The sequence below is a fragment of the Ruminococcus sp. AF17-22AC genome (assembly GCF_003460065.1).
Taxonomy (GTDB): domain Bacteria; phylum Bacillota; class Clostridia; order Lachnospirales; family Lachnospiraceae; genus Blautia_A.
This window is the reverse complement of the sequence record NZ_QRXT01000002.1, coordinates 2,902-60,572: the sequence shown is the minus strand read 5'-3', so window position 1 is coordinate 60,572 and position 57,671 is coordinate 2,902. Positions and strand designations below refer to the sequence as shown.

Here is a 57,671-nt window from a genome sequence, read left to right as displayed (position 1 = left end):
TGGCCGTTCTCGCTATGGACTTCAGGTGCTTATGGAATGGGACAGTTCTGAAAATGCAGACATCGCATATACAGATAATTATAGAATTCACTGTAACGCCGCAAACTCGATAACCCAAAGCTTTCCTTCCCGATTTCTGCGGTCACAAAGCCTGACTGGTCTAACTGGACATGAAATCGGACATCTGCGTTACTCTGATTTTGCATCACTACAGCTTTATCTGACCAATATGGAAAATGGTTCCTTCTATCCAGAAGCACCAGACAATCTGCCTTCTGGATACAAGGCAAATCTGCAGGACATCTTAGATGCCATGGAAGAAAAAGATAACGCAACGTGTCTGACGCTATCCCGCTGTGCTGCACAGTTTAATAATATACTGGAGGACATCTACATTGAAGCCCGGATGTGTGAAGAATATCCCGGAACTTTTAAGCAGGGAATACAGATCAATAATCTGCGGATGTCTGAATTGATTCCTTCTATACAGGAACAAATTGACTGTGGCTATCAGCCGTTTTCCATTATGAGCAATTTAATTTTGTCTTATTGCCGGACTGGTAATATAAATAACCGCACGAATTATTCTGGAGAATACACAGACACCCTTTCAGACTGCATGGATTATATTGACGATGCTTTAATTGCCACACAGGGGAAAGAACGCTTACGTGCTTCCAACTATCTTTTAGTACTTTGCTGGAACTATATTCAGCCTATGGTAGAGTTAACCAGAGAGTCTTTAAAAAAGCAGGATAGTACCCAAGTTGGCGATGCTCTGGAGGATCTGCTGCGGAAAGAATCAGGTAACGGATCTCCTCTTCCAACTGGTAAAAACGGAGGAATCCCTAAAAACATTCCAGGTCCTACAGTAAAATCAAAAACTCCTATAACCTGTGACTTATCTGGTCTTGATCCAAATTACAGACAAGATGCAATCAACCAGGCAGAAAAAGTACTGCAGGAAGAAGGAGGAAGAATTGAACTTGCTAAAACTACAGCAGTATTAGATGGAAATAATCCAGGAATCACATACGCATCACAGTATGCCGGTTCCGGTTATGAAAATGCAGCGAATGATCTTGCACGCATCCTAAATGATGTTGCTACGGAAAAAGCCCAAAATGATTATGAACAGGAATTAACAGAAGACTTGCAAAAATCGGCGGATGAAATACATTACGGAAATGCCCATGCAGGCATCCATGTAACAATCCACCGCATCAATCCCGTTTCCGACTTTTTTATCAAATCTTATCAAACAGTTGCTTCCCCTCTTTTGCGGACCTCCAAAAGGCTGCAAAGTTCCATTCTTCCTTTATTAAAAGAAGAGGCAGAAGGCGGGAAACAAAAAAACCTGTTATTTGGTAAAAGGCTGGATATGCGGGCTTTACACCGAAAGGACGGCGGTATCTTTACCAGAACCAGGCTTCCGGATGAAGAACAAAAACTTTCCGTGGGACTTTTGGTTGATGAAAGTGGTTCTATGGGCTGGGGAGATCGTATTACCCATGCCCGGAAAACTGCAATCGTGCTGTATGATTTCTGTATGAGCCTGGGAATTCCTATTACCATTTATGGGCATTCTACAGATTCTAAGGGTGTTGCTTTGTATTCCTATGCTGAATTTGATTCTCTGGATGCCTCTGACCGTTACCGGCTGATAGATATGTCTGCCCGTAATGGCAACCGGGATGGAGCTGCACTTCGTTATGTTGCGGAACACCTGGCAAAGCGTCCGGAATCACAAAAACTCCTCATCATAATCTCTGACGGACAGCCCGCAGATTGTGGGTACAGTGGTACGGAAGCAGAAGCAGATCTTCGTGGTATCAAGAATGAATATCGTAAACGTGGCATTGTGATCTTTGCTGCAGCAATTGGTGATGACAAAGAAAACATCCGCAGAATCTATCAGGATGGTTTTTTAGATATTACCAAATTAGAAGATTTGCCCAAAAATATGACACAGCTTGTAAAACAATATTTGAAATAGAAAGAAGGAAAACATACATGAGTGAAAATTATCAAAACTCAATTACAGATCAGATATGCAAAGTACAGACCAGTAAAAAATTAATTGCACTGTATGACCGCCTCCGCTACACAAGTTATAACAGCTATGCACAGCTTCATGCAAAAGGAGAATTTGAAGAAAATGGTCATAAAGTTCACTCCCTTATTGGAATCTCCATACAGGATTACTCTAGTGGTACCGGTGATAAAAATATTATCACCCGTTTTCATCTGGCACCCGAACAAATTCAATTTCTGCTGTCCAGAGTTGCCGCTGGCTTTCCTGAATTTGAATGGTCACAAAGTAAAATATTTGGTGTGCCGGATGGCAATGGCTATTCTACTGCACAACAGTTTTTTATTTCCCGCCACGTATATAACAACCAGCAGGAAATACTGACCAGCCCGTGGAGAATTCAAATTAATAACGGAAAAGGTATCAAGAAAAAGAATCATAACGGCGGCACTTATATGCAGGCTCAAAGTTTTATCTCTGAAAAAAGTGCTTTTATCCAATTGACAGATATGGATTTTTATATGCTGTTAAAACGTGCTGATTCTTATATCGTAAATTGGGAAAACTACGTTGCATCCTTCCTGATTCAAAACGGCAAACAACAATTTAAAAAGCAACAGGAAGCACGAATGGCACAAAACATACAGCCACATGAAATGTCTTCCTATATGCAGGAACAACCACAAGAGCAATATCTGAATGGTATGTATGTCGCTTAAAGAATTTCAACAAAGAAGCAGCCGAAAAGACTGCTTCTTTTTATAAAGGAAAGGAGATTTCTATGGATTATGCCACAACACTAAATATTGACCAACAAGGGCGGATCATTATTCCTGCCAAAGTAAGAAAAGCCCTACAACTTCATACAGGCGATGTATTGATGCTGGAAGCTGACACACGCAACATCTGTCTTCGTAAATGCGACTCCCATATCCCTATGGATATCCGGTTAGACAGTTTTCTGGATATTTTACATAGTAATGTCCCTTGCCGGATCCTGTTATGTAATCATTCCAAAATCATTGCTTCCAAGAATTATCATACAGCACTTAATATGCCTGTAACAGAAAGTATTCAAAGGCTTCTGCAACAGGGAAAGATGAAATTATTCTCTGAAAAGGAACGCATATACCCTACTATGACAGGAAAATATCCCATATCAGCCTTTTTCCCTATTTCTAAAAAAAACGAATTGGGTGAAACGTTGGGACTTTTACTGTGTACAAAAAATCAACAGCCTTTCAGCGAAATGGATTTAGGCTGTGCCAAAATGACTGCGGCGGCGATTTCCCGCTACATTCAACAAAATTATGAAAGGACGGTGATATAAAATGAATGACTTAATGCTGCATCGGGCAGCACAATTATTAGAAGCTGAATTTGGTCCCCAATGGCGTACTGTCGCTGACATGCTTGGAACGGAAGGATTGCGAAAACGTGTGGGAAAGGAACTGACTTCTTTCATGGCATACCCAGAACGGGGCGAAGGCGGTAACAGCCAGTGGCGTGGTAACTGCTCTCCCGAAGTGATTGCAGCACTTCTACGCTATTGCCTGGACGATAAGCGATATTACGGAAAAGATACCAGCACCTTTACCCTCTTAGATCCTATGAGTGGCTCTGGGACTTCAAAGGCGGCGGCTGACCGTTATCAGGTACGTTCCCTGCTCTATGATCTAAATCCGGCACCTGCTTATGGAAAAGGTAACTGGAATGCCCTAAAAGATGAAGTGGAGGATTCCGCTGATCTCATCTTTTTCCATCCACCTTACCATAATATGATCCAGTATTCCGGAAATATCTGGGGAAACCCTCACCCGGACGACCTATCCCGCTGTGAAAACTATTCGGATTTTTTAGAAAAACTAAATCACTGTATCCGGAAATTTTTCCTGGCACTTCGGAAAGGTGGCAGGCTTGCCATACTGGTAGGCGATATGCGGCTCCATGGTAAGTTCTATAGTATGCAGCATGATTTAATGCGGATGGGTGATTTTGAATCTTTTCTGGTAAAGGGCCAGTTTAATTGTGTTTCCGACAATCGGACGTACAAAAAGCCTTTCATTCCCATTGTGACAGAATATGCTCTGTTGCTGAAAAAAACGGATTCTTTCATTATCCCCTTCAGCATCCGGCAAGAAGGTGTGTTTTCTGTACAAAATACAGATATTCTTGCACTGACTTGGCATCATCTAATCCGGATGACAATGGAGAGTATTGGAGGAAGAGGGGCTTTAAAAGACCTGTACGCTTTATTAAAAGAACACCCAAAAGCGAAAAAGAATCCGCATTATCAGGAACGTATCCGTGCCACCTTATATGAACACCCAGACGAATATATACCTGTATCGAAAGGATATTTTCGTTTGAGTTACTCGGTTACATAAAAACGAGCCATGAAAAACAGATTTTCTATGACGCTACAAAAGGAGTGTGAACACTATGACAAATCGAAAGCACCATGTGAAAGATAAACAAATAACGACACTCTCAGGATGGTTTCATTCTCCGCTACGGGTTGGGGAACGTGCTATTATTTCTGGGGTCAATGGTTTCTCTATTCTGACATCTCCTATCCTAACGATTTTGGAAGTATCAAATGACAGTATCGTTTTCGAAACAGAAAATACCATTTACCATTTGGTTCATACACCAGAGACCGTATCGGAAGTGATGTGTGCTTGAATAACATATATGAATTGGGAAGCAAGCTTTGTGAATTGCTTTCAACTTTAAAGAAAAACCGGGAATACGTTCCACTTGAAATTTTACAGACACAGTATCGGGTTCCTTATGAAACCCTAAAAAAGCAAATTGGTGATACAGCGACAGCTTTTGTAAAAGAAATTACATTATCAAAGCTTATGATAAATCCAAATGTGTCTCTGGAAGAGCAGATTTCTGTTATCCAACAAACCATTACAACATCCGGGATACTCAAAGAAATGGGCTATACCTTATCAAAACTGTATGATGTGGAACTACTGCACAGGCAGGCATTAAAATTAAGGACATATATTGAGGATGCTCTATATCCATATATTGCCCTTCAGGATTGCCTTGTAGTTGATATGGAACGTATAGAGGATACGCCAATTATCTACAATACAATTACCCAAAAGGTTTATGAGAATGGGCAATGGAGTAAACAGGATTTGGATCTGCATGGGAAACTATTAATCTATGTAAAATCCAGTCCTCCTATGCCTGCAGCAACAGAACAAATAAACAATGGATTCTAAATTCAAGAATTTTTTATGTCAAGAAGGGAAACTTTTATGGGTTTCCCTTCTTATGAAAATAATTTCAGTTGTTCATATTCTGCTGTCCGATTCAACAGTATGGGCTTCTTAGCAAGAATAAATTCTACCGCTGCATCCTCCATAATCCAATCTTCCAGTTCTTGTCGTTCCAAAAGCAATGGCATCCGTTCATGCACCGGTGCTACAGAAGCATTTGCCTGCGTAGTCAGAATTACAAAACGATTTTGACCATTATAGATTTGATAACACCCTGCCATAAATAATGTGGCATCCTGCTTTGGACTTTGAAAAGTATATTTTTCTTTGTTTTTACACCATTCGTAAAAGTGATGGGCAGGAATCACACATCTTCGATGCAGCACACTGTCCCGAAAGGTCTTCTTGTCCAGTATAGCCTCTACCCTTGCATTGATAAGCAATCCCTTTCCCTGGAACCTCGGAAATCCCCACTGCATCTGCCTTGCAGCCACTTCCCTACACTCCTTTGTAAGTACAATTGCAGATTCAGACGGATGGATGTCCTGCCCATGCTCTATGATGCAGCCGATATACCGCTTCCCAGGACAAGAAGGCAGAATTTACATCTATATGAAAAATCACTTTTTCCAAACTCACGTTCTCCTCCTTTATATCCCATTATATAGAACATATGTTCTGAAATCAAGAGATAATATTTTCCATATCCATGCTTTCTCTATATATAGTAATTTTCTTCTCAGATTAAACAATATATAGTGCTTTTATATTGACACATACTATATACAGTGTTACACTTACTATGTAATTATTATTTGTGTCATCCGGAAAGGATATACGCACGCAGTTTAGGTTTGTAAAAGTGTCAGAAGTATACCACGCTACCAGCAGGGACTTCTGGCTTTTTTTATTTTGCAGGAAACTGCACGCATTAAAGAATGAACATCCATGTCATTCTCTTTTTTTATGCCTGAACGCAAAGAAAGGAGGAATGAAAGCCGGAACAAATAAGAATTACAACTATACCATAGAAAAGGAGACAAGAATAAAATGAACCACTCTAATGAATTATCAAACGTGGAAAAAATCAAACAACTGGTGGACCATCTGAATTTACAGCGTAACGCTTATTATAATGAGAACAGTCCGAATATCAGTGATGCGGAATATGACCGAATCTTCGATGAATTAGTGGAATTAGAAGAGCAGACAGGCTTTGTCTTATCCAATTCACCGACACAAACCGTAGGCTATACTCCCATCAGTGAACTTCCCAAAGTAAAGCATCCGGTCCCTTTGCTCTCTTTAGATAAGACAAAGCAGGTACAGGACTTGATAAGTTTTGCCGGTAAGCAGCCAGTTCTGTTTATGCTGAAGTTGGACGGATTAACGACTAAATTAGTCTACGAAAATGGAACACTTGTAGAGGCTTCCACGCGTGGCGACGGAGAAATTGGGGAACTTATCACCCATAACATCCCTGCATACGTTGATGTCCCTCTCTCAATTCCATATAAAGGCCGGCTGGTGATTGTTGGAGAATCCTTCATCCCAACCAATGACTTTGAGCGTTTAAAAGAAACCCTCCGAGATGGAAAAGGAGAACCTTACAAAAATGGGCGAAATCTGGCTTCTGGCTCTGTGCGAAGTCTTGATCCGGCAAATTGTGCAGGACGCTGTCTGCACTTTATGCCTTTTAATGTTCTGGAAGGTCTGGACTCTCCATTTCTCTTTCCAGACAGCAGATCTATAAAGGTTTCCAGCCTGTTTGACTATGGCTTCCAGCCTTGTCCTTATATTATTGCAACCCAGCCTTTAACCTTGGATCTTGTAAACCAGTATATTGAAAATCTGACTGTTCTGGCAGGCAAAAAACATCTGCCTATTGACGGAATTGTAATGATTTTCGACAGTCTGGACTATTCCAAAAGCTGTGGGCGTACCGGACATCATTATAAAGATGGACTGGCTTTTAAGTTTGAAGACGAAACTTACGAAACCACTCTTCGCAATATAGAATGGACACCCACCCGTTTCGGAGAAATTGCACCTGTGGGAGTTTTTGACTCTGTGGAAATTGACGGATGCTCTGTTTCCAGAGCAACCCTTCACAATCTGACCTTTATCAAAGAATTAGAATTGGTGCCAGGTTGTAGAATTTCTGTATCGAAACGTAATATGATCATTCCTCATATTGAAGAAAATCTGGAACGTGGTCATTACGTAGATGCAGTTCCCCCAGTATGTCCATGCTGTGGTTCTCAGACTCGTATCTATCAAAGAAAAGGAAATGATGGGCGTCTCATTGAAACAGTGCATTGTGACAATCCCAACTGTGATAGCCAGATCCGAAAACGCTTTACACATTTCGTTGGAAAAAAAGCAATGAACATCGAGGGACTCTCCGAAACTACCTTGGAAAAATTCCTGACTTTGGGTTATCTCCAGACATTTCCGGATATTTACCATCTAAATGAACATCAGGAAGAAATCTTACAGTTGGAAGGTTTCGGTAAAAAATCCTTTGAAAGATTATGGAATTCCATTACTTCCAGCCGTAATACTACCTTTGTCCGATTCCTGGTTTCCATGGATATTCCTATGGTCGGACGAACCAAAAGCAGGATTTTGGATACAGTATTCCACGGCAGTCTGCAGGAATTTTTTGACGCTGCCTCTGGTGACTATGATTTCACCCAGTTAGATGACTTTGGTGATACTCTGAATCAGAATATCCATGACTGGTTCTCTGATGAAAACAATCTAATTCTCTGGCACGAACTCCAAAAAGAACTTATATTTGAAGAAAGAAAGGAAATGAACACTATGATGAAAGAAAATGTATTTACAGGATGTACTATCGTTGCAACAGGAAAACTTGCTCATTTTACAAGGGATGAAATCAACTCCAAGATCATTGAGCTTGGAGCAAAAGCCGGCAGTTCTGTCACAAAAAAGACAGATTATCTGATTTGTGGGGAAAAAGCCGGAAGTAAATTAACAAAAGCTCAGGCTCTCGGTATTAAAATATTGTCTGAAGATGAGTTTCTTGAGATGATTGCATAAAGGAGAACTCCGATGAAAGATAAAATATATCTAAAATATAAAGGTCGGGATAGCTGGGACAGACCCGTATATCAGGATGAATCTGGAAAACTATGGAAGGATGTAGAACCCTACTCAGACCGCCCTGCACATTTATGCAGTGCCTGCGATAATGCCTTTGATGGGGAACCAGATATTCCAATGAATGCGATGGCACGCTATCAGAATATTACTGTCATCTATTACCCTACCAGAGATGTTTGGAGATAATACTTTAATCAATCAAAGATTCACAAAATGGGAAGGCCGAAAATGCTTTCCCATTTTCTTTTGTTGATAAGTGGATTTAGAAAGGAGCTGCTATTATGTATTTGCTTACATATTATGATGACCTTAAAACTCTTATTACCCCCATAGGACCTCCCTATTTGCAAGCAGACATGGCAAAAGATGCCATGAAGCGGGCTATCTTAGAATATTTAAAAGAACACGGGTGTGCTGAACCAGACGATTTTTATGCAAGTGCAAAAGAACAAGAGAAGTTTTATTTTGATGTGGAAAGTGAAATCGAACTATCCCTTTCTTCTTTTTACGCCTATCTGCGTACTCAAAATCAAGAACCTTTTTTGCGACTTTTCAGATTCTTAATTTGAATGAAGTAACCCCATATTTTCATACACCATCGGGTATAGAAAAAAGAAATATGCAAATGGAAGCTCTTCTTGAAGTTTTAGAACCATTGTTATCAATTTTTGCTTCTACAGACGTTGTGTTTTCACCTAAAGCCGGATACACCGTTCTTTGTGTAACTCCCTACACCTCAGAAGTATTAGAATCTAAAAGCATCAATGAACCTAAAGAAATGGCTGCATATTTACTAGATTCAATTAAATATGATTACTGCTTTTCACTTGGTGTAAATACCCTTTTATCTACGGATTCATTCTGCAGTTTAGAAGAACTTGAATATGCTATGCCGCATTATCAAAAAGCTGTTTATTCTGCAGTATTTAAAGAAGTACAGGATAAAATATCTTCTATTCTAGCACAACCACCACTGCGAACTCCACGTTTTTCGCTGCAGGAAGATCCTTTGCTTACAGTTTTATATAACTTCCAGCGAAGCCTTTCCCTTCAGCAAAGACTTTTTTCTGTTCCTGATAAAAAAATTTATCAAAATTACAGAAAAGCATTGCTCGAAGCATATTGCCAAAAGTATGGTGCTGTGTATCTTGGAAAATTTCCTGCCGATGGCATAGGGAAAATGACTTACACAAAGTATAAAAAAACCGATGAATACGATGAATATGACTTTTGTATTCCTTACCCAGATACAGATTTATTAAATCTTGTAAATCAATGGGATACAACAAATTCAGCTAAAAAGATACCTTTGTATTATAAAATACAAGAACGTGTTTTGTCACAAAAAGGTCTATGGATAAACTGGGAAAAGCAAAGCCTCAGAATATTAAAAAAATAACTTACATCAAACAGGAGGACTCTATGAGCATAATTACTTCTATACTTCACTGCTATGGACTTCTTATATCCGAAGAATCCGTTACATTGATGCAACAGTATATACTCCCCTTATGGGAAAAGACAAAACCCGAATTATATGAAATGTTTTCTACGAAATCTGATAATGACGAATTTTTTGACTATCTTCTTGACCGTTATGCTATATGCTACAACGGCACTGCCGATTATTTGCGTTGTTGGCGCATCTGTAATGGAGAAGAAATCGAACCACAAATTGATGACCATTTTTATTTTATGGATTTATTAGAAAAACCTTCTCTTTTTAAAAAGCCTATGAGTCTTTCGAAGATGTCATAAAAGAATGTCAACAACGGTTAGAGGGATTGCTCCCACCGGATTTTCCTTATGAAGATTATCTTTTAGAAATTACTGGAGAACTCTGGGGATAAAATTCCAAATGAAACATGATAAATACTATGAACACACTGTTAGAAAGGACATTCTGTTATGCAAAGAAATATTTCAATAAAAGCTCCCGCTATTTTAGGTTTTCGTGGACGCTATGCGTTTCTCAGTAATTTTTATCCGGCATCTATTTCATACATGGGGCAACTCTATGCCAACAGCGAAGCTGCTTTTCAGGCACAAAAGACATACTCTGTAAAAGAACAGCAACGTTTTTGTAAATTCTGTATGCATAATCCCGCTGATGCAAAGAGGCTTGGACGCAACCTGATGCTACGACCAGATTGGGATAAAATCAAAATACGCTGTATGTATGAAATTTGTATGTGTAAATTCATGCAAAACCCTGAACTTTGTCGCCTCCTTCTTTCTACTGGAAACCGTAGGTTAGTAGAGGAAAATACATGGGGTGACACCTTTTGGGGAACTGTAAATGGATATGGTGAAAATCATTTAGGCAGAATTCTTATGGACATACGTGCGAAGCTTCAATTTGAATGTTAAAACAATAATTTATCCAATTTTGCACTGTATGAACTGCAAATATTTTGCTATAATGGAAGATAGATTTTAAAGAAAGGATTTGTGCTTATGTATCTGATGCGTTTTGTCTATGACCGTCTTCTGGATTGGAAAAATGAAGGAGGTCATAGTACCCTGGAAGTCGGTGGAGCCCGTCAGGTTGGAAAAACCTACCTGATACAGAAATTTGCTGACGAAAACTACAAACACAAAATTTATATTAACCTGTTTGAATTAAGTGGTAAACAGTTTATGGAATGTTATAAACAGGCAACCAATTGGACACCTGGAACAAAACGGCGGGAGCATCCTCTCCATGATGCCTTCCAGTTATATGAGCCGGACTTTATTGATTCCGATGATACCGTCATCATTATTGATGAAATTCAGGAATCATCGGAAATTTATAACCGCATCCGGGAGTTCACCCGACAGTTTAAAGCCCATTTTATCGTTACAGGTAGTTATCTTGGAAGAATTTATGATCCGGAGTTTCGCTATTCCAGCGGTGATGTCACCAAACTCACCATCTATACGCTTTCTTTTGAAGAGTTTTTGATGGCCTATGATCAGAATCTGTATGACGATTACAAAAAAATATCTCTTGTTTCCTCTGAAGCAGAAGTCTATAATCGCTTAAAGGAAACCTATGATCTGTACTGTCAAATTGGTGGCTATCCCAAAGTGGTAGAAAACTATCTGGAGAACCGGAATATCGTAAAGGCACAGGGCGAACTCGTAAAAATCATTGATACCTTTACCAATGAGTCCATTCGCTATTTTACAGATATTTTGGATACCAAAGTGTTTACTCATATTTTCTTTTCCATCTGCCGTATTTTAAACCGTGAAAAGAAAGGATTTTCAGAAGACAGTATCAGCGAAGAATTGCAAAAGCTGGTAACCAAAGACTACTCCAGTAATATTTCAAAGGCTACCTGCAACCGTGCCATTAGCTGGTTATACTTTTCTGGAATCATTGGATTCTGTGCAAAAATAACAGAAATGGACATTCTGGATTTTAAGTCTGCAAGCCGCTGCTACTTCATGGATATGGGGCTGGCAAATTATTATCTGACACGTACCGGTACCGATTCCCGTGTACTTGCAGGCACATTAAATGAAAATTATGTCTATATCAACCTGAAGAAACGCCAGGATTTTCCACCGGAAATTTCCTTTGAAACCCCAGCTTTTGCTACTTACCGAGGCGGAGAAATTGATTTTGTGGCACAAAGCCTATCTTCTTCCACCCGATATTTAATAGAAGTAAAAGCCGGAAAAGGGACTGCTTCCACTGCCCAGAAAGCTCTGGCTCAGGGAAAAGCAGATAAGCTTCTTTATTTAAAAGGGGCAACCAAAGGAGGGATAGACGGAAAAACAGAAACACTGCCTATTTATTTATTGGAACAATACAAGTTTAATTAAATTTATGTTTACGAAGAGACTACTTGCGAGTGGTCTCTTTTTATTTAGAAGGATCACGAAAAACACAGCACTGAATTAGTGAAAATTTATGAATTTATGAGAATTGGCATAGATGTGATGTTACGGACAAGGGGTATGGATTTATTCTATTCCCTCTTTTGTCAATGCCAATTCCCATCAAGAAAGGAAGAATTACATGAACAATACAACAACTGAATTACAATGGGGAGATGTCATCTTCAAACCCGGACAACGTGTGCGGACAACCGATGCCAGCGATTATGCAGGATTGGAAGGTGTTATTTTGGAAATTCATACCGGCGAAGATAAAGAAACCGACAATCTGACTCCTGATATTCACTGTTGCTTTGATTTTCCTGAGTCTGAAGCAGACATTCGGAAACTAGAGGAACGCTTTTCTTCTCTTTACAATATGCCAAAAAAACTGGATGAGCTTGCTTTGGATGAAGTGATTATGTCCCCGGATGAACTGATTTCTATTCCAGAAGAACCCTCTCGTCTTCTTCATTATATTGGTACAGACGAATGGGCTCGCCCGGTATACCAGGATCAATATGGGAAGTTGTGGAAAGATGTAGAACTTGGTGACTTTGAAATTCCTCATCTGCACTCTGCAGTCGGAAATGAATTTGATGGAGAACCGGATATGCCTATCCGGAAACCATTTAGAATTTTAACAGATAAACCGAAAAATCCTTATGAATTTCAGTACATGATGCTTAGTCGTTTACAAAGCGACTGTGAGTATTACTTGAATTACGGAAACCGTTGTACTGGACATCTGTACTATCACAATGAAAGCAAACAAATTGCCGCCATGAAAAAACTCTGGAATGAATTTCCGGATGATGGGAAACCAGAATGGTTGACATGGAAACAAATCCTAGAATACGAAAAAGCAATGTGTTCAGACACAAAATAATAGAACCGCCATAAAAATATTTTTTTTAAGGAGAATGATTATGAATTTAATAAAAGAACTAAAAGAACAATTAGGATATGAAGAAATCGGTCTCGATGATACATTTACATTTCACTGTACCCAATGCGGAAAGTGCTGCATCCACCGGGAGGATATTCTCTTATCCCCGAAAGATCTGTTTAACATAGCAAAAAAATTTCAAATTACACCAGCGGAAGCCTTGGAACAATATTGTGAAACTTATATTGGATGTAACTCCCGTTTCCCGATAGTCCGCCTGAGACCACAAGGAAGTGTCAAACGCTGCCCTTTATTAAAGGATCAGAAATGTTTGGTTCATGATGTAAAACCGACTGTCTGTGCCATGTTTCCGATTGGTCGGTATCTTACCCTTTCTGCGGATGATAGTTTTCCGAAAAATCCAGAAGAACTGTCTGTTGGATATATCTTTAATAATCCTGAGTGCGGAGACGGAATCGAAACACATACCGTCCGAGAATGGTTTCGTAGTTTTAACATTCCACTAAAAGATGACTATTTCTTTACATGGACAAGAACACAGGCAACACTCTGCAAACATCTACAATTTCTGGAAGAACACATATCAGAAAAGACCATGATTTCAATATGGAATGCTACTTTGATAACTCTGTATCTGAACTATGATATTACAGAAGATTTTCAAACGCAATTTCAGCAAAATTCAGATGCAATCCTATCCTTAATTGAAACACTAGGAACTGTTGACATTCCTAAGAAATCATAAACAACTATAAATACTTTGAGCCGACCAGTTTTGGACGGCTCTTTTTCATATCGCTTTACATTCTGGCAGCTCTTTTGTTTCCTGTTCTTATCACACGCAATCCATTCATCCAAAGTAAGCGGCTGATAATTTGAATACATACAAAAACAGTTAATCATATTACATGGAATATGCTGTGTTTCCCCCTGTGTATTCAGAAATGTTGTTTCAGATGTGATTCCTTGAAATCTTTCCAGCAATCTCTGATCCTGCGTATCGTGTACATGTCCATACAACATATAGGTTTTTGGGTTTCCTTCTGCATTCAATTTATACTGTCCGTTATAACACATAATAGGATAATGACAAAGTATCACTTTTCTCTTATTATCGCTAAGTTCCTCATACATTTTAATCCACTCAAAGCGTGAACTGTCGAAGTTTGGATCCTTGACATAGTGGTCATGGTTTCCCTGTATCAGATATAGACGTCCGTTCAATTTCTGAAGCAACTGGTTTGTTTCTTCAGATTTCCCCCATGATAAATCCCCTAAGATAACAACTTCATCCCTATTACGCACTTTACTATTCCACTGTTTCAGCATATAATCATTCATTGCATTTACATTTGCAAATCCACGTTTATCCATTTTTGTATTCAAATTTTCATGAAAGAAATGTAAATCTGCAATATAATATCTCATTTTATATCATTCCCTCAATCTTGTTTAAATTATCAATATTTACAATTGCCCAGAACACTCTTTTTAAATCTTTCCCTTTCAAAGTTGATGCCGGGATTACCGAATCTTTACCAAATTCCTGAATAAACTGATTTCTGAGTTCACGAATTTTTTGTCCTTTTTCTGGTCCCGATAAATGCTCCATACCTAATTTTTTTTCAATCTCTAATGCCTGTTTTACTTTATCCCAACCCATGCCTGAAATCATCAGTTCATACATCAAGCGAACCAGTGATGCTCCGCAGGCAACCGTTTTGGGATCATACTGCACTTTCCTGTTTAAATATAACGAATGAAAATCATTAATAAACTTTTTCAATTCTGCATCTTCACCGCTATCGGCTTGTTGATAACGCAAAAGCTGTTTCTCAACATCTTCTACGATATATTTAGGTTCATAATCTCTTCTCTCCAGCGTGCTCCCCAGTGTAATCTTCCTTGTATTCCATTCTTGTTCTGCCCGTTTTAAATACTTTTCTTTCACAACAGAGCATTGCATCTCGGATATACAGTTTCTGGACAACATCATAATATCATAGAACTGCTTCACCTGTTCATCCAGCCTTTCATTTTGTACGCCAATCGTATTACAACCTAATGTGGTGAGCTTATCCGCAAATAAATAATTCAATGGAAGGATCTGATAGTTCCATGAACTGTTTACTGCAAATATGTTTTCTCCCGTTCTTCTTTCATATTCCCATTTTTCTGGCTGGAGAATAAATTCTATTTTTAATTCCTGATAGGGAATACTCTCTCTATCCATATTACGTTCTGCATTGGATAGTACAGAAGGAACTTTCATGTAATATGTATGTAATGGAAGATTTGTTTTCGGATTCTTAGGGCTATGTTTATGAAAGTAAAACAATTCGTCTTCTGTCCCCAAATATTCTTCGATTTTCCTCAATGTTTCCTTTATTTCCTCTTCTGTTCCAAAAAATAACATATCAATGTCTACACTTGTTCTTTGAGCATCCCTTGGCAGATAAAACTGCGTGGCTGCACCACCTTTCAATATTATTTTATCTCCTAGTATTTTCTGAATATGCAAGAATAATTCAAGATCCCATAAAAACAGTTCCATTCTCGCCATATTTTTAAACCCAAATTCTTCCATTCTCTTCTGAAAGGTTTCTCTCTGAAATGCTTCCTCTTTATGAAATAACTTTTTGTAATCCAAATTTTATTCTTCCCTTCTAAGTATTTTTCCAAACTCTATTGCCGAATCTGTAATAAACCGATTTTCAACGATAAAGCGAATATCATATTGTATATTCCTTCTTGATGCTACTGTTATCAGCTTCTTTTTATCTATATTTCCCAATCTGCTGAGATTCTGATAAATTCTTACCAATTCTTGCAATGATAGTGGATATCCATTTCTCGTTATTGCAAAATAAAGATCTACAAAAGCCTTCTCTATACTTGCCAGACCTTCACTACTGTACTGAAAATCCTCCGTTGTGTATAAAATCACCTGCATATTATGGCTACCTGAAAGCATAGCATCTTCATACATTTTTTTCGTGTATTGTGGTTCTATCACCTCAAATCCTTCTGCTAATAAATTGTTATATATTTCCTCTTTTGCTGCTTTTTCAATAAATGCAATGACAGGATATTGTTCTGGTATGTGTAACATATATTTTGCCAAAATATCCAAACCGGATATATAATAATAAAATCCCAGCTCATCCATGTAATTTTTCAATTTTTGGGCTGTTTCACATAAAATAATTCCCTGTCTGCCTTTCAAATCATTGAAGGAAAATACACCGTTTCGCACTCTCTTAATGTAACCCGCCTCTACTAATTTAGAAAGATTCCAATATAAAGTAGACTTTTTTAACTCCGGGAAAAGGGGAATTACTTCATCTGTATAAAAGGTAGTTTGATTCCCAAGATTTTGTTTGATTATCTCGTATTTTTTTTCTAATGCTGTTTTGCTATTCATACTACACCTACTTTCTTTTCGTAGTATATCACATAGCACCTATAAATTCAATAAAACAAACGCAAAGTTTATATTTGCGTTTGTTTTATTGTTTTTATTCATAATTCAATCTATTTGCAAATATATCTGTAATTTCAATAAAAAATACGCAAATACTATATTTGCGTATTTTTATTGAAACTCACTAGAACTGCAACAGCAGCTCATATAGCATCCTATAACGTTTTCCAATCTATCCTATTCTTTATAATGGAATGATCCTTGGAACTTGTACACCTACTGTAATTCCCATTTCTATCTTTCTCCTATAATCCTGAAAACTATGGATACGAAACCCAGGCATTCCCCAAGCACAAGAAATTTTGCGAACATAGTACTCGTTTGATTTTGTAAATATTTTCCCTTGCTTCCTGTGCAATAACTTTATAATCCGTAACGACTGAGTTGAAATCTTAGGAAACGTTCCATTAACTCTTTTATACAAATCTCCGCCTTTACTTTCTTCTAAATAAATAGCCTTTCCATATATGCAGGACCATTCTATATACGGAATGTCTATACTTCTTATCCCTGTTTCCATTGCAATTCGCAAAAATAAGGCAGTTTCAAAATCCTTTTTATATAGAAATTCGTCTGCTATCATTTTATAATGATCAACAAAATAAATTGCTCCTATCTTTCTTTCCAGTTCCAACAGCGAAACATCATCCAACCATTCCAATTTTTCTCTGTATTTTTCAATAAATATCATTCCATGTTCAGTTTCTAAAGATTGCCTCAAATCACGGATAGCCTCTGTCCAATATTTTCTTTGTTCAGGTAACAAGAAGCATACCATTTTCTGTAAAAACTTTCCTTCGCTATCTGGATGCCACTGTATTAAACGCTTTAGTTCTTCATAGGCTTGATTTACTTTATATTCCATTGTACTATTTCTCATCTTCAGATTCTCCTTCGTATTGCTCTAAAATCTTTGAAGCCCTCTCCACAAACATCCTGTCTGCCCCTGAAATCTCATATTCTTTCCAAAGTGTCTTATGTATCTGTTCCTCTGTTAAATCCCTACACTTTTCCTGCAGCATACGGACAAATGGATATATCATAGTCGCATGAATATTTTTCCCGGACCGTACCATATCTCCTTCCATTTGATATGCTTCCTGTAAGCATTCCAGTATAATGCGAACATCCGTAACACTTTCTCTCATTGTGCTTCCCCTCATCAGGCTTATCCTCCTATTTACATACGTACTCTCAGTCCATCTAATCTCGACACGTTCAGTCCAACCAGATACCAGTCATCTCCCATTTCAATTCGGACCGGAATCCAAATATCTTTCACCTTTACATCGAAACATTCCCCGCAATGTAGTCCTCCATAAAAAGATTCCAAATCAAAACGTATATCATACCTCCCTGTTTCAGTATCATAAAACAATGTTCCTTCTCTGTGTTCACTCATAACATCTGCCTCCTTAAATTTTTCTTTTACTTAGTAATTACCTCATCTCTATACAGATTGAAGAAATTCCGGAAAAATTTCATAAAAGTTTTTCCGATACCGATAATAGGTAGAAGAAGTTAACCCCAACTCCCGCTGCAGTTGTGTCGGTGTTACCTTCTTTTGTACCACCCTCATAAATTCCTGGTTAAACTTTTCCTGTTCTATAGCCCGTGGTCTTCCTACTTCATCCCATTCACCCCGAAGCCTTTTTGCCTCCATACCTTCCTTTTGTCGCTTCTCCTTTTTCTCCATCTCTGCCTGTGCCATGGATGCATAGAGTTCAATCATCATATTATTGATTGTTTCTATCATCATCTTTGCCAGATTATTTTCCATCTGAGACAGGTCAAACAACGTGGTAGGAAGTTCCAATACCATTACCCGAACCCCTTTTTCTTCTAAAAAACGTAGCTGCTTTAAAATCTCCTGCTTGTTCCTGCCAAGTCTGTCCAGCTCTGTAATAATCAGGGTATCCCCTACCCGTAAAACATCTTCCACAAGAACGGTATAACGTGGTCTGTCAAAATTTTTACCGGTTATCTTATCTGTAAAAATACTTTCCAGTTTAATTTTCTGATTTTCACAGAACCTCTTTATTTCTATAATACCTCGGTCCAAGTGTTGTTCCTTAGTACTGATTCTGTGATACCCATAATATGCCATACGTATCCCCCTTTATACATTCCCAAAAAGTCTTAAAATATTTTGGCATATCTCAAAACTTTCTTATATACTTTTTGGAAATAAAAAAATAGCCTATTACATCTCCCATCAAAAAGCATACTTTTTGGTAGGTGACTTTCACTACTTCTGTACGCAAGATGGCATAAAAAAGCAACAAAAAAAGACAGAGGTTTTAAAAAATTTCCTCTGTCTTCAGATCAACTATTCTGGAAAGATGTCCATCTTTTTTCCTTCAAACTTATATCCTACACCTCTCACTGTTTTAATATAGCGGCACTGCTTTAGCTCCGGTTCAATTTTCTTTCTCATACTGGATACCAGACAGTACACAATATTATCAATGCTTTCCGGCAATTCCTCGTTATAAAGAATCTCAAAAATTTTTTCTTTGGTAAATATCACACCTGGTCTCCCTGACAAAAGCATAAACAATTCATACTCTGCTTTCGTTAAGACGATCTCCGTCTGTCCTCTATAAATCTTATGATAATCCGGATAAATCCTAAAATCGGAATTTTCTTCATCCTCTCCCCGGATGTTTTTTATATTTTCCACTACATATTCTTTGTATCCCAATACAGTTGAAATAGTTACTTTCCCCAAGCTACACTTCCCTTCTGTTTTCTCTTATTTAGAAATCTCATCACACAGATTCCTTTTAAAAATGATTCTCTATTCTCCATTCATCGATAAGCTGTACAACCTGCGTTAAATTGGTATACCAGATATAATGTCCTCCATTTACAATATATAACTGGTGATTACCAGATTCTAAATCCAATTGATTTCTATGAGCAGTCTCCCATGCCGGAACATTTTGTACATTCTCTGAAGAAATCATGGTTAATACAGGAAGTGCCGATGGGAATTTTTTATTCTTTATAGAGAGTAATGATTGATCCATCCCGTTCACTTCATTTCTAATCGTATCGTTGCTGCTTAAAGAATATGCCTGAATGTATTCCTCCCTATCACTCTCCGTATAAGTGTACCCGGAAACCTGTGGTAATGCTGCCCCATATTTATCTGGATCTGTTTTCAGTGCCATCTGGAATTCTTCCAAAGAAGAAAAAGAATTCTTGATTTTCTGAAATTCATCAATTCCCTGCAGCATATATTTCTTTTCCATTTCCATAGCCTCTGCCAGTTCTTCATCATATACCGTATTATCAACAGCAATGAAACCTTTTACTTTTTCGGGATAATTCTGTACAAAGTTGAGTCCATATACTCCAGAAATCGAATGTACCAGCAATACACACTGCTTAATTCCCATGGTGTCCAGTGCAGCATTCAATTCACTATTGATATTATCTACAGTTCGATCCATTGCTGCAACATCACTAAGCCCATATCCAAACGGCTCTACAATCACTATGTTAAAACTCTCATCTAAAGATTGTGCCAGAGGTTTGAAGTAGATATGCGGTGATGGAACTCCCAGAGCCGGCATCATCACCAATGTGGTTTTTCCTTCATCTGCAAATGTTTCTCCACTTGCATCCAATTTTCCATACAAAGCAAGATGCATATTATTCCCTTTCACTGTGATATATTTACTCGCATATCCAACTTGTGTTGCTCCCATAGCATATACCATATTAGAATTTCCTACCAGAAATGTAAACAGCATCGCAATCGTCACAATTCTTGAGATTCGCTTTTTGTATCTTCCCATACGTTTCCTCCTAATAAATTATTTCAAATATTTTTTCAGTTCTTCTACCTTATCTAATCTTTCCCATGGAAGGTTGAGATCGTTTCTTCCAAAATGTCCATAGGCTGCCGTCTGTTTATAGATCGGACGGCGGAGATCCAACATCTGAATGATTCCTGCTGGTCGCAGATCGAATTCTCTTCTTATCATCTCTACCAGACTCTCATCTGAAATTTTCCCACTTCCAAAGGTGTCTACCATAATAGAGGTCGGATGAGCCACCCCAATTGCGTAAGACAACTGAATTTCACATTTATTTGCCAGACCTGCAGCCACAATATTCTTCGCAACATAACGAGCAGCATAAGATGCAGAACGATCTACTTTCGTACAGTCTTTTCCAGAAAAAGCTCCGCCGCCATGCCGTGCCATACCACCATAGGTATCTACAATAATCTTGCGTCCTGTTACACCACTATCGCCGTGAGGACCGCCTATGACAAAACGCCCTGTTGGATTGATGAAAAATTTTGTATTCTCATCTACCAGTTCTGTTGGAATAATCGGTTCCAATACATATTTTTTTATATCAGCGTGGATCTGCTCCTGTGTCACATCTGGATCATGCTGTGTTGACAGAACCACTGCATCCAGCCGGTGCGGAATACCTGCTTCATCATATTCTACAGTAACCTGACTCTTACCGTCCGGTCTTAAATAATTCAACAAACCATCTTTACGGACCTGAGTAAGCTGCCGAGTCAATTTGTGTGCCAGTGAAATTGGATATGGCATAAATTCATTCGTTTCGTCACATGCGTAACCAAACATCATACCCTGATCCCCAGCACCAATTGCATCAAGCTCTTCTTCTGACATTTTGTGTTCTTTTGCTTCCAATGCCTTATTCACGCCCAAAGCAATATCTGCTGACTGCTCATCAATTGCCGTTAAAACAGCACAGGTATGTGCATCAAATCCATAATCTCCATTGTCATAACCAATTTCTTTGATTGTTTCTCTTACCACCTGCTGCATATCTATATACGCATTGGTCGTGATTTCTCCCATCACTAATACCATACCCGTTGTAATTGCAGTCTCACAGGCCACTCTGCTCATCGGATCCTTCTCCATAAGAGCATCCAATATGGCGTCTGATATGGCATCACACATTTTGTCCGGATGCCCTTCTGTTACTGATTCTGAGGTAAATAATCTTTTCTCCATAGTAAATTCTCCTTTGTATCAATATTTCATATTTGTCAATAACATAAAATATCTTTACTATGATTACTATATTTTTTGTCTACATTGTACTTTTTTCTGTCCGGTTGGTTTTGCCTTCAAATCAAATAACTTTTCTATTCTTCTACGAAATAACATATCCGTCTGATTAATTCTGGAATATTAACAGGACTGGTTATATAATCGCTTACACCTTCATGGCGATATTGATATTCTAAAGATAAATCTTTATTATCAGTGAATATAAAAAACGGCAACTCTCTGAATATTGGCTCCTTCGTGTTTTGATATATTCCAGCAAGCTTTTTCATAGAATGAAAAAAATCCATAGCAATTCCATCTTGTAAAAACAAATCACACAGAATCAATTCAATATCTTGACATTCTAATAGTTTATCCTCTGCTTCCCATATAGTTTCTACCATAATCATATATATCCCTTTTTTAAGAAGCTCTGTTTGTATAATAGACGTGATTTCCGAATTCTTTTTTACAAGAAGTATCTTATGAAAAGTAGCTCCCTCTCCATTGGATTCTTTATAAGCATATTCCAATAATGTTTCCTTCACTAAATCGAATTGTAATTTATTCATACATATCTTAGCTCCCTTTTCCAATGCTTCTTTCTCATAATATTTTTTGTCATAGCATGTAAAGAAAAGGAATGGAATTTTGTATGTTTTCTCCCTCAAGTATTCTAGCAGCTCCATTCCACTCCCATCTGACAATTTCAAATCCGAGCCTATAATGAGTATTTGTTCCTTTTCTATAAGCTCTTTTCCTTGTGATACTGTAAATGCAACTAATACATGATATCCTTTTCGCTGTAGAAAGTTTTTTATATGCCAAATGTAATTACTATCGTCCTCTATTAACAATATCTTTTTCATTTCTTATCTCCATTAAAAAATAATAGCAATGAGAAGTTACCTCTATTTTATTTGTATCTAAGGCACCATACCAATTTCATCATAAACCACTTTAAGCAAGTACGGTATATCTAATGTATATTTTGATTTTTTCTTTGCCTATTTTAATCTTATATATTTTTAGCATACATCATTCTCCCCATAAAAAAAGCAGTGTCATCCACTGCCTTTTCTCCATCACTTAATCTGTTATTTCCACAAATGAGTATCTTTCTTCTTTCTTTTGCACAATTGCAGAACCCGTTTGTTCTTGTATCGTTTTTAACAATTCTTCTACATATTTTTGAGCTTCATGCACTTCAATATTCATGGCGTATGCAATTTCTCTAATTGAAAAACTCAACTCTGAATCGCTCATCAACAGTTGTAAAATCTCCCATTGCATATCAGTAATTACAATTTCTGCACCATCATAAATCATCCTTTTCTTGTCAAATTCAATATCCCATTTTCCGAAATGAATTCTTTCTTCTTCTAATATATTTTGCATATCTAATCGCATAACTACAAAAGACACTTCCGGCCAACATTTCTTTAATAATTCCTCTGCTTTTTTTCTTTCCTCACAATTCTTAAAGTATAATAATTCTCCCATCCTCTATCTCCTCATATCATTTATCATTATACTTTAAGTTTACATCCGAATTATTGCAGAAATCTTATTAAATTATTCCTTTAGCCTTTTTTCTACGATACTATCTTCATTGTATTTGTGTAACTGACCGCCCAATAAACGCTTTCCTATAATAATCCAAGTATCTCTATTGTACTGATCCATATCCCTATACAATTCCATAATTTCTCTTTTATTATCCTGCTCTCTCTGCTGTTCCTCTTCATCTTTTCTCAATATATAATCAACTGGGACCTTAAAGAATTTGGATAATGCAAGCAACATATCACCAGAAATATTCTCGTCTACATTTTCATACTTACTAATTGTCTGCTGACTGACTCCTATTTCTTCCCCTAATCTCGTCTGAGTCAGGCCTAATTTTTTTCTTAATTCAGATATTCGATTCACAAGCGTACACCTCCCGATACACTCATTTTACACTTAAATACACCTGTGTTTTACTTCTTTTAAGAGTATTACTACTATGTATCGCGGTATATCGTAGTATTACTATCATCATTTCCTTACATCTATACCGAAAAAAAGTCAATCTATACAAACAATATTACAATTTCTTTTCTTTTAAATATACTAGTGCTTATAGGGGAGGAGAAATGCTTATGAAAAAACTATTATTGATTGGCAACCCGTCCGTCTTGGGGAAAAATCTGGAGAATATCTTAAAGCAAAATTATGATACCGATTTTATTTCCACCGTACCAAAACAAATCGGCAGCATACCATTTAACTCTTATAATGCTTTGCTCTTGGATTTCACACTTTTACATAACTACAGTCTTACCATAAGTAAAACTGCAAAACAATGCTATCCAAACATCATTGTTCTGTTTTTATGCCCTACCAATATTCCAGAACAAATTATTTTGGATTTGTATGAATCCGGTGCTGATGACCATTTATATATTTCTCTTTCATCACCAACACTTTTGCTGAAAAAATTGGATATCTTATTTACCAACTATCATCTAGCCACAAAGTATGAAGACAGCCACATAACTTTAAATTTTGACTCCTTGACCGCAGTGATTGAAGGTACTGCTACTTCTTTTACTCCATTGGAATTTAAACTACTCAAACTGCTTTCTTTAAATCCAAACACCGTTTTAACCAGACAATATCTTTTATATTCTCTATGGGATCGAAATGGAAATTACGTAGAAGAAACTTCTCTGAATAGTATGATCTGCCGTATACGGCATAGAATTGATACCGAAAATCATCATTATATTAAGACAATATATGGAATTGGATATATGTGGACTTTTCCATCTTAAAATAAATTGGGGATGTGAAAAAACTCGATTGAGTTTTTTCGCATCCCTCTTTTTGCTTTTGTTGTGTATAAATTGCTAGAATCCTACGCTGAAAAGGCACACTCCCCCTACCCCATAGAGATTCTCTTTTTGAATCTATGCGGCAGTTCTATTTCTCATCTTTTTGTTCTGATATTTGTATAGATTATGTCCTATTGCCACAAGTAAAACTTCTAGTTTAACCGAATTAATACCTCTTCGGACAATTCTCTTGTACCAACGGTCATTTTTCATGATTCCGAAAGTGCCTTCTGCTTGTATCGAACGGTTCATTCGTAACAGCGCACCATGAATACTTTCTAAGTTTTCGATTACTTCCTGATGCATTGCAGTGAGTTCCTGATTGATCCGAACAGTTCGATTTTTAGCTGTTTTCTTACATTTCTCTGCATATGGACATCCACTGCAATCTTCACATTCATACAGTTCTTCCTTGCGTCCGTATTGATTTCCCCTCACACTTCTTCTGTATAAAAGATGAAATGCTTTATCGTTAGGACATCTCATGACACCTTGTTCATCAATTCTAAAATTAACTGCACGAAAGGGATCTTCATGATACTTTCGTTCCTTGGTTTCCTTTTTAAACATTGGAAACTTCATATACTTTTCCATTCCGTTCTGTTCGCAAAAAATATAGTTGTTATATGATCCGTAGCCAGCATCTGCCACAGGATACTTGGGATAGAAGCCATACGTTTGTTTGAAGTGCTTCATCAAAGGAATGAAACAGTCCATATCGGAACGATAATGGTTCACGTCAACAACTGCGATATATTCATCTGCTACACCAATCTGTACATTGTATGCCGGCAGAAGCTGATCATTGCCCATGTAATCCGTTTTGATGCGCATAAAGGTAGCTGATTTATCTGTTTTAGAATAGCTGTTACGATCAGGACCGCAAATGTCAATTCTTTCTATATATTCCTGAAGTTTCTGACAGAAACCAGTCAAATGTTCATAATGACGCTGCTCTTTGGATTTTCTCTTTCCGCTTCCGTAAACAAAGGTACTGATATCTAGATCCCATAAAAGCTTTAGCTGATCAATGATTTCATTCAGATAATCTGGTACATACTCAGAATTCGTTGAAATCTGTACTCCACTCCATGCGATTTCTTTGTTGATTTCCTCAATCTCCCCAGTGATTTTTTCATAAAGCTTGTAACGGAACTTTTCGGTAGCCTTCTTCCAAACCCAGGTATATTTGTTGGCGTTTGCTTCAAACTTGGAACCATCGATGTAGATATGTTGCAAATCCACATGCTCCTCGTTGAAGATCGCTTGATTGATATCGTTAAAAATGTTTTCAATCTTATCCTGAAGGACTTCGTTGATGAAATATCCAAAGGTTCGGTATGATGGAGTCTGGTGATCCATGAGATACATGAATCTGATATTGACTTTGCAGTTATCTTCCAGTTCTCTCAGGGAGCAGTAGCTGCTGATCATAAATCCGAAAAGTACTGTTTTTAACATGTTGACCGGATTATATCTGAGCCGTCCAGTTGTGTACTCCGGAATATCTGTCAGATACTTATTTAAATCGATTCCTCCCATCAATCTGTCAAATGTTAAAACAGGATCCAGCATATCCAAACAATCTGAAAGAAACAGTGGTAAATATCCTTGTTTTGGATTATTATAATTTATAGTTGAAATTTTCATCGCAAGTTAATTTTAACATAAAAGAGGACCTTTCGTTCATTTTGAACGAAAGGTCCTCTTTTTCCGTAGAGACTGTTATTTCACAGCCCCTGTTAACATTTCGACATTACTGTACACAAGTAAGCAAACAATCCATTGTCATAATGCAGTCATGCATGCATCTATATCTCGTATTTCCACAGTCTACAGTATACACATTAATTTCCTCCACAGTCAGTTCTGCTGGATTCGTTCTTTTTTCTTCCATTCATAACACCTCTCGTACTTTTATACATATAATACTTGTTCCTAATCATTTTCGTCACATATCTTGCTTATTTTATTATTTTTCCTAGTTGGATACCACTTTCTTATTTTTCATCTTTTCTTCTAAAATTAAGGAGACTATTGACTATGCACGGAATAGTCTCCTTATCTTCACTATTAACTATGTTATGCCATATTTTATCTTGCCGTAGTATTTAAGGTGATTTCTATTCTCACCTACAACATTAATACTCTTCTGAAATCCATGGTGAATTAATTGGACAATCATTCATACAATGAACCTTAATATCACCACAATCCTTGATATATACATTTACTTCTTCAGTTATAAGTTCTTTTGTTTTACGTTCTTCCATGGTTATACCTCCCTAACAAATTTAATTTTACTCCAAACTCTGCGACTGTAAAAATTTTTAATGATCTTCAGTCATCCACGGCGTTGAAAACGGACAATCAGTAACACATTTTAACTGTACTTTTCCGCATCCATAGTCTATGTCACCGTAAACATTAACTTCTTCTTCAGACAAGTTATTTACATTGTTTTCTGTCATAAATAAGCCTCCTCTCTAGGCAAAACATAATTAATAACTACATTGAACGCAAATTTCTTTGCTATCCTTTGTTTGTCTATCGTATCGCACTTATATATTTATTTCCATATTTCTTGTATAAATCGCACTTTTTATTTACTAATTGGACATTGCCTTTCAATATCCCTTATTCTTCTACTACCACCTGTTCAATTAATGTTTTTTAGATTATGTATCCTGAATATTAAAATTCCAATAAATATCCGAGGTGGCTTTAATTTCAACAGAAAAACAGACTGAATTATCACAACGCTCAGACATTTCAAAAATTTCTTTGAGAAATGGCGAAAAAAAGCGGGGTAGCACACGCCGCCCCGCCGATCCTATCTCATTCCATCGTCCTGATTTGCTCAACAAGAGATTGCTTTTTCAAATTTCCAATTGTGTAAGAAATCAAGATAAACTGCACCACCAATAGAATAGCCAAATATATCAATACGATTAGCCACGGAAATGAATAATAAAAGTATGGATTCATCGTTTTCACAACTACCTGTACGGACAGAAAACCCAGTCCAATTCCCAAAACCAATGTTACAAGCGTAGCAAAAACTGAATAAATCACCCCCTCATAACACAGCATTTTGATAAGTTGCTTTTTACTCAAACCAATCGCTTGTAACATTCCAATTTCCTGTCTCCGGGACAGGAAATTGGTGATTGTCGTATTGACAAGGTTGATTAAAGAAAAGCACACAACAATAACAGCCACTATCAACAACACCCCAAAAGAAAGTTGTTGAAGTCCACTATAATAAGTGATACTTTCTTTTATGGTTTCCATAACCAAATCGCTATTTCTGTCTATCAGTTGATTTAATGCAGCTTCAACCATATCGAATTTTTCCGTGTCCGTAATTACGGAAATAGTACCTGTACAATCTATCCCGGTCGCTTCATTCATAAGCTGCTCTGGAAGCGTAAAGCATTTTGAAAAGCCGGAATACGAATATTCTTTCACAATGCCCATGACTGTATAGGTTTTTGTACGAATTTGGCCAGATTCGGTTTTATAGTTCACTTCGACGGTATCACCCAATGCAGCCTCAATATCATAGAGATCGGCACGCTCTTGAAGCAAGACAATTCCATTGCCTGCCACCAGTTCATCATAATCAATCGTGCCTGCAATTCGTTCTTTCTCCAAATTCTGCTGCTCATCCCGACAAAAGCCCTGAATCCAATTTCCAGAATTACCATTTACACGATATTCTGCGTCCGTGTAATACCAGCGTTTGATTCCCGTAACGCCGTCAATAGATTCTACTGCATTTACAAAATCGGCATTTAGAAAATTCTTTTGCTGTAATCCAGACAAAGAAATATCGGCGGTGTCCCACGATTGATTTGCGTTGAGCTGGATGTTAAATTCACCGACAGGGAAAGCCCTGCCTCGTGCTTCTGCAACGCCATCATAGGAAGCTAACATTGTCGAAATCAATACAACCAATACTCCGCCGAGTGAGAGAGAAAATATTGTTAAAGTAGACTTTGCCTTTTGTCTGGACAGATTCATTTTAGCAAGTGAAGCAGGCGTTATTTTACGGTGCAGCACGGAACTTTCTTTCATTTTCCCCTGATAATTGGAATATCGCAATGCTTCCAGCGGAGATACTGCCGCAGCTTTTTTTACAGGAGTATGAATAGCAATCATCACAATAATAAATGCAAAAAGACCAACCCCCACCGTCACACATAAAGTAGTCAGCCAGTACCAACCGGCAGGAACCAGAAAGTACCCAATCACATTTCCAATAACCAGACCAATCGGGATAGCAATGGCAGCAAGTAATTTTCCCTCGCGGTAAACCATCTTTTTAATCTGTCGTTTTGTTGTTCCGATTGTGCGAAGCTGTCCATAGTTACGGATACTGCTTGCTACTGAAATATAAAAAATCGAATAGATCACAATGCCGGAACCAATGAAAGTTATAAAACCAATCAAGAAATAGAACAGCATATCACTTCCACTATTTTCGTCCTTTAAGTTGAAATAAGTAGAACGGACAATCACATTATCATCGGAAATTTTTAATTGCTGTGCCAGAGTGTTTGCATAGTTGGCGGCTTCTTCCTCGCTCATATTTTGAGCACCATTCAGCCCAATGTAATAATCAATCATGCCCTCGTCGCCATACTGTTGTCTTATTAATTCTTTCGATATAATAGCTGTATAGCGCCCAATATCGCCAGTTTTCACATCTAAGATTCCCGTCAATTTGAAATCATGGGTAGTGCCGTCAGAAAAGGGGATTTGAATTGTCTGTCCCAATTCATTTGAATAGCCCAAACTATCCAAAAAGGATTCCTGTACTACAATTTCATCCTCCGAAGCTGGTAAATCTCCCGAATAGGGCATACTTTGGGATGTTAGCATATCCGCATTTGCATAAGTAAAATTCACGGTTGAATGGTTTACCTGTTCAGAAAATGCGTTAAAAAATTCCCCAACCCACGCAATTTCTTCTTGCTTGTATAGTTCCTGTCCCTGTTGTTCAGAAATCGCATGATACATAATCTGTGCTGTTTTTTGGTTGCGGTTCTGCGTTTCCTGCATAACCCCAAAACCATAGAGAACAATAGCAGATAGCAATGCGCTTGCAAGTGCAATCGTCAAAACAATAAAGATATTTCTTTTTCGATTCGCCGATATACTTCGATTTGATATGCGCTTTACTATGGTGCTGCTATCATTCTTAAAAGGCCCTGTCATAACCTGTCACCTCCTTATTGCACAATCCTGCCGTCCTCAATGTGGATAATCCGATCTGCAAGGCGGGCAATGTCGTTGTTGTGGGTAATCATGACTACGGTCTGGTGGAACTCCGAACTTGTACGCTTGATTAACTCTAGCACCTCAGCACTGGTCTTGCTGTCAAGGTTGCCAGTCGGCTCATCGGCCAGCACAATAGCCGGTTTGCTAATCAGAGCACGTGCAATCGCCACACGCTGTTGCTGTCCGCCGGAAAGATTGTTCGGCATATTTTTCAGTTTATCTTCCAGCCCCAGCAGATGAACGATTTCGTCCAAAAACTTCTGATCCACCGTGTCCCCGTCCAGTTCCACTGGCAGGACAATATTCTCATACACATTCAGGATGGGAACGAGGTTATAGTTCTGGAAGATAAAGCCGATATTGCGGCGGCGGAAGATGGTAAGCTGTTCATCGTTCATTTTCGACAGCTCTTTGTCCCGAACAATCACGGTTCCGCTGGTTGGAGTGTCCAGCCCCCCCATCATGTGAAGCAGGGTGGACTTACCAGATCCAGAAGTTCCTACCACCGCTACAAACTCTCCCTCTTCTACTGAAAAATCGACCCCATCCAATGCACGGGTAACATTTGGTTCTTGACCGTAATATTTTTTTAATTTAATTGTCTCTAAAATCTTCATTCCATTTATATCCTTTCCTTCAAATAATATGTATTTTCATAATTTGTCTTTTAATTAAAGCCTTCTAATTTTTCAATCAGAAGGCTTTAGTTTCACTAATTTCCCATATAATAATCAAGATTCAATACTTAACCAAGCACTTCCGTCTATACAATCCTGTAGGCAAAATTCTTGTATCTTACCACATTCAGCAGTGTAAACATTAACTTCCTCTTCCTTTAGTTCATATCTTTCTTCCATAATGTTCACCTCCCACACATTGTTATATTTTCTTTCAGAATATTATTTTTAATAATTGTTTTCCATATTTTATGTTTATTTTGCACTTTTTTTACCTATGTGGATTTTACTCTTTTTTTTCTTGATTTATAATCTCTTTTACTTGTTCTAAATATTGTTTATAATGTTCCAATTGTTTTCTTTTATCTTCTTTGGCGTTGTAATAGAATAATACATATTTCAACATTGATTTTATAAAAATACAACGATAATCATATGGTTCATCAGAAGCTAAACACCTACCACCACATATATATCTATAGTCGCATTCTCTACAGATTTCCTTATAAGTTACACAAAATGTCTTCTTTATCTCTTCTGTATTCATCATTTCTTCCAACCTGACCAAAATCTTCTGAGGAGTATCTTTGATAATATTTCCCATTTTGAATTGGCATTTTTCCATACACTGGCACATATAAATATCCCCTTCAGGGTAAATTGCCATAACTTTTCCATATCCTCCACAAGAATCTCTTACCTGAATTCTCTGGTGGAAACCTCTAGCAATCTTTTTGTTCTCATACCCCTTCCCAAGCATATAATTTAATATTTTCAGATTCATATCGATACGTTCCGTATCTGTCAGTATTTCAGAATTATCCTTTGCCCGTCCTACCGGGGAAACAATATTGAAAAGAACATCTGTATCATATTTCGCAGCAATGTCAATCAATTTATACATATCAGCTTCATTCGTTTTTTCGTAAATGAAACTAAGCACTACCTTAATCCCTGCCTGCTGGCACATCTCTATGTGTTCAACTAACTGTTTCTCCTTTTCAGGTGTTCCGAACATGTGCATTGTACTAAAATCTATTTCATCTATATACCCTTTCAACTGTTCTGTTAATTCCAGAGTAAGGGCAAGACCATTACTCTGCAACGTGATTGGACAAGACAATCCATTTCTTAATGCTTTTGCAATTTCCACAATCTGAACTTTAATCAATGGTTCTCCACCTGTAATAATCATTTTATGTGGTTTGTTTTCCTGAAAGAATGGAATCACCTTATTCTGTATATCCTCCAGCTTAAATTCATTTTCTGGATGCAATTTGTCGTTTGCACTGATTGCACAAAATTCACAATTCATATTACATTTTCTAGTTACCATCAAATATACAGTATTGATTTTCTCATGATTATTTTCTATTTTTTTTATAAATTCAGTTTGCTGCTTCCATACAGGATATAGCTTTTCCTGGAACTCTGGTTTATCCAAATTATCTGCAAATCTTTTACTTACCCCCAGGCAGACTTTTCCTATCGGATCAATTAAAGCCACTTTTTCTCCTTCTGTAATCTTAATAAAATCATTCATTTTATTTTCCATGGCGAATATATCTCCTTTCATATTCTTCTTTCATATTATTTAGTTGCTTTTCGGATAAGTTTTCTTTTATCAAATTATACATCCATTTTGTCACTTTGCAGTTGACCTCTATTGGTCTATATACATCCTTATTAACTTCATAATTAGAAGTCTGGCATCCTCTTGTTTTACAATGATTTATGTATTCACATCCTTCACACATCGAATCGACCTTATCATTCAAATAAACAATTTCTCTAATTCTTGGTACATCTAATCCTGCCTTTACTGTACCAATTTTAAATTCTGGTAACTCGCTACAAGTATAAATCCCCCCATCGGTCGTTACATAACAAGTTGCCAACCCTGCTTTACAAGCATAAAACATACACGGAAATAAGTACGATTTTACATGCTGTTCCCATAAATTCCAAAAAAGCATTTGTCTAGTTTGAATAATATAATTCTTATATAAATAAAATACCTGTTCCAATTGTTCTTTCAAACCATGCAAGTCATTTTCATTCCACATGCAATAATGGTCAATTCCTGATTCTAGTTTTCTTATACCTAAGTCAAGCAAGAATTGGAAACTCTCTGCATAATATTGATAGTTATTACTTGTTACGACACTGGCTATAGAAATCTGATTTCCTGTAGCCTGTTCATATTTTCTCAATAATGGAAGGTTCTTCATAATTTTTTCAAAACTTCCATTTCCTGCATAATCTCTCCTATTCAAATTCTGGACATACTCAGGACCATCTAAACTCACTTTCACCTCAAATGTATTTTCCACAAAAAAGTCAATTATCTCATCTGTAACCAACGTTCCATTTATCGTAGTACTGAACTTGCATATTAAGTTTGTTTCCTGGCATTTTTTCTTCGTATAACCTACCGCATCTTTCATCAGATTAAATGCCATAAGAGGTTCCCCTCCAATAAAATAAACCATAAGGGTCCGATCATACTGCTTATTTGCTTCATGGACCGCAATATCGATTGCCTTTTGAGCCGTTTCTAAACTCATGTATGTATTTTTCTTTTCGCCCAGATAGCAGTAAGTACAATTCAAATTGCACTTATTTATTATCTCTAATGACAGTGTATACATTTTCTCGCCTCCTAAACTGTAAATTGGTCCAGATTTCTATTTGTTTTCTTCTGGAAATCCAATCTTTCCACCATATTAAATAAGGGATATCGCAAAACAATTTCTGTCTTCGGATGTTCCATGGCATATATCCTGATTCTATCTTTATACTCACATATTTCCTGATAATTGTTGTGATCAATAAATAGCACCGGATACTGCTCTGCTGTTTTTATATTTCTCAATTTTTCCATTCCACTTTCAAAAGTATCGCATCTCTCTGTTCTCGTAACTTCCCGTATGAAACGCTGCTCTAAAGGTTCTTCTATACGGTTCGTTAGAAAATAGCACTGTTTTTGCTTCAATGTATGATATGGATAATATCCATTTAAAGTGCTATGAACAAACTGTAAAATTGCCTGTTCATATTCATCCTCATAATTGCTTAGATACCCTGTTATTACAGCACACCCAAAGCTATTGCCCTGATAAAATTTAGGGATGCCCACATGATAAAGAGAAAAAAATTTAGAGGAAAAAATCACATCCGTTCCTGTACCATCATATTGGAGAACCTGTAAAGGATTCTCTATATCCAGGCATCTTACTCCCATTACAAAAGGGAAGGAAGCCGGATAGGTTGCTTCTACTTGCTGATTAGAGTATGCTGCCACAATCAAAATCCCCTTTTCTGTAGCTGCTCTACATACTTCCTCTATTTCTTTGTGATATTTGTACTCATCTCCTATACTCATATTAATTATGTCTACCTGTTCCTCTATCAGTAATTCAATACCTTCTATCATATCCAGAACCGTACTCTTTTTGTTCTTCCTTACAATAGGTACCAAAATAATTTCAGCTTCTGGGTTTTCCTTTAAAATAAAAGAACAGACATATTCCGCATGGGTAAATCCAAAGGCATCTTTAGTGTATTCCTGGTCTTTCCATTTGCAGTCTATTTTTACAATTTTCTTATCCTGAAAAAAAGGATTATCAAAGGATCCATTGGAATCCAACACACCTATCCTCACTTTTTACTCACCTACCTTATATGTAACTTCTCCAAATCCACAATAATATCTGCTTCTCGCAATTCTTCCAGATTGTGCGTAGAAAAAATAATAATTTTATCCCCTGATAGCTCATGTAATAATTGATAAAAACGTCCTCTTCGTTTTTCATCGATATTTGCAGTGGCTTCATCAAAAATCAGAATTTGTGAATTTTTCAAAATATTCCTCATAATATCCAAACGTCGCATTTGTCCCTCTGAGAAATTGCATGGTTCTAACTTTATCTCGGTATCCCATACCATTTCTAAAGTATGGATTTCATCATACAAATCCAAGCACTTTGCCACTGTATCCATTTCTTCCTCCGAAACAATATGTAGTAATCCCATATTCCGTCTTACCGTATCATTGAAGAACTGTGTACGCTGCATAACATATCCTGTATTTTTCCAATAGCTGTTAATATCTAATTCCTGCAAATCTGTGTTATTCACAACTACTTTTCCTTCTGTCGGTTGATACACACCTGTTATAATTTTGAACAGAGTGCTTTTGCCTTGTCCACTTTTTCCATGAACTCCGTAAAGAGTGCCTTTTTCGAACTTCAAATTGAGCCGGTCAAATACCTTCTTATTCGACTCTGTATAAGAAAAGCTCATCTCTTCTAAGGAAATGTTGTTAACTGTTGTTACTTTCTCTCCATCTCCTTGTTTCTGATCCGGATACTGAAGCAAACCATTGATATCCTTTAAGGAAACTACGGCTGTATGATACTCGTTAGCAAACTGTGCGATTCCAATAATAGGATTCATAATAATTGTCTGGTAATTCATCAAGGCCATAATGGTACCTATGGTCATATTTCCTTTAAATACTTCTTGTGCACCGACTACCCAAATTATGACTGTTCCCATAAACTGAATTACAAGTATCGTAGATGTATTCAATATGTACAACAAATTCTGACTGTTCGTCTCTTTTTTATATTTCTGATTTTTCTCAAAATACAGATCATGTACATATTGCCCACATTGAAAGAGTCTTGTAATAAACCAATTATCATAGGTGTTTGTCAGAACACTGGTAATACTGTTATATCCTTCCAGAACTTGACCACTGGTTTCCTGTATCAATTTCCCCAGGATTCTACTAATAAAAGGAACGCTGACAAGTAAGATAATATTGGATACGGCAATTCCCTTATGGATAGAAAACATATATGGAGGAACAACCACCAGGATAACCATATTGGAAACCAATGTGATAATACTTGTAATTCCACATTGTTTCACTGCTGAAACATCTTTATCTACTTTCAGCAAAATGTCACTTAGCTTTATCTTCTCAAAAAAATTCACGCTTACTGTTGATAATTTATCTTCTACCTTTTGTCGCATATCTGCAGCTATCTCTTCCGATATGACAGCCACAACATAACGCTGTACATAATTCATAAGGTAGTTCAGTAGCAACATTCCCAAGAACACAGCTAGAAGGAACATAAACGCAGATAAACTGGTACTATGCGGATTCCCCAAATCATCTATCACTTTTCCCTGCAGCTCCGGACGCACCAAAGAAACCCCCGCTGTTAACACAATTATCGCTATCGTTAAAATATAGGAAGGTAGTAGCTTTTTCCTAAAAGCATACTCTTTTAAAAATCCAAGGTATGGGCGACTTTGTTTACCTTTCATCACCTAACCTCTTGGCAATCTTCTCTCCGAACTCACTGAATTTTAAATCTTCCTCCTGGATATAGTCTATATACACTCCTAATTTTTCTCTAACTATTTCAATCGGCTGCTGTAAATAATATTCAAGAATCTGCACCATTGCCTTATAAAAGATATGTTCAAAAATACACTCTGCATCCGATGGTACATTAATCTTCCCTGTATTGATAAAATTCATATATCCGCATTTCATACCATGACAAAAATCTCGGATTGTGCATCCCTTGCACTTCGGATCGGTTTTATCAAAGTTCGACATTGCTATTAATTTTGCCTTTCTTATATCAACACCTTCCTTGATATTGCCTATACAATATTTTTCATTACTTGTAAGAAATCCGCATGGGTATATCTGACCGTTCGGAAAGATCTTGAAATTTCCAATTCCAGCATCGCACATGCCAAAGCAGTTTCCAAAGTTACACAACATATTAAACATTTTTCCATCAAATTGATCTATAGTAAAAACTCTGCCCGCTGCTGCCTCAGCCAAATAGTATTGCAAAATTTGTCCCACCTGTTTTTCAAATTCTGCCTTCAGTTCATCAGATATTTTTAAATATACATCCATAATCATACAGATGTTATCCAAGCCATGCTCATGCAGGTAACAGATGTTTTCGAACATATACGGAATGGTATTTTCTGTGACCGTCATTCTTACAGAAAAATTCAATCCACTATCCTTTACCTTCATGATATTCTCAAAAATTTTGTCATAGCAAGAAACTTCATCTTTCGCAACTCTGTTCAAATCATGGGTTTCCTTATTCCCATCAAAACTAAGGCGTACTGTAAAACGATTTTCTTTCATAAATGCAATGAACCGATCATCCATCAGGGAACAATTGGTAGTAATATAATACTTTACTTCCCTTTCCGGATAATTATCTTTGATATAGGCTACTGCCTGGTAAATTAACTCTTTCTTCAGCAAAGGCTCACCGCCCAAAAAATCAATCAAGACTTTCCCTCTATCCCCATAATTCATCATAAACTCCAAAGAGTCCACAAGTGTTTTTTCATTCAACTGATAATGGTTATGGTAGTCTTCATAACAATACTGGCATTTAAAATTACAATCTGTTGTCATATATAATGTGAAATTATACATATCTGTCTACTCCTTTCTTAAATATACTAAAAACAATTTTAATCAAATTCTCCTATTTCGCCATATATTTTGATTATTTTGCGTATTTTAGTGTCTAAATGGCATAAAAACAGGTCTTGATATTCTTAATACCAAGACCTGAAAAATCTTATTAATAGATTCCTACCTCTTTACCAAATTTATACATATATTGGGTTACCGTCTGTATGGCATGCTGAACAGATCGCCTGCCTGCACTATCATAGGTACTTTCATTTTGAGCATTCGCCGCAAGCCCTTTCGCATGCTTTGCTGCTGAATACATCAAGTCTCCCGTTGATGTATTTAATGCAGTTGTATATACGGAAGAATTAAACGAATTCCCTGCTATTGTGTAAGATTTACGGTTTTTATCTACATATTTTTCAAAAGCAGAATGATTGCTGTTTACTGCTGTTAGGTTCGATGCATGGTGTGGTTCATTTAAGTCTGACACATAATGTGTGCCTTTTCCTAAATTTGACATAGCCAATTGTACGTCCCCTGCACGATACGCATTTACTGCTTCCTGAAAATATGACTCTGCTCTTGTCCTAGCTGTCGGGGATGTTTGCCCCAACCAGTTTTTTCCAGAATCAGGATCATAAAAGTGTCCGGCAAAAGTTCCTGCATCCGTTTCATTTCCGAGTTTATCCGGCCAGTCAGTTGCTTCCATAAGAATAGATGAATTCAATTCGCCATTAAATGCACTATTGCCCTGATCATTACTCAGAATTTTAAGTGCATTTGCGACTATATACTGATGTGTGTGATCTACTCCACCGGACGAAAATCTTTCATCTGGATTTGCGCCATGCTCAATCGGAACCCCTTCTCCATAGAGGTCATCAGAACCATTTGCAATATCCTGCACTTTCGTTGGAAGTTCCGGCTGTTCCGCTGCCATAACTGGTATAGTTCCCAATAAGACCCCCACTGATACCATGGCAATAAATAGTTTCATTTTTTTTCGCATACTCATGCCTCCTCTTCTTTTTTTCTTTATTTTATATCCTACTTCAAGAAAAAACATAAAATTTGTTTAGTTTGTATTTTTTATGCCTTATCTGGACTAAAAAAATGGCACTTATTTTCCATAAGCACCATCTTTTCCACTATATTTCTATCGGAATAATCACAGAAACAGAAAACATATCATCTAAAACATTAAATGATACTTCTCCCCCATAATCCTTCACGACACTTTTAATATTTTTAACACCAAAACCGTGATTTTTCTTATCTTCTTTTGATGTTTCCATTGTTGTATTGTATCGCAAATAACATACTTGTGATTCTCTTAGGCTATTTTCGCATAAAATTGACAAGAAACCTTTTACTTTTTTAGCCTTTAGTTGTACCAAACACTCTACCGTAGGATTTTCTTCTTTCATTAACCGGCATTCTCTTAATGCATTATCTATTGTATTAGAAATTATGACGCATAAATCCTCGTTCCTTACCTGCTTAAACTCTGTAAAATCGACAAACGCCTTAAATTCAATTCCCTTTTCGATGGCCTCTAATCGTTTCGTATGAAGTAGATTATCAATAAATGTATTCCCTGATTTATAGTAGCTTTGATACTTATTTAGCTTACGCTCAATACCATTAATGTACTCTATTTTTTGATCTGGCTCTACATTTTCTTTCAAGCCTTCCAAATGGTTTTTTATATCATGAGAAAGTCTACGGATATTTTCCATATCTTTCGATTGCCTCATATAATAATCATACTGTAGACTCATCTCGCTTATTTGAAGTTTCTTTTCATTCTCGATTTTTTTTACATTTAAGTAGTTCTCCAAAATTACTATATTACAGACAGTTCCTAAAAGCATAACGATAGGTAATATTAATATCGTAATAACCGACCATACATTACCGATAATTACCTCTTTATCGTTATATAGGTTATCGGTACATACCGCCATAACTATAATGTTAAGAAATAGCGGGATAAGAATTGTAATCACATTAATGCTTGATAGGAACGGTGGAATTCTTTCTATAATTCTTTTTAATGCCAAACTTCCGGCAATAATAACACCTTCCGCAATTACCATCATACCCACTTGGTAGATTCCTGGCAATTCAGCTAATATCCTATCTCCACTATATGGATACAGAAAAATGCAGCTTAATAATTGCCCTAATAACGAAATGGATAAGTAAATGCAACCTATCAAAATACAATACTTCATATTACGCTGAAATAAAAAATGTCCTATAAACATAGCAATTATCACTATGGTAATATAATTATAAGCAATATGTATGGATACTCCATTTTCCATTACTCGCACCAAAAATATACTTCCAATACACAAAACATAGGAATACCAATTTTTCTTTCTGTAACTTTGACTGTTTTTTCTATCAATTAACAAATATGTAATCAACAAAATATTAATTATTGAAAAAATATTCTTTATAATACTCTGTCCATACACACTACACACTTCCTCCCCGTTCTGCCATTTTTTTCATTAGGTTTTGTTTTCTGGATCGTGTAATATAAATCTTATCTCCGGAATAAAGCGTGACGGTAAGATCATGTAATGATTCAATACAGTCAACATTTACAATGATACCATTATGACAGCGTACAAAATAGTATTTTTCCAAACGTTCTTCCAAATCTCTCATTTTAAAATATCCATCTTCCTGATTCCCGTTTCTTAAATGAAATAACACTTTTCGTTTTACCGTTTCAATGTATTCTATATCCGAAAGAAATAATTTAAAGTATCCTTTCTCATTTTTTACTGCTATGTATTTTTGTTCGTATGAATCCAGTTTTCTTAACGCTCTGTTCATTTCACAATTGATCTGTACCTGTGTAATCGGTTTTGTGATAAAATTCTGCACATCATATTTATATCCTACCCCCAAAAATTCATTGTGGGATGACACAAAAAGGATAATTGATTTTTCATCATGTCTGCGGATGATATCTACCAGTTCCATACCATCCATCGCAGGCATCTCTATATCCAAAAAGAAAATTTGGAATTCTTCTTTTAAAGATTCCATTAACTGCAATGGCTTTGTATATTTTTTTATTACAAAATCCTTACCGTTCTTCTCCGCATAAATTTTCAGCATTTTTTCAACTGTATCTACAAAATATTTTTCATCATCACATATCGCTATTTTTATCACTTATATCACCTATCTGCTTCTTCAGCATATTTTCCATCTGTGCTTCATTTAGTCTTCTTCCCATCAATAATAAAGTAGCTTTGTTTATCTCGTCTAACTTCTGAAAAACATCCCATAATTCTTCAATTTGACTCTTACACAAATCACTATTATCTCCATGTACTAAAATATCTATGGGAGTGTTAAATATGCTTGCCAGTTTCACCAGTAAACTACAGGGAATATTTTCAATATCTGCCTTTTCGATTCTGCTGATTGTCTGTTGACTTGTACCTAGTTTTTCACTTAACTCCTTCTGAGAAATCCCCAGTTCCTTTCTCTTTCTCCTGATTATATTCATTTCCACCACCACACCAATAGAATAAAACACTCACCGCATATCACTTTAGATGTTAGTATTTATAATAAAAATAACGTATTTTTACCAATATTTCAAGTTTTATTTTTTAAAATTACAACTCTTTAGCATACGCCTCCCAAAGACTTTTCTTTTTCTGTTCAAAATAGCACATATCAGGATTATGTCCACCTATTGATCCACTATATGCCAAACTATTCATAATACAGTTTTTGCTTTGACACTCCCTATAGAGATTACATTTTGAACACATTGTACCTTCTTCCTCTAATTTCCTCAACCTTTTGATGCGATCCATAGACAATCCATTTTCAACATCGCCAATGCACCCACTAGATTCTAAATTTGCTGCACAACCAAAGATTCTTCCATCCACCTTCACATATATTTGAATGAGTCCCACACCGCAAAATCCTGATTTCCCGTTATTCTCTCCGTATTTCTTCAAATCTAAAACCAGTCCCCAAAGAAATGCTTTCCCTACTTTTTGTCTTTTTATATAATAACATAATACTTTTTCCCATTCATCTGCCAAAACATCCAATTGATCAGTTGTCCATCTATGCACAACATCAATGGAAGAGTCCACTATTTTAAAATTTAGATTTTCAACTAAATGACAAACGGAGTGAAAAGTTTCCCCATAATTATTCTGTGTAACAACATGTGCTGCTTGGATATACTGCTTTGTCTGATTCTCATATTCTTTGAAATACATACAGTTGTCAATAATATTCGCATAACTTCCACCCCCATCAACCCACTTCCGATTTCTATTATGGGTTTCCTCAGCCCCATCAATACTTACCTTTAAATGAATTTTATATCTAATCAGCCATGCTAAAATCTCATCGTTTAGAATAGTTCCATTTGTAGTAATAGAATATGTCACTAAAATGTTCCTTTTTAAAGCCTGTCCCTCTATATATTCCACCAACTGCTTTAAAAATGGAAAACTCAAGAGTGCCTCTCCACCCACAAAATCCACCCATAATCTTCGATCTCTATGCCTTTCTACGTTTAAAAAAGCAATTTCCAACCCTTTGTATGCTATCTGTTCTGACATCTTTTGGTTTGTCTTCCTTCCAAGATAACAATATGTACAGCGTAAATTGCATATTTGGTTTACTTCTAAAGTGATTGTGTACATCCTTTTCCTCCAAAAAAGAAACCGCACAGGCTATCATATCAGGATAGGCTATACGGTTCTTTGTCTTATTTAGCTTCATTAATGTATGCCCCTGGAAATGGCCATGGGCAATCAGTTAAACATCGTTGTGTCCTTTCAGAACATCCGGTATAACTTTCTATTTCTTCTTCTGTTAAATCCAGTTCTTTCAAGAACTCTTCTGTTGCTTCATTATTCACCATGTTTTTTCTCCTTTCTGTTTAGTATATGAAAACTATAATCCCTTTTTTTCCATACAACAATATTCTTTGTATAAATCAACATATTTTTGACATAGATTTTCAGTTTTCCCATTTTCCCACATATCTAGCTAACGCTCTCATGAACTCTTCCTTCTTATATTTACTTACTGGAATAGTCTTTAACTTCTGAGCTTTATCTTTGATTAACACACTATCTTGCTTAACCCCTTCAACATAGTCAAAATTGACCATATAACTATTATGACAGCGATAAAATTGCTTTGTGCTTAACCGCTTCTCTAGTTCATTCATTCTTTGACTACTTTGCACATCTCCATGAATTGTATGTAAAATCAATAGCTTGTTTTCTGTTTGTATATAGATTATATCGGAAAGCTGTAGCGTAATCAATCCATCGTGGCATTTCAAAAATAACTTTTCCTCTGCATTCAATAATTTCTTTTTATATATTTTGTTTAAGATATTCTCAACTTTTCTATACAGTAAAGGTTTTGATAAAAAATCTTCTGCCGCAACTTCAAAGCCTTTCCCTGCATTAGTGATTGTATAATAAGAAGTACAAAAAACGATTGAAACATCAGGATCACTCTTCCGAATCTCCTCTGCTGTTTCAAATCCATCCATTTCAGGCATAGACACATCCAAAAATATAACATCAAATTTTCGTTTCTGATAATTCAATAATAACTGACTGCCACTTCCATACGAAGTAATTTTGACTTCTACATGATTTTCATTTCCATATTTTTCGATATAACTCTCCATTTTTTTATTATAGTCAATAATATCATCACATAATGCTACTTTAATCAACTTATTCCCTGCCTTTCTCGTGTGCTAATAATCGCTGAATCAAAATATTGATGGTTAATTTATTTTCTTCACACAAATTTCTATATTGTTTTAATAATCTCCATTCTTCCTCTGTTATTTTTCCTATTTGTTCCGTACCATTTTCTTTGCAAACTATTCCGCATTCTTTTTGCTTCATCTCCATCGAAATGCCCTCCTTATTTTTTATTATATTAGGGGATTCTTGTTTATTCCGTCTAGTATTCTTGTTTCGATTGCGTTTTTTATTGCCTAATTGGTAACTATAATTATGTAATCCATTTACTAAAAATGGTAGAATATGCTAAAGAAGCGTAACGATTATAACGCTACGCTTCTCCCTATAAAACTATTCTACATCTCTAAAATACCGTATGCACTTCAGCAATTCTGCTGTCAATTCCTGATACAAATCTTCATCAAAGATCCCTTCTACCAAAGCATTTTTAATTAAAAGTGGCCGATACATTTCAAATATTTCCAGAATAGCATCTTCATCCCCTTGCCTTGCCCGGTATAACAATTCTTTAAAATTCATGATCTCTTTCCTCCCATTCTCTTGCGTATTTTCCGGATAGCCCAATAATATGCACCTTTACACCGTTCTTCAGGCATCTGATTCAAGATGCTCATTTCTTTAAATGTACGTTCCTCAAAGACATGCTGATAGATAAGCTTTCGTTCTTCCTCCTGCAAAGAAAACATGGCTTCCATAAGGTTTATGTCCGTCATCTCATTCCACTCTGGATAAATCCCCTTGGATTCATCCAGAAGTAACTGTTCCTTTTTCTCAAGTTCTAACCGTTCCTCCAAAGAAATGTCTATATCTGTGATTTCTTTATCCTCCAGATTCTCCTCCGCAAATAATATTTTCTGCTGCTTTTCCAGATACCGGAGCCTTCTCCCCTGGATAGATGCCAACAAATATGCCGTAAAATAGTTTCTTGTTTTAGAACCACTGTATTTTTTCTCTTCTTTCATCCTTTACCTCCGAAATTTGAAAATGAATTAGTTTCCAAATTTCTAAAGGCGGCGATCTGCAGCCAGGATAAAAAGATAGTTTCCTTCCATGATAAAAGAAAAAGCCGAACCAGTATTCAACTAATCCGACATTTCTTCTAAACCATGCAGGATACTGCACGGAATATCTAACACTTAACGCATATCCTGCATATAAATGGCTCTCTTCGTTTCCCCATAATAGAAGAATTTTTTTGATGAATCGCTACACGAATGCCTTTTCCTTGCTTGCAGCATGGGTGCTTTCCTCCTTTTACAGGTTCTAAAGCACCGCTTACTCACACTATATTGCGTTTTATCATGTGCTATAATGCGTTTCTCTTACTATCAATCTACGTTAAAATAAAACAATAAGTGAGGTGATGCGGATGCGGATGGATACCGTCAAGAAAAAATTAGGCTACACGGTAAGAAGCGAAAGAGAACGGCTTGGCCTGTCACAGTCCAGTCTGGCAGAACGGGCAGGAGTTTCCACACGAACAATCTCTGATATTGAAACCTGCAATGGAAATCCAGAACTTGCTACTTTGATTCCTCTTACCCAGTATTTGAGAATTTCTATTGATTCCGTTGTTCAGGAAGATGAAGCAGATACTACCACATATCAAATCATGAAAGAGCTGCAAACCTGTTCCGAAGATGATCGCCAGATTGCCCTTCGTACATTGCGTGAACTTCTTTCTGCATTAAAAGAAAAAGAGCATTCCGATTAACTTTTTCTAACAATATCTAACCTATGAGTATATGGATAGAATCTGTGAAAAACCTTTGTCCAATCTGTGCGTTTCCTGTGGACGATAAAAAATAAACAAAAAAAGAAGCATCTCATCGAGTGCTTCTTTTTTGTTTATGATCGATTACGGAATATGCTCATAGCATCTCTTACACTTTTTGCTACTTCCGGAGTAATGGTTTCAAGTGATTCCTGCTGCACAGCCATTACACTATTTGAATTACGATTCGGCTCCTCTGGCTTTATGGAATGCAGGTGCATTGCTTTTGCTACTTCTTGCTTTACCATCTCCTGCATTAGAACCTGAAGAGCTTCATTGCTTAAAACAGCCCCTTCCTCTTGTCGGACATCATCTATGTAAGATACCAATGCTGAAGCGATTAAATCTGCCTTATCCTTTACAGAGTTTAGGATTTCTGTTGCCCTCACATGTGAAGGCTTTGTTTTATCAAATCCAAGTGTGAATTTATAGGGATTCTTTTTCTCCACATTTATCACACTCCTCTACATAATCTGAAACAGTCTGTCATATCCTTTGGCATTGGCAGAAATATCCTCAATAAAGGTATATTTCCCCAGACGGTCCGATTGTTCCAGAAAATGGCTCAATAGCTTTGCCCCGCCTCCAATAAATACCGTATATGCTGCTTTGGTATCTATGCCTCTTTCTCGAATACTGTTCAGCAGATCCTTTACAAAATCCTGCACCATACCTTCTGTCATACGGACTACAGCCTCTTCATAAAACTCTGTGTTTCCCTGAAGGATACTGTCAATATCACTTTCCTCTAACAAAATATCATATTCACTGTTAATCCCGGAAATAATCTTGTTATACATGGTAATCACGCCTTTTTCCATGGAATCACAGGCTTCCATATCTGGATTACCTTTCCGCATCAGCAGATAGTCAGTAGTAAATCCTCCTATATCAATTCCTACTACTTTGGGAATCTGCTGCAGCTTTTCAATCATAGTCATCATAGCCGCATAGTCCTGTGGAAATGCCATTACCTCTCCAATGGTGATATGATATGTCCTACCACAGTAATTGATATCATGGATTTTCCCTTGTCTTTTAAAATATGCTTCATACCGTTCACAAAGTTCTGCATAATGCTTGGGTGGCAGCCCAATCGGAAGATCCACCTGAATGACATCCTCTGGCTGAATTTGAGGGTTTTCCTCCAGCTCTTTTACGATTGCAAATAAAGTAAGGATAAAAAACCGATCATCATGCGTTTTATCTCTTTGATAAGGAATCCTATTATCACTCAACACATAATACTTTCCCTCATAGAACAGGAACTTTTCCCCTCTGGCAGGCTTTTTATCCTGAATAGTAAGCCCTGTCGTAAATACCTGGGAACAGGTTTTCATATTTCTATTGCCATGGTCTACCGCAATCCGAACTTTTTTTATCATAAAATCATCTCTCCTTTTTTTCTTTATACTTCTCTTGTACGCAGAGCTTCCGTACAAAGCAACTTTTTTTCAAAAAAATATCCTGTCTGTAGCATTTTGCTACAGACAGATGCTTTCTTCCTATATAATAATTTTTAACATTTATCTTTAAACCACCATATATTTCCAGTCCTCATTCGAATTATTTCTTTTTATAAAAAATTAATCTGTTCTGCCTTTTGAGGCAAAATCTTTTTAAACAGTTCCATATAGCGTTCGTATCCGGCTGAAATCACTGGACCACGAAGTGATGTTTCTGACCAAAGTAGCAGTTCTTCTTCCTCAGAATAATACGGAATATTACTAACTGTAAATTTCCCGCCAAAATAATGGGGTGTACTGACTTTCAAAAAATCCTGCATATCCTGCTTTGTCGATACCAGTGGCAAACCTTTCATTTTTCGCACAAAAAAAGCCTCTACCACATCGGGTAAGAAGCCTTTCTTTAAATAAGCATTTGCTCTGCCAAATATTTGGGTTAAACACTCCAGCCGTACTTCTCTTTCTTTTTCGCTGCAAGTTGTATCCAGCACAACCTCTGCCAATGCCTTTGCATACTCAAAATCTAACATCTGTTATTCCTCCATTTTTATTTTCTGTTTCAGTTTTCCATGTACTAAATAGCGATAATCCTTTCGGGTATTTACACAAGTTGATAAGGTCACTACCTGATCCTCCTTGGTAACTATCATCCCTGTGTTATACTCAGCACTTCTTTGTAGTGTTTCCAGAAAAACTTCATAGTCCTCAGAAGTAGGAAAATCATAAGTATATGCTGGATGATCCGTCGGTGCTGCATAACAGGAAAAAATCTGATACTCATAAATATATCCTGGCACATACATATAAAAATAGGGATAGTTTCGATAAAGTGCCTGTGACTGATACTGATTCAGGGTTCCAAACATGCTCCCATCCTTCATATTATGCCCATAGATAATGGTATTTCTGTCTGATAAATCCTCCTGGTTTTGAAAGTCCATAAAAATACTGCCACTTTTATGATTTTCTCCCGTAATCAGGTGATGCAGATAATAGTCATTATCCCTCCCCTGGACTACCGGATAACTAATTTCCAAACCAGGAATCTCAATCCATGCAATGACATCTGGATTGATTTCTTCCAGCTTGTTAAAATCCACCTGTAGGAATCCCTGCTCTGCAACCTCCTCTGGTGTTTCCCCTGGAACCGCTTCTGGTGACAGGTCTTGATCCTCTATCTTTTGTGTAAACCCTTCCATCTGCTCATAGACTTTTTGACTTTCCTGATAATTCAAATAAATTTGCAGTATCCTTTCTCCTGCAAATAAAAAAACAGCAATGGCTACAAGCATAAATATACCGTAAATTTTCTTTCGTTTCATCGAATCCTCCTCTTCCATAAGACCGGACAGCTTGCCCGGTCCATATTTACCCCGTATTTTTCAATACATAGTAATAATCATCAATTCCTTTGATCTGCCCATTCCACTCACCATAAGAATCCATGTCCCAAACCATACGGCTCATGGAAATAGACAATCCACTACAGATTTCATACACCTTTCTACAAGCGTTCTGTAGAATCTGCCGTTTCTGCATCTTATGCGGACAATAAAAAGTGGCTGGTTTACGTTGACAGGCATCACATTTCTCAGAATCCCCATCACAATATACCTTCATTTTTTTATCCATATCATAAGCTTCATATAGGTGCTGCAGATGCCTGCTTTTCAGCGTTTCCAAAACTGGCTTTAAATTTCTGTACTGATTGACACCAGCAACGCAAATGAACGTATCTCCAGATAAATAGTGGGCTATCGTACCTTTTAATGCACCTTCTGTTAAATAGATCTGTTCTGCGTCCAGACTTCCTATGACATGTACCGGACTCCCTGATGATACTCCATTTTGGAATTTCACACTGGAAAGCCAGATATACTTCCGTCCCTCCATTACCTGATCCAACCGTATCTGAAATCCTTGTATTTTTCCTTCCATAGACCGAATCGGTATCAAAATCCCAGAATTTTTAGAAGTAAAATTAACTGTCCATTTCCCATCTTGATCTTCATAAAATCCCGGCACACCTTTTACCGTCTGTCCAGATTCCAACAGTTTTTGTACCATATTTTTAATTCCAAACAATGGTACACTACGATACCTCTGTATCTCGATCTGTTCTTTCGTCAGCCCTCTTTTTTTAAGATCTTCCTGATGTTTATCATTTAAGGTCAATAACGACAACATTTCTTGATATGTTCGGTCAATGACATCCGCATCCGCTAACTCGGCATTAAAAATTTCTACAGGCTCTTCTTTATGAACCACCTGATAATCCGTCCGGTATTCCCCCTTTCCCAGAGCTTCCCGGATCTGTCGGTTTGCCTCTGCACTGGAAACACCATGCAGTCTTCCGTATAATTCCAGCATTCCGCCGGAAGCATCACACCGATTACACCGGAACACATTTTTCTGAAGATTAACATTCATTTTCCCTTTTGTTTCTCCACAAAATGGACAATTCACATCCATTGACGAAGAATTTTTATGCCGTACTCTAAGTTGCAGTAAATGCACGACATCTGTGATATCGTAGCTAAAGCCTGACATATCATACACTCTATGGTTCCTCCTTTCTTCCACAGCCTTTATTGGCTGTGGAAAGAATGTTAAGCCGGCTATTTGCTATGCCTTTGCAAGAATTACTTTGGCTGCCGCCGGTATGAAATGGTTCTGTCCATGATACTGTTCTGCGAACCATTGCAAGCTGGAAGGACTTTCTATTGCAACCTGTCCCATGGTCTTTCCACTAAATTTTCCCTGTCCTGTTACGGCTACTTGTATTGCCTGCTCATAACTCATCCTTTTCACCAGTTCTTCCACTGGCATATTGGGATCCAGAAATTGCGGCTTAGAAGGCATCTGCTGCATAACTGGTACAGATCCAGTTGCCGGACTCATTACCGGATTTGTCATCTGTCCTGTACCCGTTACCCCGCCAATCGTATTTCGATTGGCTTGTGCTTCTTGATAAAACTGTTCCATCATCTGCTGCCCCGGAGTTGCTTGAGGCGGAAATGATGGCATGGTTCCTGCTGACTGATTGGGAGTCTGCTGCATTCCTGGTGCAGGGGTTTGTGCTGGCATCGCAGTCTGCATCTGTGTTCCCTGATTTACAGGAATTCCTGCATCTACCTGCATTGGATCATTTCCTTCCCCTACATCAGCAAATTGCAGGCCATACCCCGCATCTGCCAAAGCTCGCCCAATTGCCGCTGTTTCTGCCATTTCAAGAAATTTATCCCCAAACTGTGTATCTGCTGTACGAAACTTCTGTGAAAAGGAATTTGCAATATAATTATCTTCCTGATCACACTTATCCAGATAAATTCTGGCTTCTACGACTGCCATATTTTCGGTAAAGTGAACAATCCGGCTGATAATCTTGCCTGTGGGATTTACCAGACGGAACCACAGCTTCCGATATTTCACATCCAGATACCGTTGTTCCTCCTGCCCTTCATTAGAAATAACTCTGGCAAGTTCCAGAGGATAAAATCCTTCCACTTTATTCAGTTCTTCTACTGCTTTTGACTTGTTATATAATAATTCGCTCATTGCCTGCTCCTTTCTTTGGAACCGGCAGGACATCCCTTCATAAAGTAATAACCTGCCAATTCTCAACATTGAACTATTTTGCTATTTTTTTACACAGCCCGGTTGCAAATTGTTGCAGGGATCCGTCTGTTTTCCTGTCTCTGATACCGTTCACAATACTGTTGTATTTTTACTGCCAGCATCGTCTTTCTGGTTCCCGTATCATCTGTGTGGATTGCCTGACAAACGGCTTTCCATTCCCCAACAATATAAACACGCTGTTTTGCCCTGGTGATTCCCGTATAAAAGATGTTCCGCTTCAGCATGGGATAAAAAGCTTTTAACCACGGAATGATGACCACCTGGCACTCGCTTCCTTGGCTTTTGTGTATGGTTATGGCGTTTGCATGTTCAATCATTTCCACCTGCTCTGCCTCATACTTCACCCTGCGGCCATCTGTAAATACGATTTGAACCAGAGGGTTATTGTCCTCATCTTCAGCAATCTGTACCAATATACCCAAATCTCCGTTACTGGCAAATTCTGTATTCTTGTTTTGAAGGATTCTGTCACCTTCCCGAAATATCTCACTGCCAAGATGAAGCTCCCTTTTTCCGGATACAGGGGGATTTACCTCGTCCTGCAGACTGCGGTTCAGTTCCAAGACACCGGCTGCACTTCTCACTTTATATGGAGAGAGTATCTGTACTTGCTCCATACCATACATCTGAATTTCCTTGAGATAGATATTTTTAACAATTTGTGCCGCCGCATCTGCTCCTGAACATTCGACCATCTGGAAATCATCCCCCCATTGCAGGTTTGTCTTTCCTTCATTGATAAGTTGAGCATTTATGGGGATGTTGCTGTCCTTCCCCTGGCGATATACCAGATTTAAAACAGTAACCGGTATTTTCCCGCACAAGATAAGCTGCCGGAACACATCTCCTGCTCCTACAGAAGGAAGCTGGTGGACATCTCCTACCAAAAGCACTCTGGCTCCTGCTTTTACCTTGTAAAAAAATTCATAGGCAAGGTGCATATCTACCATAGATACCTCATCCACATTAATAAAATCTGCGGACAATTCATCTATAAGTGCTTCATAATCACCATCACCAAAAAGCCCCAGTGCCATGTGCATCGTAGTTGCATCTCCACTTCCGGTACTCTCTGCCATTCGCCTTGCGGCACGTCCAGTCGGTGCCATCAGTTTTACTTCATTCCCGCATTTTTTCTGATAGATATACAAGATGATCTTCAAAACCGTTGTTTTTCCGGTTCCAGGTCCTCCAGTAATAATGCTGATTGGGTTTGCAAAAACCATACGTACTGCTTCTTTCTGCTGTTCGGATAATGTTATGTTTAAATCCTCCTGCGCTTCCTCCAGTTCCTTTTCAATCGTAAGAACTGGAATTCGCTCATGCAATTTTCTTGCAATCATAGAGGCTGTATCCTCTTCTTCCTGATGCTGTTGGGTAATGTAAACCCTATTCTCTTCTACCACGATACTGTCCTGCATGACCAGACGATATAACACTTTTAAAATCTCTGTTTCCGTCACCGGCTGAAGATCCGGTTCTTTATTCAGAACCTTCAATGCATCTTTTACCAGAATTTCCTGCTCCAGATATAAATGTCCGTTCTGCTTCATGGCTTCCCGCAGCACATAGCTGACGCATCCGGAAATACGCATAGGATCATTTGTTGCAGCACAGCACTGCCTTGCAATGGCATCCACAGTGAGAAAACCAAACCCTTTGACTGAGCAGAGTATATAAGGCTGCTTCCGAATGATTTCTACGGATTGATCCCGAAACTTCTGAAGAATCATATTTGCTTTTTTAGGCGTAACATGAAACGGTGATAAAAAAGTCATCAATTCCCGGAATACTTTGTTTTTTCCAAAAGAATCCACAATACGGTCCAGTTTTTTCTGAGATATCCCCTGAATCTTTAATAATTCCTGTGGATACTTTTCCATTACCTCCAAGGTATCCAGACCAAAACGATTGACAATCCGTTCTGCCGTTTTGGGACCAATTCCTTTTAAAGAACCACAAGAAAGGTATCCTAAGATACCTTCCCTTGTTCTAGGTACAACTTCCAAAAAAGTTTCTACCTTGTATTGTGTTCCATGGGAATTTGTCTCCCACTCGCCTTCCATCTCTATTTCGATTTCATCCGTAAGAGGCAGGTCATATCCTTTTGCAGTAAACGCAATGATTTTTTTGTCTGCCCAAAATTTATCTCTGGCAGAAAGAGGAACCTCATGATCCAGCGTGGAAAATAACGCAACCGTATATCCGTTTTCCTCATTTTGAAAAATCTTACGTATATATTTGCACCTCATCGTCTATGCTCCTCCAGTTCTCTACTTTCATCAATTCGCCTGGTTTCATCTTGGAATCATACCAATAAACGTCTTTTCCTTTTTCAAATGCTGTCTGAATCTCTCTTCTCATTCCCTCGCTGATGCAGGAACCACAAATTATTAATACTTCACATAAATCCAGCATCAAAGCTCCAATCTGCATTGCAGTCTCACGCTCTTCTGGGATACGGTCATCCAACATTAACGGAAGATGAGCATGTGAAGCAAAAGTACGGCAATGATACAGCCTTTTCATCTGCATGAGATAGTATTTTGCCAGTTCCATATTATGCTGCATTCCCTCTGGATTCGGGGCAGACAGCGGAGAACAAATATATGCCTTTTTTCCTTGTAACATTATGCAACCTCCTTTTTAATCCGGAAAATCCTGCTTTCTGTAGTGCTTGTGTATTCTTCGTAGATATCCGGATGCTGATTTTTCAGTTTCTCCATATTTTCTTTTCCAATCTGGGTGCGTATCGTGGGATTATAAGTAATCCGGTAACGGAAACTCCCATCCTCGATCACAGCCTTACACCCTTGTCCAAGAAGCTCGACAAACGGTACACTCAATGCACGTTGTTCCGCTTCAATCTCCTTTTTTCTTTTTTCCAATTGGGATTTTTCTTCAGATAATTTGAGATATTTTTCAAGACTGCGTGATTCCAAGCTAGATATGCTGATTTCAGGAATTGATTTGTCTGCGTAACCATTATATTTCCGGATACTAGCCAAAATGAGATCTGGCTTTCCGGAGTACGGTGGTTCTATTTTCTTCTCCACATATTCTTCCCAGAAGTATTTCTCCTGGTCAATGAGTTCTTCTTCCTCCATTCTATCCCGTTCCAGACACCGATAAACAAATTCATTTTCATTGTTTCCATAAAGGCAGGCAATATATGCCTTATTCATATTCATGACTGCAAGATAATGACGAACCTGCAAAACATAGTTTTCAGGAATCCCATCATCTGCCCATTTGTCTTTTGCATTGTAATTACAGGTTTTACATTCCAAAATCCCAATGCTGCCATCTGGAAAACGGATAAAGTAATCCACATCCGCTAACATAAACGGATATAGCGGATGCCGGAACATTTTTCGTACAGGGAAAACTTCAAGTCCAGTCTTCTTGGCAAAAATCATGGCAACCAGATCTTCCAGTCGGTGTCCCACTTCTTTTGCTACCCAGTTTTCTTCCTCTTCTTCAATCACTGGCGTAATACCAATTTTATCGAAATACAAATCCCTGATTGTCGCAAATGGGGATACGCCCATGATTGCCGCTGCATCGCTTCCGCCAATACCAAGACGTCGATAATTCAGCCAATCTTCCCGGCTCAAATCTGCTGTATCTACCAGAACTTCCGGCTGATAATTTAATACTGTATTCATCTCATGTCCTCCTTATAATTTAATCGTTCCGTATACATCAAACGCTTTCCAGTCAAAAACCAGTGTTTTTGCAAGATCTTCTTCCAATTTTAAAATCCGTGGTGCAGAAAATCCTTCACAAGCAGCAAAGAAAGCAGCTTCGTGCATGGCAAAATAAAGATCATGAGCTGTACATGGCTCTTCCCCATATTGTCCCACAAAAAGATCTACCACTTCATTTCGGATTTTCTGATTGATTTTGAGTTCCTTCATAATCAGATGCAGACAGTTTACAGGATTTTGGATTTCTATATCCATCAAACCAACAATTCCTTTAACTGCTTCCTGATAACGGGAGAAAATTTTGTCCAGATTCTTCCGGAAATCCTGTAAGGCTGCCCCTCTATCATGTGACAGTTTAATAGGACTGCCCAGGTTAATGACACGGTTACTGGTTTGAGACAGCATCATGGGATACAGATTCACACCACTTACTGCTACATCAGAAGTAGTCAAGCGCAGTGCAGGAGCAAGGCTCTTATCCTCAATTCCATGATCCTCCAAAGCCTGGTGATAAGTATCCAAAAGTTCCTGATTTCCTCCTAAAGTCCATATAGCGGACACAATGGAATGGTCAAAACTTCCAGATCCCTCCAGATACGTACTTCCCTTAAAATGTGCTTTCAGATAATCACTTGTCATATTGAAGATTGTCTGCATATCCAGTACACAGTAATCATGATCATCACCGCCATGTACTGCAGATACTTTTCCATCTGCCACCTTGATTAAGGCATCTCCTTTCGCTACCTGAAGACAGTAGTTTACTACCTTTGCATAAGTAGCTTTCTCCAGTTTCTTTAATCCTGTTCCATTAATGCCGGCTCTTTTCAGAATTGTATGGATAGCACAGTCACGAACCGGATAAAAATCCTTGTTCACTTTTAATACCAACTGGGTATTCTTTTCTGTATCCTCTACTATTCCTTCCAGTTCTTTTTCACAGGCTTCTTCAATGGTTTCTGCCTCCTTTTCCAATGGAACCAGTTTTAGCATCCTGGTAGGCTTACGAATCCACTTGGACTGCTTTGCCCTCTCAGCCAGAAATTCCAGCATCTCCGTTGTACTTGCAAATGTAGTGCAAAACTCATCTGCATAAATCTTTGTTTCTTTCATGTGTGTACCACCTTTCTTAAATTTATTTATCCATAAACAGCCAAAGCTGATTGTGGCAATCCTGCCTTTCATTAGGGCATAAAAAAAGAATGAAAAGAAAAGTATTCCTTCGCTATCCATTCTCATATCCCTGATAATATTACCGAAAAAACAAAAGTGCCGCTATTGCCCCATAAGGACAGATAGTGACACTTTATACAATCATAAACAACTTATGCGGAATAAGCAGCCTTACTGCTCTCCTTGAGTCTTCGGATTTATACAAATCCAAAACTCCCCCTATGGGTACGCATAAAATTAACTATAGCAGTATAGTAGCACATGATATAGTATATGTCAATCTTCATGCACAATATATTGTATGTTTTTAAATACTATGCTTTGCATATATGACTTCAATTAGAATATTGAAATATCACGTATCCCATCTCTCTTTTTTCAAGTTTATAGAAAAATTTTTAATAAAAAGTACATAATCTGTTCAATCTGAAAAAATCTCAGTTAATTACTTAATGAAATTGTTAAGACAAAACCAAGTCTTACGCTATTGTACCTTGATAATTTTATACCTTATCAGGAAATGTATATAGGTGCTGCAGATAGTGTCGCATAAATGCACGCCTGCAGCTTGATGATTACATAGTAACACCTCATACGTGCATGAAACAAGGCATAGGAAACGGTTTCCTGATATGTCTACCCTTTCATTAATCTAATTTATAGAGGTGATTATATTGAGTGAAACAGACAATCTCTTTAAAGCATACTCCGTTCAGGAGATAGCATCCATGCTCGGCATTGGAAAAACAAAAACCAGGGAACTTCTTGACAGTGGAATTCTTCCCGTTACAAAAGTTGGGCGGCAATATTTTACTTCGCCAGCTTCTATTCAGGAGTTTCTCAAGAAAAACATAGGAAAGCAAATATTCTTTTAGGCCCTTTAGAAAGTTATTGTCAATCAGGCTTGGCTATATTAAAATAGACCTTATACCTGATTTGGCATGAATATCTCATTAAAGAAAGGGAACTATTCATGGCGAGAACAACGAAAGGTACACAACAAAAAAGAAGATCCAAAGGGGATGGATCACTATTTCCAAATAAGAGAGGAGGATGGACTGCCCGATATAGAAAAAAAGGGCTACCGGACAAGGAGTTTAATGCTCCTACCAAAGGAGAAGCGAAAGCATTATTAGATGACTGGAAGATAAAAGTCGCAATACAAGACGCAATTACTTCAAACATCAAAGTACAGGACTATGCGAACAAATACTTATTCCGCAAAAGTCTCATGGTTGAAGCTGGCAAATTCAAACAAACCAGTCTGGACCGATTAGAAAAAACATACGAAAATCATTTAAAAGATACTGATGCTTTTAGCAAAACATTTTCTAATCTGACTGCTGATGATATTACAGCAACGATTAATGCCAAAAAGGAAATCCTGAGTTATTCATCATTAAAGAAAATTTACTTATTTTGGTCTGCAATGATTAGAACAGCAATTTCTCTAGGCGAACTGCCAAAAAACTTTTCTGATATTTTAAATCGGGTGATAATGCCGGAAGAATCCGTTCTTCCTGTAGAAACAAAGGAAATCTCAATCATCCCACCAGAACATGAGCAGATCATAAAAGAAATTGCGATGGAACCCAGTCCAAATAAAAACGAACGCTATTTGTATAGATATGGTCCTGCCATTGTATTCCTTTTAAACACAGGTTTACGTGGTGGTGAATTGCTTGCATTAGGTCAATCTTCTATCGTGCCCTTTTTAGGACGGCGTGGCATTAAAATCACACATACTCTTAGCAGGGTCAAAAACCGAGAAGTCGGCTCAAAAAAACGGACTAAAATGATTTTGACTCCTCCAAAATACCCAAATAGTTTACGGACTATTCCATTAAACAAGGAAGCTGAATTTTCACTATCATGTATGATGGAGCTATACGATAAAAATCGGGTTTTTCCAGATTTGATATTATCTACGCAAAATGGTGTCAGCCCTACAATCCAAAATTTAGCCAATACGCTAAAGAAAATTTGTAAGCGTGCTGAGATTCCAGAATATAATCTTCATGCACTACGGCACACTTTTGCAACAAATCTGATCCGGCAGACTCACAATATGGGAGAAATAAAGGAAGCTGCTGAAATCATTGGCGATAACTATGAGGTGATCATGCGTACTTATGTTCATACAGACAGTGAACGTAAGGTAAGTTTAATTGATGCTATGATTGCATAAATCTTCCGCTTAACAGAGGAAATGGTTGTCTACAGTATGATGGCACAGGCTGTAACAAGCAAAATTCTGCCACCTTATCGTCCACCTTACGAAACGATTTTACTTGATTTTATAAGGTTTTTAACGGTTTTTGGCGGACATATCTATAAATATTAAAGCATGAAAACTTATATTTTAGAATTAATTTTTTAAAAAAGGGAATTGGATTATGGAAAAATGGACTTGTAGAAAAAATTGTGAACTTTTTCTTTCCTATAATTTTGCCACCTTATTTTTTTAGACAGAATTATAGGATTTTGAAAAAAGAAAAAGCCTCGAAAACCTTGATTTTCTGGGCTTTTTAAGAGGCGCAGACCGGATTTGAACCGGTGAATACTGGTGTTGCAGACCATTGCCTTACCACTTGGCTACTGCGCCGTATTTAGTTATTTTGCACAATTATTGGGTTTGTAGCTCCCCCTGTTGGACTCGAACCAACGACACTGCGGTTAACAGCCGCATGCTCTACCGACTGAGCTAAGGAGGAATAAATATATTATTTGACTCCCTAGTTTGTGGTGTTGCAGACCTTTGCCTTACCACTTGGCTATGGCACCATATTTAATTATTCCATTTAAGGAAATGACTCCAAGGGGATTTGAACCCCTGTTACCGCCGTGAAAGGGCGGTGTCTTAACCGCTTGACCATGGAGCCAGGTATAAAAAGCTCCCCCTGTTGGACTCGAACCAACGACACTGCGGTTAACAGCCGCATGCTCTACCGACTGAGCTAAGGAGGATTATATTACTTAGAAGATATATCGTATCTTCAAAACCACATACATGTTGACTAAGCAATCGATTATCTTAACCATGCTTACTTTGGTCAAGCCCTCACCCTAT

The 57,671-nt window shown here is 37.5% G+C and carries 65 protein-coding genes and 4 tRNA genes (1 of these 69 running past the window's edge); 19 read left to right on the top strand and 50 right to left on the bottom strand.

Annotation, left to right across the window (positions count from 1 at the left end):
- The 6 genes from DWW86_RS03580 to DWW86_RS03555 all read left to right on the top strand — a co-directional run.
- Positions 1 to 1,996: the 3' portion of a vWA domain-containing protein gene (locus DWW86_RS03580; RefSeq protein WP_353652668.1), read on the top strand. 125 nt of this gene lie to the left of the window's left edge; 1,996 of the gene's 2,121 nt are visible here — the last part of the coding sequence; its start codon lies beyond the left edge, outside the window; it ends in the stop codon at positions 1,994 to 1,996.
- Positions 1,997 to 2,013: 17 nt separating this feature from the next.
- Entirely contained in the window at positions 2,014 to 2,751 is a 738-nt protein-coding gene (locus DWW86_RS03575) for a hypothetical protein (protein ID WP_025580519.1), read from the top strand.
- Positions 2,752 to 2,813: 62 nt separating this feature from the next.
- Positions 2,814 to 3,362, top strand: a complete 549-nt coding sequence (locus DWW86_RS03570; RefSeq protein ID WP_059085279.1) for an AbrB/MazE/SpoVT family DNA-binding domain-containing protein — start codon at positions 2,814 to 2,816, stop codon at positions 3,360 to 3,362.
- 1 nt (position 3,363) lies between these two features.
- Positions 3,364 to 4,419, top strand: coding sequence for a TRM11 family methyltransferase (locus DWW86_RS03565; protein WP_025580516.1), 1,056 nt, complete (start codon positions 3,364 to 3,366; stop codon positions 4,417 to 4,419).
- A 55-nt stretch (positions 4,420 to 4,474) separates the two neighbouring features.
- A complete protein-coding gene (locus DWW86_RS03560) occupies positions 4,475 to 4,717 on the top strand; it encodes a hypothetical protein (RefSeq protein WP_015526832.1) in 243 nt (80 codons plus the stop codon).
- Positions 4,714 to 5,274: a hypothetical protein gene (locus DWW86_RS03555; protein WP_055151560.1), complete on the top strand. Its 561-nt coding sequence runs from the start codon at positions 4,714 to 4,716 to the stop codon at positions 5,272 to 5,274. Before DWW86_RS03560 ends, DWW86_RS03555 begins: the two co-directional genes overlap by 4 nt.
- Positions 5,275 to 5,324: 50 nt before the next feature.
- Here the strand turns inward: DWW86_RS03555 and DWW86_RS03550 are convergent, their stop codons facing one another.
- On the bottom strand, positions 5,325 to 5,813 hold the full coding sequence (locus DWW86_RS03550) for an SOS response-associated peptidase (RefSeq protein WP_226840011.1): 489 nt from the start codon (positions 5,811 to 5,813) through the stop codon (positions 5,325 to 5,327).
- A gap of 508 nt (positions 5,814 to 6,321) precedes the next feature.
- Here DWW86_RS03550 and ligA point away from each other — a divergent pair.
- The 9 genes from ligA (at position 6,322) to DWW86_RS03500 (ending at position 13,925) form a co-directional block, all read left to right on the top strand.
- On the top strand, positions 6,322 to 8,337 hold the full coding sequence (gene ligA / locus DWW86_RS03540) for an NAD-dependent DNA ligase LigA (protein WP_117942304.1): 2,016 nt from the start codon (positions 6,322 to 6,324) through the stop codon (positions 8,335 to 8,337).
- A 12-nt stretch (positions 8,338 to 8,349) separates the two neighbouring features.
- Positions 8,350 to 8,586 carry a hypothetical protein gene (locus DWW86_RS03535; protein ID WP_117942303.1) on the top strand — a complete coding sequence of 79 codons (237 nt, stop codon included), beginning with the start codon at positions 8,350 to 8,352 and terminating at the stop codon, positions 8,584 to 8,586.
- Between the two features lie 95 nt (positions 8,587 to 8,681).
- Positions 8,682 to 8,969 carry a hypothetical protein gene (locus DWW86_RS03530; protein WP_117942302.1) on the top strand — a complete coding sequence of 96 codons (288 nt, stop codon included), beginning with the start codon at positions 8,682 to 8,684 and terminating at the stop codon, positions 8,967 to 8,969.
- On the top strand, positions 8,966 to 9,799 hold the full coding sequence (locus DWW86_RS03525) for a hypothetical protein (RefSeq protein WP_129975664.1): 834 nt from the start codon (positions 8,966 to 8,968) through the stop codon (positions 9,797 to 9,799). The genes DWW86_RS03530 and DWW86_RS03525 overlap by 4 nt, the downstream gene beginning before the upstream one ends.
- A 23-nt stretch (positions 9,800 to 9,822) precedes the next feature.
- Positions 9,823 to 10,158 (top strand): hypothetical protein, encoded by a 336-nt coding sequence (locus tag DWW86_RS03520; RefSeq protein WP_117942300.1) that lies wholly within the window; start codon positions 9,823 to 9,825, stop codon positions 10,156 to 10,158.
- 150 nt (positions 10,159 to 10,308) lie between these two features.
- Positions 10,309 to 10,770 (top strand): riboflavin biosynthesis intermediates N-glycosidase, encoded by a 462-nt coding sequence (gene ybiA, locus DWW86_RS03515; protein ID WP_117942299.1) that lies wholly within the window; start codon positions 10,309 to 10,311, stop codon positions 10,768 to 10,770.
- A gap of 87 nt (positions 10,771 to 10,857) precedes the next feature.
- Entirely contained in the window at positions 10,858 to 12,216 is a 1,359-nt protein-coding gene (locus DWW86_RS03510) for an ATP-binding protein (protein WP_055151578.1), read from the top strand.
- Between the two features lie 196 nt (positions 12,217 to 12,412).
- Positions 12,413 to 13,159, top strand: coding sequence for an LPD11 domain-containing protein (locus DWW86_RS17265; RefSeq protein WP_242860499.1), 747 nt, complete (start codon positions 12,413 to 12,415; stop codon positions 13,157 to 13,159).
- 40 nt (positions 13,160 to 13,199) lie between these two features.
- Positions 13,200 to 13,925: a YkgJ family cysteine cluster protein gene (locus DWW86_RS03500; protein WP_117942298.1), complete on the top strand. Its 726-nt coding sequence runs from the start codon at positions 13,200 to 13,202 to the stop codon at positions 13,923 to 13,925.
- On the opposite strand, the gene DWW86_RS03495 is transcribed toward DWW86_RS03500, so the two are convergent.
- From DWW86_RS03495 to DWW86_RS03435, 13 genes are all read right to left on the bottom strand, one after another.
- Complete coding sequence (locus DWW86_RS03495; protein ID WP_117942297.1) at positions 13,853 to 14,608, bottom strand: metallophosphoesterase; 756 nt, start codon at positions 14,606 to 14,608, stop codon at positions 13,853 to 13,855. The genes DWW86_RS03500 and DWW86_RS03495 overlap by 73 nt on opposite strands.
- 1 nt (position 14,609) lies before the next feature.
- Entirely contained in the window at positions 14,610 to 15,830 is a 1,221-nt protein-coding gene (locus DWW86_RS03490; protein WP_025579064.1) for a nucleotidyl transferase AbiEii/AbiGii toxin family protein, read from the bottom strand.
- Between the two features lie 3 nt (positions 15,831 to 15,833).
- Entirely contained in the window at positions 15,834 to 16,604 is a 771-nt protein-coding gene (locus DWW86_RS03485) for a DUF6577 family protein (RefSeq protein ID WP_025579065.1), read from the bottom strand.
- A gap of 244 nt (positions 16,605 to 16,848) precedes the next feature.
- Complete coding sequence (locus DWW86_RS03480; protein WP_025579067.1) at positions 16,849 to 17,544, bottom strand: hypothetical protein; 696 nt, start codon at positions 17,542 to 17,544, stop codon at positions 16,849 to 16,851.
- On the bottom strand, positions 17,534 to 17,827 hold the full coding sequence (locus tag DWW86_RS03475) for a hypothetical protein (RefSeq protein WP_117942296.1): 294 nt from the start codon (positions 17,825 to 17,827) through the stop codon (positions 17,534 to 17,536). The genes DWW86_RS03480 and DWW86_RS03475 overlap by 11 nt, the downstream gene beginning before the upstream one ends.
- A 17-nt stretch (positions 17,828 to 17,844) precedes the next feature.
- Positions 17,845 to 18,066, bottom strand: a complete 222-nt coding sequence (locus tag DWW86_RS03470; RefSeq protein ID WP_025579070.1) for a DUF5348 domain-containing protein — start codon at positions 18,064 to 18,066, stop codon at positions 17,845 to 17,847.
- Between the two features lie 48 nt (positions 18,067 to 18,114).
- Positions 18,115 to 18,771, bottom strand: a complete 657-nt coding sequence (locus DWW86_RS03465) for a recombinase family protein (protein WP_005340281.1) — start codon at positions 18,769 to 18,771, stop codon at positions 18,115 to 18,117.
- 222 nt (positions 18,772 to 18,993) lie between these two features.
- The gene (locus DWW86_RS03460; RefSeq protein ID WP_025579072.1) at positions 18,994 to 19,395 is read right to left on the bottom strand and encodes a winged helix-turn-helix domain-containing protein; all 402 of its coding nucleotides are present in this window, start codon (positions 19,393 to 19,395) and stop codon (positions 18,994 to 18,996) included.
- Positions 19,396 to 19,450: 55 nt separating this feature from the next.
- Positions 19,451 to 20,470 carry an alpha/beta fold hydrolase gene (locus DWW86_RS03455; protein ID WP_117942295.1) on the bottom strand — a complete coding sequence of 340 codons (1,020 nt, stop codon included), beginning with the start codon at positions 20,468 to 20,470 and terminating at the stop codon, positions 19,451 to 19,453.
- Positions 20,471 to 20,488: 18 nt separating this feature from the next.
- Entirely contained in the window at positions 20,489 to 21,679 is a 1,191-nt protein-coding gene (metK, locus tag DWW86_RS03450; protein WP_117942294.1) for a methionine adenosyltransferase, read from the bottom strand.
- Positions 21,680 to 21,813: 134 nt separating this feature from the next.
- A complete protein-coding gene (locus tag DWW86_RS03445; RefSeq protein WP_117942293.1) occupies positions 21,814 to 22,587 on the bottom strand; it encodes a response regulator in 774 nt (257 codons plus the stop codon).
- Positions 22,588 to 22,807: 220 nt separating this feature from the next.
- Entirely contained in the window at positions 22,808 to 23,221 is a 414-nt protein-coding gene (locus DWW86_RS03440; protein ID WP_117942292.1) for a hypothetical protein, read from the bottom strand.
- 72 nt (positions 23,222 to 23,293) lie between these two features.
- A complete protein-coding gene (locus DWW86_RS03435) occupies positions 23,294 to 23,650 on the bottom strand; it encodes a helix-turn-helix domain-containing protein (protein WP_117942291.1) in 357 nt (118 codons plus the stop codon).
- A 212-nt stretch (positions 23,651 to 23,862) separates the two neighbouring features.
- Here DWW86_RS03435 and DWW86_RS03430 point away from each other — a divergent pair, with 212 nt between their 5' ends.
- Positions 23,863 to 24,537: a winged helix-turn-helix transcriptional regulator gene (locus DWW86_RS03430; RefSeq protein WP_181985297.1), complete on the top strand. Its 675-nt coding sequence runs from the start codon at positions 23,863 to 23,865 to the stop codon at positions 24,535 to 24,537.
- 135 nt (positions 24,538 to 24,672) lie between these two features.
- Here DWW86_RS03430 and DWW86_RS03425 read toward each other — a convergent pair whose 3' ends face one another.
- The 22 genes from DWW86_RS03425 to DWW86_RS03340 form a co-directional block, all read right to left on the bottom strand.
- The gene (locus DWW86_RS03425) at positions 24,673 to 26,247 is read right to left on the bottom strand and encodes an IS1182 family transposase (RefSeq protein WP_117942289.1); all 1,575 of its coding nucleotides are present in this window, start codon (positions 26,245 to 26,247) and stop codon (positions 24,673 to 24,675) included.
- A gap of 106 nt (positions 26,248 to 26,353) precedes the next feature.
- Entirely contained in the window at positions 26,354 to 26,494 is a 141-nt protein-coding gene (locus DWW86_RS17075; protein ID WP_173903473.1) for a hypothetical protein, read from the bottom strand.
- A gap of 244 nt (positions 26,495 to 26,738) precedes the next feature.
- Positions 26,739 to 26,870 carry a hypothetical protein gene (locus DWW86_RS17260; RefSeq protein ID WP_270515179.1) on the bottom strand — a complete coding sequence of 44 codons (132 nt, stop codon included), beginning with the start codon at positions 26,868 to 26,870 and terminating at the stop codon, positions 26,739 to 26,741.
- Positions 26,871 to 26,927: 57 nt separating this feature from the next.
- Entirely contained in the window at positions 26,928 to 27,068 is a 141-nt protein-coding gene (locus DWW86_RS17070) for a hypothetical protein (protein ID WP_171026670.1), read from the bottom strand.
- 367 nt (positions 27,069 to 27,435) lie between these two features.
- A complete protein-coding gene (locus tag DWW86_RS03420) occupies positions 27,436 to 29,820 on the bottom strand; it encodes an ABC transporter permease (protein ID WP_117942288.1) in 2,385 nt (794 codons plus the stop codon).
- 14 nt (positions 29,821 to 29,834) lie between these two features.
- The gene (locus DWW86_RS03415; RefSeq protein WP_117942287.1) at positions 29,835 to 30,500 is read right to left on the bottom strand and encodes an ABC transporter ATP-binding protein; all 666 of its coding nucleotides are present in this window, start codon (positions 30,498 to 30,500) and stop codon (positions 29,835 to 29,837) included.
- Between the two features lie 114 nt (positions 30,501 to 30,614).
- Positions 30,615 to 30,740 carry a hypothetical protein gene (locus DWW86_RS17255; protein WP_255647045.1) on the bottom strand — a complete coding sequence of 42 codons (126 nt, stop codon included), beginning with the start codon at positions 30,738 to 30,740 and terminating at the stop codon, positions 30,615 to 30,617.
- A 106-nt stretch (positions 30,741 to 30,846) separates the two neighbouring features.
- Positions 30,847 to 32,115, bottom strand: coding sequence for a radical SAM/SPASM domain-containing protein (locus DWW86_RS03410; protein ID WP_227164643.1), 1,269 nt, complete (start codon positions 32,113 to 32,115; stop codon positions 30,847 to 30,849).
- Entirely contained in the window at positions 32,105 to 33,211 is a 1,107-nt protein-coding gene (locus DWW86_RS03405) for a radical SAM protein (RefSeq protein ID WP_117942285.1), read from the bottom strand. The genes DWW86_RS03410 and DWW86_RS03405 overlap by 11 nt, the downstream gene beginning before the upstream one ends.
- A gap of 11 nt (positions 33,212 to 33,222) precedes the next feature.
- Positions 33,223 to 34,224 carry a S8 family serine peptidase gene (locus tag DWW86_RS03400; RefSeq protein ID WP_117942284.1) on the bottom strand — a complete coding sequence of 334 codons (1,002 nt, stop codon included), beginning with the start codon at positions 34,222 to 34,224 and terminating at the stop codon, positions 33,223 to 33,225.
- An 11-nt stretch (positions 34,225 to 34,235) separates the two neighbouring features.
- A complete protein-coding gene (locus tag DWW86_RS03395; protein WP_117942283.1) occupies positions 34,236 to 35,903 on the bottom strand; it encodes an ABC transporter ATP-binding protein in 1,668 nt (555 codons plus the stop codon).
- Positions 35,893 to 37,035 (bottom strand): radical SAM/SPASM domain-containing protein, encoded by a 1,143-nt coding sequence (locus DWW86_RS03390; protein WP_243105282.1) that lies wholly within the window; start codon positions 37,033 to 37,035, stop codon positions 35,893 to 35,895. Before DWW86_RS03390 ends, DWW86_RS03395 begins: the two co-directional genes overlap by 11 nt.
- Positions 37,036 to 37,207: 172 nt before the next feature.
- On the bottom strand, positions 37,208 to 38,050 hold the full coding sequence (locus DWW86_RS03385; RefSeq protein ID WP_227190898.1) for a zinc dependent phospholipase C family protein: 843 nt from the start codon (positions 38,048 to 38,050) through the stop codon (positions 37,208 to 37,210).
- A 139-nt stretch (positions 38,051 to 38,189) separates the two neighbouring features.
- A complete protein-coding gene (locus DWW86_RS03380) occupies positions 38,190 to 39,527 on the bottom strand; it encodes a sensor histidine kinase (protein ID WP_117942281.1) in 1,338 nt (445 codons plus the stop codon).
- A 1-nt stretch (position 39,528) separates the two neighbouring features.
- A complete protein-coding gene (locus DWW86_RS03375) occupies positions 39,529 to 40,239 on the bottom strand; it encodes a LytR/AlgR family response regulator transcription factor (protein WP_117942280.1) in 711 nt (236 codons plus the stop codon).
- On the bottom strand, positions 40,217 to 40,579 hold the full coding sequence (locus DWW86_RS03370) for a helix-turn-helix domain-containing protein (RefSeq protein WP_117942279.1): 363 nt from the start codon (positions 40,577 to 40,579) through the stop codon (positions 40,217 to 40,219). Before DWW86_RS03370 ends, DWW86_RS03375 begins: the two co-directional genes overlap by 23 nt.
- Before the next feature lie 112 nt (positions 40,580 to 40,691).
- Positions 40,692 to 41,747: a radical SAM protein gene (locus DWW86_RS03365; protein ID WP_117942278.1), complete on the bottom strand. Its 1,056-nt coding sequence runs from the start codon at positions 41,745 to 41,747 to the stop codon at positions 40,692 to 40,694.
- A gap of 65 nt (positions 41,748 to 41,812) precedes the next feature.
- Entirely contained in the window at positions 41,813 to 41,968 is a 156-nt protein-coding gene (locus DWW86_RS03360) for a pseudouridine synthase (RefSeq protein ID WP_117942277.1), read from the bottom strand.
- A gap of 99 nt (positions 41,969 to 42,067) precedes the next feature.
- Positions 42,068 to 42,802: a LytR/AlgR family response regulator transcription factor gene (locus tag DWW86_RS03355; RefSeq protein WP_117942276.1), complete on the bottom strand. Its 735-nt coding sequence runs from the start codon at positions 42,800 to 42,802 to the stop codon at positions 42,068 to 42,070.
- A gap of 1 nt (position 42,803) precedes the next feature.
- The gene (locus DWW86_RS03350; protein WP_117942275.1) at positions 42,804 to 42,986 is read right to left on the bottom strand and encodes a hypothetical protein; all 183 of its coding nucleotides are present in this window, start codon (positions 42,984 to 42,986) and stop codon (positions 42,804 to 42,806) included.
- A 183-nt stretch (positions 42,987 to 43,169) separates the two neighbouring features.
- Positions 43,170 to 43,358, bottom strand: coding sequence for a helix-turn-helix domain-containing protein (locus tag DWW86_RS03345; RefSeq protein WP_025579110.1), 189 nt, complete (start codon positions 43,356 to 43,358; stop codon positions 43,170 to 43,172).
- A complete protein-coding gene (locus tag DWW86_RS03340; protein WP_005342245.1) occupies positions 43,355 to 43,801 on the bottom strand; it encodes a sigma-70 family RNA polymerase sigma factor in 447 nt (148 codons plus the stop codon). Before DWW86_RS03340 ends, DWW86_RS03345 begins: the two co-directional genes overlap by 4 nt.
- A 407-nt stretch (positions 43,802 to 44,208) precedes the next feature.
- Here DWW86_RS03340 and DWW86_RS03335 point away from each other — a divergent pair, with 407 nt between their 5' ends.
- Positions 44,209 to 44,553 (top strand): helix-turn-helix domain-containing protein, encoded by a 345-nt coding sequence (locus DWW86_RS03335; RefSeq protein ID WP_005342243.1) that lies wholly within the window; start codon positions 44,209 to 44,211, stop codon positions 44,551 to 44,553.
- Positions 44,554 to 44,687: 134 nt separating this feature from the next.
- On the opposite strand, the gene DWW86_RS03330 is transcribed toward DWW86_RS03335, so the two are convergent.
- The 10 genes from DWW86_RS03330 to DWW86_RS03285 all read right to left on the bottom strand — a co-directional run bounded on the left by DWW86_RS03330 (position 44,688) and on the right by DWW86_RS03285 (position 54,541).
- Positions 44,688 to 45,062 carry a stage III sporulation protein AF gene (locus tag DWW86_RS03330; RefSeq protein ID WP_171026669.1) on the bottom strand — a complete coding sequence of 125 codons (375 nt, stop codon included), beginning with the start codon at positions 45,060 to 45,062 and terminating at the stop codon, positions 44,688 to 44,690.
- Positions 45,063 to 45,077: 15 nt separating this feature from the next.
- Positions 45,078 to 45,998 carry a ParM/StbA family protein gene (locus DWW86_RS03325; RefSeq protein WP_117942273.1) on the bottom strand — a complete coding sequence of 307 codons (921 nt, stop codon included), beginning with the start codon at positions 45,996 to 45,998 and terminating at the stop codon, positions 45,078 to 45,080.
- Positions 45,999 to 46,189: 191 nt separating this feature from the next.
- Positions 46,190 to 46,609 (bottom strand): hypothetical protein, encoded by a 420-nt coding sequence (locus tag DWW86_RS03320; RefSeq protein WP_025579114.1) that lies wholly within the window; start codon positions 46,607 to 46,609, stop codon positions 46,190 to 46,192.
- Between the two features lie 3 nt (positions 46,610 to 46,612).
- Entirely contained in the window at positions 46,613 to 47,401 is a 789-nt protein-coding gene (gene srtB / locus DWW86_RS03315) for a class B sortase (protein ID WP_225084411.1), read from the bottom strand.
- Positions 47,402 to 47,447: 46 nt separating this feature from the next.
- Positions 47,448 to 48,629, bottom strand: a complete 1,182-nt coding sequence (locus DWW86_RS03310; RefSeq protein ID WP_330625404.1) for a CHC2 zinc finger domain-containing protein — start codon at positions 48,627 to 48,629, stop codon at positions 47,448 to 47,450.
- A 75-nt stretch (positions 48,630 to 48,704) separates the two neighbouring features.
- On the bottom strand, positions 48,705 to 49,637 hold the full coding sequence (locus tag DWW86_RS03305; protein WP_181985296.1) for a hypothetical protein: 933 nt from the start codon (positions 49,635 to 49,637) through the stop codon (positions 48,705 to 48,707).
- Positions 49,638 to 49,726: 89 nt separating this feature from the next.
- The gene (gene recD2 / locus DWW86_RS03300) at positions 49,727 to 51,970 is read right to left on the bottom strand and encodes an SF1B family DNA helicase RecD2 (RefSeq protein WP_117942270.1); all 2,244 of its coding nucleotides are present in this window, start codon (positions 51,968 to 51,970) and stop codon (positions 49,727 to 49,729) included.
- Positions 51,948 to 52,349, bottom strand: coding sequence for a DUF7768 domain-containing protein (locus DWW86_RS03295; RefSeq protein ID WP_117942269.1), 402 nt, complete (start codon positions 52,347 to 52,349; stop codon positions 51,948 to 51,950). Before DWW86_RS03295 ends, recD2 begins: the two co-directional genes overlap by 23 nt.
- The gene (locus tag DWW86_RS03290) at positions 52,349 to 53,386 is read right to left on the bottom strand and encodes a YqaJ viral recombinase family nuclease (RefSeq protein ID WP_117942268.1); all 1,038 of its coding nucleotides are present in this window, start codon (positions 53,384 to 53,386) and stop codon (positions 52,349 to 52,351) included. Before DWW86_RS03290 ends, DWW86_RS03295 begins: the two co-directional genes overlap by 1 nt.
- 12 nt (positions 53,387 to 53,398) lie before the next feature.
- Positions 53,399 to 54,541 (bottom strand): transposase, encoded by a 1,143-nt coding sequence (locus DWW86_RS03285; RefSeq protein WP_117942267.1) that lies wholly within the window; start codon positions 54,539 to 54,541, stop codon positions 53,399 to 53,401.
- Between the two features lie 734 nt (positions 54,542 to 55,275).
- Between DWW86_RS03285 and DWW86_RS03280 the strand changes: the two genes are divergently transcribed.
- The gene (locus tag DWW86_RS03280; RefSeq protein WP_243148421.1) at positions 55,276 to 55,476 is read left to right on the top strand and encodes a helix-turn-helix domain-containing protein; all 201 of its coding nucleotides are present in this window, start codon (positions 55,276 to 55,278) and stop codon (positions 55,474 to 55,476) included.
- A gap of 98 nt (positions 55,477 to 55,574) precedes the next feature.
- Positions 55,575 to 56,789, top strand: a complete 1,215-nt coding sequence (locus DWW86_RS03275) for a site-specific integrase (protein ID WP_117942266.1) — start codon at positions 55,575 to 55,577, stop codon at positions 56,787 to 56,789.
- A 345-nt stretch (positions 56,790 to 57,134) separates the two neighbouring features.
- Here the strand turns inward: DWW86_RS03275 and DWW86_RS03270 are convergent.
- From DWW86_RS03270 to DWW86_RS03255, 4 genes are all read right to left on the bottom strand, one after another.
- Positions 57,135 to 57,206: transfer RNA gene (locus tag DWW86_RS03270), tRNA-Cys, on the bottom strand.
- 36 nt (positions 57,207 to 57,242) lie between these two features.
- A tRNA-Asn gene (locus DWW86_RS03265) sits at positions 57,243 to 57,315 on the bottom strand.
- Between the two features lie 96 nt (positions 57,316 to 57,411).
- Positions 57,412 to 57,483, bottom strand: a tRNA-Glu gene (locus DWW86_RS03260).
- A gap of 12 nt (positions 57,484 to 57,495) precedes the next feature.
- Positions 57,496 to 57,568, bottom strand: a tRNA-Asn gene (locus DWW86_RS03255).
- Positions 57,569 to 57,671 lie beyond the last annotated feature (103 nt).

Coding starts and splice junctions, on each gene's coding strand:
- DWW86_RS17260 (WP_270515179.1), bottom strand. CDS start 26,870: ATGGAAGAACGTAAAACAAAAGAACTTATAACTGAAGAAGTAAATGTA.
- DWW86_RS03410 (WP_227164643.1), bottom strand. CDS start 32,115: ATGGAAAATAAAATGAATGATTTTATTAAGATTACAGAAGGAGAAAAA.
- DWW86_RS03445 (WP_117942293.1), bottom strand. CDS start 22,587: ATGAAAAAGATATTGTTAATAGAGGACGATAGTAATTACATTTGGCAT.
- recD2 (WP_117942270.1), bottom strand. CDS start 51,970: ATGAGGTGCAAATATATACGTAAGATTTTTCAAAATGAGGAAAACGGA.
- DWW86_RS17075 (WP_173903473.1), bottom strand. CDS start 26,494: ATGGAAGAAAAAAGAACGAATCCAGCAGAACTGACTGTGGAGGAAATT.
- DWW86_RS03365 (WP_117942278.1), bottom strand. CDS start 41,747: ATGTACACAATCACTTTAGAAGTAAACCAAATATGCAATTTACGCTGT.
- DWW86_RS03360 (WP_117942277.1), bottom strand. CDS start 41,968: ATGGTGAATAATGAAGCAACAGAAGAGTTCTTGAAAGAACTGGATTTA.
- DWW86_RS03305 (WP_181985296.1), bottom strand. CDS start 49,637: ATGAGCGAATTATTATATAACAAGTCAAAAGCAGTAGAAGAACTGAAT.
- DWW86_RS03485 (WP_025579065.1), bottom strand. CDS start 16,604: ATGAATAGCAAAACAGCATTAGAAAAAAAATACGAGATAATCAAACAA.
- DWW86_RS03500 (WP_117942298.1), top strand. CDS start 13,200: ATGAATTTAATAAAAGAACTAAAAGAACAATTAGGATATGAAGAAATC.
- DWW86_RS03325 (WP_117942273.1), bottom strand. CDS start 45,998: ATGATAAAAAAAGTTCGGATTGCGGTAGACCATGGCAATAGAAATATG.
- DWW86_RS03290 (WP_117942268.1), bottom strand. CDS start 53,386: ATGAATACAGTATTAAATTATCAGCCGGAAGTTCTGGTAGATACAGCA.
- DWW86_RS03430 (WP_181985297.1), top strand. CDS start 23,863: ATGAAAAAACTATTATTGATTGGCAACCCGTCCGTCTTGGGGAAAAAT.
- metK (WP_117942294.1), bottom strand. CDS start 21,679: ATGGAGAAAAGATTATTTACCTCAGAATCAGTAACAGAAGGGCATCCG.
- DWW86_RS03390 (WP_243105282.1), bottom strand. CDS start 37,035: ATGACAACAGATTGTAATTTTAAATGCCAGTATTGTTATGAAGACTAC.
- DWW86_RS03415 (WP_117942287.1), bottom strand. CDS start 30,500: ATGAAGATTTTAGAGACAATTAAATTAAAAAAATATTACGGTCAAGAA.
- DWW86_RS03510 (WP_055151578.1), top strand. CDS start 10,858: ATGTATCTGATGCGTTTTGTCTATGACCGTCTTCTGGATTGGAAAAAT.
- DWW86_RS03440 (WP_117942292.1), bottom strand. CDS start 23,221: ATGGGAGAATTATTATACTTTAAGAATTGTGAGGAAAGAAAAAAAGCA.
- DWW86_RS03475 (WP_117942296.1), bottom strand. CDS start 17,827: ATGAGGGGAAGCACAATGAGAGAAAGTGTTACGGATGTTCGCATTATA.
- ligA (WP_117942304.1), top strand. CDS start 6,322: ATGAACCACTCTAATGAATTATCAAACGTGGAAAAAATCAAACAACTG.
- DWW86_RS03345 (WP_025579110.1), bottom strand. CDS start 43,358: ATGAATTTTAAAGAATTGTTATACCGGGCAAGGCAAGGGGATGAAGAT.
- DWW86_RS03565 (WP_025580516.1), top strand. CDS start 3,364: ATGAATGACTTAATGCTGCATCGGGCAGCACAATTATTAGAAGCTGAA.
- DWW86_RS03405 (WP_117942285.1), bottom strand. CDS start 33,211: ATGTATACACTGTCATTAGAGATAATAAATAAGTGCAATTTGAATTGT.
- DWW86_RS03395 (WP_117942283.1), bottom strand. CDS start 35,903: ATGAAAGGTAAACAAAGTCGCCCATACCTTGGATTTTTAAAAGAGTAT.
- DWW86_RS03535 (WP_117942303.1), top strand. CDS start 8,350: ATGAAAGATAAAATATATCTAAAATATAAAGGTCGGGATAGCTGGGAC.
- DWW86_RS03420 (WP_117942288.1), bottom strand. CDS start 29,820: ATGACAGGGCCTTTTAAGAATGATAGCAGCACCATAGTAAAGCGCATA.
- DWW86_RS03285 (WP_117942267.1), bottom strand. CDS start 54,541: ATGAAAGAAACAAAGATTTATGCAGATGAGTTTTGCACTACATTTGCA.
- DWW86_RS03530 (WP_117942302.1), top strand. CDS start 8,682: ATGTATTTGCTTACATATTATGATGACCTTAAAACTCTTATTACCCCC.
- DWW86_RS17265 (WP_242860499.1), top strand. CDS start 12,413: ATGAACAATACAACAACTGAATTACAATGGGGAGATGTCATCTTCAAA.
- DWW86_RS03470 (WP_025579070.1), bottom strand. CDS start 18,066: ATGAGTGAACACAGAGAAGGAACATTGTTTTATGATACTGAAACAGGG.
- DWW86_RS03340 (WP_005342245.1), bottom strand. CDS start 43,801: ATGAAAGAAGAGAAAAAATACAGTGGTTCTAAAACAAGAAACTATTTT.
- DWW86_RS03275 (WP_117942266.1), top strand. CDS start 55,575: ATGGCGAGAACAACGAAAGGTACACAACAAAAAAGAAGATCCAAAGGG.
- DWW86_RS03455 (WP_117942295.1), bottom strand. CDS start 20,470: ATGGGAAGATACAAAAAGCGAATCTCAAGAATTGTGACGATTGCGATG.
- DWW86_RS17255 (WP_255647045.1), bottom strand. CDS start 30,740: ATGGAAGAAAGATATGAACTAAAGGAAGAGGAAGTTAATGTTTACACT.
- DWW86_RS03480 (WP_025579067.1), bottom strand. CDS start 17,544: ATGAGAAATAGTACAATGGAATATAAAGTAAATCAAGCCTATGAAGAA.
- ybiA (WP_117942299.1), top strand. CDS start 10,309: ATGCAAAGAAATATTTCAATAAAAGCTCCCGCTATTTTAGGTTTTCGT.
- DWW86_RS03520 (WP_117942300.1), top strand. CDS start 9,823: ATGAGCATAATTACTTCTATACTTCACTGCTATGGACTTCTTATATCC.
- DWW86_RS03385 (WP_227190898.1), bottom strand. CDS start 38,050: ATGCGAAAAAAAATGAAACTATTTATTGCCATGGTATCAGTGGGGGTC.
- srtB (WP_225084411.1), bottom strand. CDS start 47,401: ATGAAACGAAAGAAAATTTACGGTATATTTATGCTTGTAGCCATTGCT.
- DWW86_RS03495 (WP_117942297.1), bottom strand. CDS start 14,608: ATGAGATATTATATTGCAGATTTACATTTCTTTCATGAAAATTTGAAT.
- DWW86_RS03465 (WP_005340281.1), bottom strand. CDS start 18,771: ATGGCATATTATGGGTATCACAGAATCAGTACTAAGGAACAACACTTG.
- DWW86_RS03350 (WP_117942275.1), bottom strand. CDS start 42,986: ATGGAGATGAAGCAAAAAGAATGCGGAATAGTTTGCAAAGAAAATGGT.
- DWW86_RS03425 (WP_117942289.1), bottom strand. CDS start 26,247: ATGAAAATTTCAACTATAAATTATAATAATCCAAAACAAGGATATTTA.
- DWW86_RS03295 (WP_117942269.1), bottom strand. CDS start 52,349: ATGTTACAAGGAAAAAAGGCATATATTTGTTCTCCGCTGTCTGCCCCG.
- DWW86_RS03335 (WP_005342243.1), top strand. CDS start 44,209: ATGCGGATGGATACCGTCAAGAAAAAATTAGGCTACACGGTAAGAAGC.
- DWW86_RS03310 (WP_330625404.1), bottom strand. CDS start 48,629: ATGTCAGGCTTTAGCTACGATATCACAGATGTCGTGCATTTACTGCAA.
- DWW86_RS03575 (WP_025580519.1), top strand. CDS start 2,014: ATGAGTGAAAATTATCAAAACTCAATTACAGATCAGATATGCAAAGTA.
- DWW86_RS03320 (WP_025579114.1), bottom strand. CDS start 46,609: ATGTTAGATTTTGAGTATGCAAAGGCATTGGCAGAGGTTGTGCTGGAT.
- DWW86_RS03570 (WP_059085279.1), top strand. CDS start 2,814: ATGGATTATGCCACAACACTAAATATTGACCAACAAGGGCGGATCATT.
- DWW86_RS03560 (WP_015526832.1), top strand. CDS start 4,475: ATGACAAATCGAAAGCACCATGTGAAAGATAAACAAATAACGACACTC.
- DWW86_RS17070 (WP_171026670.1), bottom strand. CDS start 27,068: ATGACAGAAAACAATGTAAATAACTTGTCTGAAGAAGAAGTTAATGTT.
- DWW86_RS03370 (WP_117942279.1), bottom strand. CDS start 40,579: ATGAATATAATCAGGAGAAAGAGAAAGGAACTGGGGATTTCTCAGAAG.